The organism is Rufibacter roseus (genome assembly GCF_001647285.1).
In the GTDB taxonomy this organism is placed as follows: Bacteria; Bacteroidota; Bacteroidia; order Cytophagales; family Hymenobacteraceae; genus Nibribacter; species Nibribacter roseus.
Map to the genome: position 1 here is coordinate 1 of NZ_LRML01000023.1, position 42,037 is coordinate 42,037.

Sequence of the window (42,037 nt, forward strand, 5' to 3'; positions counted from 1 at the left end):
GCCCAACCTTTTGAAGGTTGGGCGCTCGCATTTTTAGGTCTGCTGATCATCCAAAATCAAATGCAAATGCAAAAGCTTTTGGTTAAAGAGTAATTGCAACGCCTCCTACTATGGCTAATCTGTAGTTAAAAATAAAGTAGAAAAAATAAGGACTTTTGCACAGGAGAAGTACACCACCCACTATGGTGCGGAAGTAACTTCCGTTCCATAGGAAGAGGCTCTTAAATATTCCCTTTAAGCTTTAAATGAACCAACCTAAAAGAGCAAAGCTACTATTCTTTTATATATAGAGATGAGTTGTAAAGTGTAATTAACCAGATAATTGTGAGTAATGGTCTAAGTGAATAGGAGCTGGCATGTAGACTTGGCACGGTTTTTACATTTAGCTGAACATAAGCTGCAGCACTTATTTGAACATGCAAAGATTTTACTACAATGAAGAAAATGTTGGTGGTGGTGATTGTTCTGCTGGCAGGGCTTTCAACAAACGTATTTGCCCAGGATGGCAAAGTAAGATTAGGGATAAAAGGTGGCTATAGCGTTACCGGCTGGCAGGGTGAAACCGTGAAAAGTTTCAAAGATTTGCTGGAGTACACCAATGGCAACGTGCAAACAAAATGGCGGCAAGGCTTTCATGCCGGAGCTTACCTGAGTGTACCGTTAGGGGCAGGATTTGAATTTGAACCTGGCGTGCAGTATTCACAAAAAGGAATGGCCTTGGAAGGACGCGTACCCGGGGAATCCATCGAGTTTTTAAATGCCAAGGTGACGGTTACGAATAAAGCAGAATACCTGGATGTGCCTTTGCTGGCAAAAGTGTATTTGGGAGAGGGCTTTAACCTGTTTGCAGGTCCCCAGCTATCGTTTCTGCTTTCAAACAAAGTAAATGTGAACGCAGGTGCCTTAGGCTTTTCGGCCTACAACAATGACTTTGACTGGAAAACGCCACAGCGAACCGTTGATGTAGGGTTCTCGGCGGGGGCCGGCTACCAATTTCAGAACGGGTTGAACGTGGGCGGTAGCTATGACTTAGGTTTGACCACCATAGATGATAATGCAGATTATAAATCGTACAACCAAGGCTTTAAAGCCTCTGTTGGTTTCAGATTTTAAAGGATTAGTGTATAGTGAATGTGTTATAGGATGATTAAAAAAGAGGCGGATATTATCCGCCTCTTTTTTTGTTTATTTCTTAGCGATGGCGCCCTTTTTGCTTTTAGAGGTTTTTCCCTTAGCCTTGGTAAAGCTGGAGAATAGCTTATCCGTTGGTATTTTTTTGGTGATCAGGCCGTAGATTAAGGCGGCTCCGGCTGCAGCTCCGGCTGCGTATAAAGCAGTTCTTAACGGAACGTTGGCGGCGGCTTTGCCATTTACGCCATCGGCGCTGGTGGCTGGGTTCTGGGTGGCACCTTCACGTAGTTGGTGCAGGCGGGCCAGTACATCTGTAGAAGCTTCACGCTGGCGTAGTACCGCTCCGCGAACTTCAGCTGGCAGCTCATGGTCTAAGGCATCGCGGTAGGCTTTCTGAGCCCACTCTTCCCCGTAAATGCATGAGCCTAGAATGGCTTCTTCGCTAAAGCCTGTTAAGGCTGCTTTAAAGTCCATCCAGTCACGGTACAGTTTACCTTTGGTGGTAGAGTCTCTTTCTGGGCTGCCGCCGTAGTTCTGAATAATCATATTCAGTTCATTGGCAAAGGCAAGCCGCTGCTGCGAGAATTTGCGGTAAATATCTTGGCGTAGTTCGTTTTTACTTTCTTGGGCGGCACGCTCATAGCCTTCCAGCCCGTCATGTACAAATTCGTTCAGTTCTCTGAGAACCTGTACTACTTTTTGTTTTTCGTTTGCTGACATAGTTCTATTGTAAGTTTCAACTTTTATCAACGGGAACAGACGCCGCAGGTTTAGGAAAAATGACGGAAAGATGATGATTAAGCCTGTAAAAAGCGTTATTCGCAGCCGGCAAAGAACTGCACTACCCCAAACCGGCCACTCTCCAGCAGTTTTTCCTTTTCTTTCTCAGAAAGCCGCTTCACTTTTGGGCCAAATCCGGCGGTGCTCACTGATATGGTGCGGTCCCAGTCGGCAGGGGTGAGTTCGTGGCGGTTCAGGTTTTCAATGATAATGCGGTAGAAGGCGTTCATGTATTCTTTAAATCCATCTATTTGGTGCGGCGCCAGACCTTTGCGCTCGGCATCATACTGAATCTGGTCATCGTGGTCTAGCCGTATGCCAATGGTTTCAGGGTTGATGAAACGGATCTTAGGATCAGGTAAGGAAGTGGCTGATTTATGAAAGTACCGCGGGTGGTCAAACACCATGATAGGGAAATTGGCCAACAGCCCGCCGTCAATCATTACATCGGTTCCGCCATTGGGCAAAGGCTTTTGATGCACCTGCCCCAGGCTGTCTACCATCACAGCCTGAAAATACAGTGGCACTGACATAGAGATTCGCACGGCATCCTTCACCCGCATCTTGGGGTAGGTTTCGTGGCTAAAGGTTTCGGTGCGCTGGCGGCTGAGGTTGGTGCCGGTGATGTATAAATCGCGGTAGCCGTTCTGGCCGGCCAGGGCGTGTAGTTCAGCGAAAGTTAAATCAGGATTGCCTGTTTTCTGCTCTATCAGTTGGGCCAGCCAATTGGTGAACTTCTCTCCGCGGTACCAGCCGTAGCGTTTGGCCATGCGCGTAAAGCCGCCAATGAAAAGCCAGCGGCCGTCGTTAAACTGCTGCACCGGAGTTTTAAAGGTAATGTCTGTGATTTCTTGCGGAGTATAGCCTAGAGCTAACAGGCAAGCCTGAATAGACCCCGCCGAAGTGCCTGCTACACGCTCAATGTCTTTCAAAATCCCTCTTTGTTCCAGTTCAGCCAGAGCTCCGCCGTAGGCAATGCCCCTGATGCCGCCGCCTTCCAACGCGAGGTTCCGGTAAACGGTAGTTGCGCTGTTATTCTGGGCTAATGCTTCTGTAGAAACCAGCAAGCAAAGCAAGACCAGAGAAGAGACAAGCCGTTTTAGGGCTACTTTCCGGAAAACAGCCCCAAAACAGGGCATGAGGTTAATCAATTTCAAATTGCAGGGGCAGGTTAAAGGGTAATTGCCTTCGTTTGCTACGGCTGTTAAGGTCGGCCAGAAAACTGTTGATGGTATCTTGGTACTCTATGTGCAGGTCTTCGTGCAGGTGCTTCTGAATGAGCATCATGGTGCGCAGCGTCATACGGGCGGTGGCCACATAAAAGCCTTTGTAAATACTCTCGAACTGGCCGGTAAAATTGTCGAAGATGAGTTGCAGGGTGTAAATGTGCAGTTCTACTTCGCCTTTGCGGTCTTTGGTGATGCGCTGGTAACGGGCTATTTCCTGTGTTGCTTTTTTCAAACCTCGGCTCAACGCTTTGCTGAGGGAGCGCCCACTAACGGTAAACAGAATGTCATGGATGGTTTCTTGGCTTCGCTCAAAAACAGTCTCCAAGGTTACATCCTCCAGCAGTTCAAACGCCAGCATATCGTAAGCCTCGGCGTCTCGCCGGACTAACCGCAGAATCAAGGCTTCTTTCTCTTTCTCGCCTAACTGCTTCAGCGCCTTCTTAAAATCAGCGGAGGGTACGGGCATTGATTATTATTTTGTTGTAGAAATTTTATTTCAGTTCAAATACCACTTTTACAGTAGCAGAAACTGAAACACTTTGCGGTATTTCAATCAAAGATCCACCCTCCATAGTAGCAGGGGCAGAAATGGCATAATCAGCAACCTCAACCCTAGAGTAATTTCGGAACACAGGGTCTGATTCATCGGCATCGGCTACTTTTACTATACGTTTTAGCTTTCGGTTGGCGGCCGTCGCCAAAGTCTCGGCTTTAGCCTTGGCGGCTTCAACTGCCTTTGTTAATACCTCTTTTTTAATTTCCTGCTCTTTGGAGCTTTTGAAGTTGCTGCTGAACGTAATAACTCCCTCCCTTATGAGTTTATCCTGAATGGCAGAGTACGTCATAATAGAATCAACAGTAAAAGATACATCCTGTGTCCCTTCAAAATACCAAACTACCTTTTCATCACCTCTATCATAGTCTGGCCGTTTGCCTACCGCGAACAGTGTGTAAGAAATTTTGTTGGATGGTATGTTTAGCTCTTTTAAAATCCTGACAACCTTATTTTCCAGCCTTTTATGTTTAATATAAACACTGTCAAGGCTGAGGGAGTCTCTGGTGTGAAGGGTAATAGAAAACTGTACTTGGTCAGCAGGGGCTTCAACGGAGGCTTCGCCAAGTACTACAATTCTGTTTTCAGGTGAAATAACCTGTGCTGAGACAGAAAATGATATTAGCGATAGCAGTAGGAATACATATTTTTTCATGGATGTTCTGATAAGCTTAACTAAAGGTAGGGAACGATAAGCTAAGAATTTGCAGGCGCTGTTAAAGTTGATCTGTTTTTTGGAGCTGTTTTCTGAATAACAGCCCTAAAACACAGATCCTATCTCTATAAGAAGTCTTCGAAATACTGTGTCACTTTGCGGTAGAGGTGCACACGGTCTTTGCCGCCTACGTTGTGCGGATGGCCGGGGTACACGAAGTAATCTAGCAACACGCCTTCGTCTACGGCTCGTTTCACAAAGGCCAAGCTATGCTGCCATACCACCACATCATCTACAGTGCCATGAATCATGAGCAGGCGGCCTTTCAGGTTTTGCACGTGGTTGAGCAGGTTTGCTTGGTTGTAGCCTTCCATATTTTCCTGCGGAGTGTCCATGTAGCGCTCCGTGTACATGATTTCATAGTACTTCCAATCAATTACCGGACCGCCGGCAACGCCTGCTTTGTACACATCGGGGTACTTAAGCATGAGCGATGTGGTCATGAAGCCGCCGTAGCTCCAGCCATGTACGCCCATTCTGGTTTCGTCTACATACGGCAATGATTTGAGGTATTCCACACCCTTCATCTGGTCTTGTAACTCAACAGTTCCCATTTTACGGAAGAGAGCCTGCTCAAATTCGCGTCCTCTATCGGCGGAGCCGCGGGAGTCAAGTGTGAAGACGATGTAGCCTTTCTGGGCCATGTACTGCATCCAGAGGTTAGAGCCGCCCAGCCAGCCGTTGTTAATCAGCTGCACATGCGGGCCACCGTACACGTAGGTAATAACAGGGTATTTCTTGCTCTTGTCATAGTTGGGCGGCGTGATCATGCGGCAATACAGATCTGTACCATCATCGGCTTTAATTGGAAAAATAGTGGTTTCACCCAGCTTGTAGTCTTGCAGCGGGTTAGGAGCTACCAACAATGTTTTGGCTATTTTCCTGTCAGAGGTGTTCAGAACCCGGATGGTGCGGGGCGTGACGGGGCTGCTGTAGTTGTCAATGAAATACTGGCTATTGGGGCTGAGTGAAACGTTGTGCATACCGCTCCCCTGCGATATTTTGCGGGTACGTCCGTTGCTCAGGTTGACTGCATACAAGTGGCGCTCCAGCGGGTTGTCTTCCGTTGAGGTGTAAAAAACCTCTTTGCCTCCAGAGCCGAAACCTTCTAAACTTTTCACTACCCACTCGCCTTTAGTGAGCTGTCGGATAAGTTGACCGTTGGTGTTGTACAGGTACAGGTGGTCATACCCATCGCGCTCGCTGATCCAGATAAACTGATTTGTATTGCCCGGTACAAAAAACAGTTCATGCTCAGGCTCTACCCATTTGTCATTTCGCTCCTCAAAAAGCGTTTTTACGAACGCGCCAGTGGTGGCATCGTACTGGTTCAGCTTCATGTGGTTTTGAGCACGGTTCACCACGGCCAGGTAAATATGCTGCTCGTCTGGGCTCCAGGTAATGTTGGTGAGGTACTGCTCAGCGGGTTCGCCTGTTTGTAGAAAGATAGTTTTTCCGGTGGCGGTGTTGTAAACACCCACTGTCACGTGGTGGCTTTTGCCTCCGGCCATAGGGTACTTAATGTTGTTCACAGTAGCTGGCAACGGCGATATATCTACCAGCGGATAATCGGTGATCATGTTTTGGTCCATGCGGTAGTAGGCTAGTTTGTTTCCGGAGGGGCTCCAGAACGTGCCCTTCGTAATGCCGAACTCCGACCGGTGCGCCGCCTGTCCGTTCACTATCTCCGGATTGGTTTCTTGGGTGATTTGTTTGTTTTCGGCGCCAGCCTGTGAAATGTACAAGTTGTTGCCCAGCGTAAAAGCCAGCCTTTGTTTGTTTGAGGAGTAGTCTAGATTCTCCGCTTGCGGATTATAGCTGTAGAACTTCTGTGCCGTTTTAGTCTGAACGTTGAACCGGTACAGTTGCCCCCGCTGGTTCACCAGCAGTTCATTACTATTTAGCCACTGCAAACCGCCCACGCTGCTCACCTTGTTGGCTCCGGCTTTTTCCAGCCCAGCGCTTAATTGGGCTGCCGTCAAGACTACTTCGGCATTGCCGCGTACTGTGCCCCGCATGAGCTGCTCCAGTTGCCCGCGCTCATTGGCTTGGGCGTAGCTATAGTAATTGGTGCCGGGTACCCACGTCAGTTGCCGTAAATTGGCAGGGGAAAGGCTAGGGTTCTGAAAAGCATCTTCAATGGTCAGCAGCTTTTGCTGGGCTTGAGCCGAAAGTGCCAGTAAAGCTAATAGCCACACAAGCGCGGTAGGTTTAAGAGAGAATTTGTGCATAAAGTGAAGGGTGAGACAACTGTTGAAACTGCCGTTTTTAGTGTAACGCTACAGTAGTAATTTATTTCAAAAATAAACTAAAACTAACGTTCTTTCAGGAACAACCCTCTTTTTTTAACTGTTTTACTTTTGCTGAGGTACAACAGGTGATATTTCTATAACTCAAGGGAATTGCTTAATTTTGTGTTATGGACATTTTAACTGAAATTCTGGAGCAGGAAGACGTTCTGTTGTTAGAGGAAACCACTGATATGCGTGAGCTGGTGGTGTATAACGACGACGTCAACACGTTTGAGCACGTGATCAACACACTGGTGCAGGTGTGCCGCCATACACAGGAGCAGGCAGAGCAATGTACCATGTTAATTCACTACAAAGGTAAGTGCACTGTAAAATTGGGTGAGTTTACCGAGCTTCAAACCATGTGTACTGCCATTCATGACCGGGGTATCTCAGCGGATATTGTATAACCCTGACTTACTTGGATGAATTTCCCTTCAAAGCTGATTGAAAATGCGGTAGAGGAACTGGCAAAGTTGCCGGGCATTGGCCGGAAGACGGCGCTTCGCCTGGTGCTGCACCTGCTCAAAGCCGAAACCGAAGATACTAACCTTTTATCGTCTGCCTTGGTGCGCATGCGTACGGGCATTAGGTACTGCAAAACCTGTCATAACATCTCAGACCAGGAAGTTTGCGGCATCTGCTCTAATCCGCTGCGTGACCGCACTATTCTTTGCGTGGTGAGCGATATGCGTGACGTAATTGCTATTGAAAACACCTCTCAGTACAAAGGCTTGTACCATGTGTTGGGTGGCGTTATTTCTCCTTTAGAAGGTATTGGCCCATCAGACTTGCACATACAGTCATTGGTAGAGCGTTTGCCTTCTTCTGAGGTGAAAGAAATTATTTTGGCCCTTAGCCCTACCATGGAAGGTGATACCACCGCCTTTTACCTTACCCGCAAGTTGAAGGATTACCCGGCTCGTATTTCCAGTATTGCGCGTGGCGTACCTGTGGGTGGTGAGTTGGAATACACTGACGAAATTACTCTGGGCCGGAGTATTCTGGACCGGACTGCCTACAGTAGTTAAGCTGGTTTGTAAAAGATTTCAAAAATATAGCCAAGAAATTGGCAATTAAGCAGGAACATTCGTTCCTGCTTTTTTATTTTTGTTTTTCTTTGGCAAATCACCCGCGTCCCCAGCGTATTCCGCCATCACCTAACGTCTATTGCTTGAAAGACCTCTCTGTCATTATTGTCAATTACAATGTAAGCTACTTTCTGGAGCAGTGCCTGCTTTCTGTTAAAAGAGCAGTGGCCGGTCTAGACGTGGAGGTGTTCGTGGTGGACAATAATTCCGTAGATGGCTCAGTGGAGATGGTACGGCGACGATTCCCGGAGGTGATTCTTCATGCCAACAAAGAAAATCTTGGCTTCTCGAAAGCAAACAATCAAGCTATGAGAGAGGCGCAGGGTAAATATGTGTTGCTCCTGAACCCTGATACGGTAGTAGAGGAAGACACCTTCTTGAAGTGTTTCCGGTACATGGAAGAACACCCCGAAGCAGGGGCGTTGGGCGTGAAAATGATGGATGGCGCCGGAAAGTTTCTGCCAGAATCCAAACGGGGAATGCCTACGCCCTGGGTCGCCTTTTCTAAAGTTTTTGGTTTATCTGCACTGTTTCCTAAATCAGCTACCTTCAATCGGTACCACTTAGGTCATTTGTCTGCAGATGAAACGCATGAGGTAGATATTTTGGCAGGAGCTTATATGTTCATGCGGGCCGAGGCACTTGACAAGGTGGGGCTACTGGATGAGACGTTCTTTATGTACGGGGAAGATGTAGACCTCTCTTACCGTATTCAGCAAGGGGGCTACAAAGTCATCTATTTTCCTGAAACCCGCATCATTCATTATAAAGGCGAGAGTACCCGCAAGACCAGCGTGAACTATGTGTTCATGTTTTACCGCGCCATGATGGTATTTGCTGAGAAGCACTTCAGTGGGCGGCAAGCCAAATTTTACTCTTACCTCATAAAGCTGGCCATCTACCTGAGAGCCGGTTTAGCCATTGTTTCCAGAGCAGCGCAAAAGCTTTTTCCTTTGCTGTTAGATGGTATTTGCCTTGCCATTGGGGTGTTGATAGGGGAGAGGCTGGTGCAAGACCCCTTGACCCTTGGCTTTACACCTAGTTGGGCCGTTTACTTTTCGCTTTGGTTTGGTGCTGCGTTTTTTAGCGGGGCGTATGATGAACCAAGCAAACTCTACCGGTTGGTGCGGGGAATGCTCATAGGTAGTGTGCTGATCATGGCTTTCTCCAGTATCATGGGTGTAACAGATGTGCTAGGGGTAACAAACAAAAAACATTTGCTCATTGCGGTGTCTGTAGGGTTAGTGGGAATGGCTTTCTGGCGTATGTTTTTGCATTGGCGACAGTATGGCAACTGGCGCTTTGGAGAGCCTCGGGCAAAACGTATTGCTATTGTAGGCAGCCAGAAAGAAGTAAAGCGGGCCACCTCACTTTTACGCGAAGTAGGTTTGCATGACCCCATTGCCAAGCTGGAAACCCAGAATGCCGAGGCAGATCTGAGGCAGCTACAGGAAATCATCAAGATTCACAAAATCAATGAACTGATTTTCTGCGGCAAAGACCTAGCCGTTTCACAGATTATTGAATGGATGGTGCAGGTGCATGACAATGCCATTGAATTTAAAATACTGCCTGAGAACAGTACCTACATTATTGGCAGCAGCTCAAAAGATGCCCGCGGTGACTATTATGCCCTGCATATTGAGGTGAACTTACTGAATCCTTACCACCGTAGAAATAAATTTATGGTGAATTCACTGGTAAGCCTCCTGCTGTTGGTGTGCGCACCGGTGCTTATTTTGGGGATGAAAGGGAAAAGCCAGTTTTTGAAGAACTGCCTGGCAAACCTGGTGGGGCTGTACCAATGGGTGGGCCTCAAAGCAAATGCTACCCCAGACTCTAAACCGGCTGTGCTCTCACCGGTTGATAAAATTCAAAGTGATCGGTTAAGCCAACCCGCCGCCCGTCAAATTGAAATTGCCTACGCCAAAGATTATTCTGTATTCTCTGATTTAGAGATAATCTTCAAGAACATCTGGCAATTGGGCCGTAAGGTATAAAACAGCATTAGACTATTCAGGTCTGAGGTACTACTTCTTTTTAGCATCACTACTGGTGTTTTAGATCTGTTTTATGAAAAATAGGTCAAAAACAACACTTCATTAAGCTTCCATTCTTCTTTAAAAGTAGGTTCCATGTCTTTACTGGCATCAACAGCAACTCATATTATATTCAATGGTTGAAAAGCTGGTTCATGTGCAGGAAAATCAGACTTTTAGTAAATGATTTGACAGATGAAAGGCTACTTTCGCTAATATTTTAATTATTTTTTCTAGAAAACTCTATAAAAACAGTAAAAGCCCCTATTTTTGGGGTATACCTTTAATGTCTGTTTAGGAATGATTACGACCGAACAAAAAACTCTTTCTGATCGCATTACCTCACTTGCTGAGTCTCAAACCATTGCCATGGCCAAAAAAGCCCGTGAGTTGGCGGCCAAGGGCGTGGATGTTATAAATTTAAGTTTCGGGGAGCCTGATTTCCAGACCCCTCAGTACATTAAAGATGCGGCCAAAAAAGCCATAGATGATGGCTACACTTTTTATACCCCCGTTGCTGGTTACCCTGAGCTGCGCAAAGCCATTGTAGAAAAGCTGAAGCGCGACAATGGGCTGGAGTACGGACCTGAGAACATTGTGGTGTCAACCGGTGCCAAACAATCTATCGCCAATGCGGTTATGTGTCTGGTAAACCCCGGTGATGAAGTAATTATCTTCTCGCCTTACTGGGTAAGTTACGAAGAAGTAGTGAAGCTAGCCGAAGGCGTTCCAGTTGCTGTACGCGGGCCATTGGAAAATGATTTCAAAGTAACGCCTGAGCAATTTGAAGCAGCCATTACTGACAAAACCAAGTTGGTTATGTATTCTTCGCCTTGTAACCCAACTGGTTCAGTGTTCACCAAAGACGAGTTAGAGGCTTTTGCCAGAATTCTGGAGAAACACCCGCAGATACACGTGATTGCTGATGAAATCTATGAGTACATCAACTTTACCGGAGAGCATTACAGCCTTGCCAGATTTGATGCTATCAAAGACAGAGTGATAACTGTAAACGGTTTTTCTAAAGGGTATGCCATGACTGGCTGGCGTGTGGGCTACATTGCCGCACATAAATCCATTGCCGATGCCTGCGACAAAATGCAGAGCCAGATTACCAGTGGAACTTGTTCCATTGCCCAGAAAGCAGCTCAGGCAGCGCTGGAAGGCGGAAAAGAGTCGGCAGAGGAAATGAGCGCCTCTTACTTGCGTCGCCGCGATTTAGTTATAAAGTTAATGAATGATATACCGGGGTTCAAAACGTATGAGCCGAAAGGCGCATTCTATATTTTCCCTGACGTGAGCGCTTTCTTCGGTAAGTCTGCCGGCGACCAAGTGATTGAGAATGCCAATGATTTGGCTATGTACTTACTGAATGATGCCCACGTATCGTTGGTAGAAGGAGGAGCTTTTGGCGCACCACAATGTATCCGCTTCTCATTTGCCGCCTCAGACGAAAAGCTGACTGAAGCGTTAGGTCGCATTAAAGCTAGCTTAGCTAAATTGTCATAGGTGTACAGGCGATTCTGCAAAAGAAAGCCTTGTAAATAGTAAAGACGCCAGACATTCCTCATCTTTGTGGTGCGGAATGCCTGGCGTTCTGCTTTTAACCACTTTTTCAGATAAATGCCAAGTCAGAAGAACCTCTCTTCTTTGTTTGAGCGCTTCAGCCAGTTACGGGTGCTGGTGGTGGGCGATGTCATGATAGATGCCTATTTGTGGGGCAAATCTTATAGGTTATCTCCGGAGGCACCAGTGCCTATTGTGAACCGCTTGAAAACTGAGCAACGCTTAGGTGGAGCCGCTAACGTAGCGCTAAATGTTCAAAGTTTAGGTGCCACGCCTTTGCTTTGCTCTGTAGTTGGAGATGATGAAGACGGCGCCGCTTTGGTGCGGTTGCTATTGGAGCAAGGCCAAACCGACGAGGGGATAGTGCTTAGCCCCGAGCGCCCCACCACTGTAAAGCAACGCATTATTTCAGGCGGTCAGCAACTCCTCCGCATAGATTCAGAGGTAGAGACTGACCTTACTGAGTTTGAGCACCGGGCTTTGGTAGAGCGATACTCTAAATTATTGGCTTCTGCCGATGTGGTTATTTTTGAAGACTATGACAAAGGCGTGCTCAGCACCCAGGTCATTCAAGATCTTCTTCAACTGGCAAAGGAACGTGGTGTGCCCACTGTGGTAGATCCCAAAAAGAAGAACTTTCTTTCCTACACCGGCTGCACCCTGTTTAAACCAAACCTGAAAGAGCTCAAAGAAGGCTTAAAGGTAGATTTTGCTGATGCCAACTTAGAAGCTTTTGAAGCAGCCGTTGATGCATTGCAAGAGCGTATGGCGGTAGAGAATGTTTTAGTTACTCTTTCTGAACGCGGTGTGTTTGGGCAAACAAAAGATGGTAAAAGAACTTACTTAGATGCCCATGTTCGTACTATTTCAGATGTCTCAGGTGCCGGAGATACGGTAGTAAGCATAGCTGCCTTGAGCATAGCCGCAGGGCTACCATTGCCTGCTCTGGCAGAACTTTCTAACTTGGGCGGCGGCCTTGTATGTGAGCACGTTGGGGTAGTGCCTATCAATAGGGAGCAACTGCTGCATGAGGCGCAAAAGTCTGAAGTGCTACAAAGAGAGTTGCTCGAACTGGAGGCTTAGCCGTAGCAAATGGGCTGTCGTGCTTAGCCTAATCATTTAAACATCTGCTACTGCCATTGCTACCTGAGCTATTTGTGGTTGATGTAGCATTCAGGAAACTCTAGTTTAGAAAAGACGAATTGTCCGCTAACTAATGTGCTGTGCGGCGTGAAGTTTTCCTCTAAAATTATTATCTTCAACAGATTACCAGATTAAAATATAGAGGAAGAAGCGGTTGGTTGGGTACGAATGTAATTTCTTATGGAACCACGTGTAGACCAGAAACACAGTGCTTTATACGCTGTTAAATCTTTTTTTAAAAGTAATCTGCGTCTGTTCGTCTTCCTGCTCCTGATCACATTTTTATTTGGGGCACTCTTTATTTCCGCAGACTTTTTAAATAATCCTTACCGCAGCTTTTTAGATTTTCTCATTATTGCTTTACAATGGGGAGTGGTACTTTTTGCTACGTCAGGCCTGTTGTACCTGCTGGCAATTAACAAATACATATTTGCTGCTTTCTTTCCGATACTCACCATTGCCTGTGCGGTATTGGCTTATTTTAGAGTAACGGCAAATGTGATCTTCACCCCAATGATCTTAGACGCTGCGTTAGACAATGATCTGAGAACGTCGCTTGATCTGGTGTCTTGGTCTGTTGTATTGTTTGCTGCTTTTTGTGCCTTGGGGGCAGTATGGGCTGCCGTCTATCGTTTTAAAAATATTTCCGTTTCTCAAAAAGGAGTACATTTAGCCATTGCGGCAGGTATCATTATGCTGCCTGTTTTCCTGGTGAGCTCGTTAAAAGCGCCGGTTTCTGAAAGAATCCCTTATGTGCTGTTTTTTACCGTAAACAAATATTTAGCTGAAAAAGAAGAAATTAGGAGCGTCAGAAATAGCATTAGTGACGGTGCTTCCAGTTCTGTGGATTCTCTTACCGTTGTTTTTGTGTTAGGGGAGTCTTTACGGGCAGACCATCTAGGACTAAATGGTTACCACCGAAACACAACGCCTCATTTGTCGCAGAGGAAGGCTATTTCCCTGCCCCACGTTTACTCAGAATACACTTATACAAACAGAAGTATCCCTCATATTCTTACCAGGGCAGACAGTGCGCATACAAACAGGGCCTTTACAGAAGAATCTTTTATTAATGTTTTCAACAAGAGTGGTTTCTACTCGTCTTGGTTAGCGAACCAAGAATCGGCAGAGAGTTATGTGTATTTCATGAACGAGGCCAAGAACCTTTCTTATGCTAACTTAGGGAAAACACCTTACAGTTTTGAGAAATGGGTAGATGGGGAATTACTTCCTCTTTTAGAAAATGAGCTCCAAAAGAAGCAGCCTAAAAAGTTGCTTGTTTTACATACGGTTGGCTCTCACTGGTGGTACAATTCTCATTTTACGCAGCCTTATCAGCAGTTTACACCAGTAGTGAAAAGCCGGGTGATTTCTGCCTGCACAGCCGAGGAAATGATTAACTCTTATGACAACACTGTTTTGTACACTGACTATTTCATACATGAGGTAATAAAGAGAATTGAAGACCAGAATGCAATCTTAATATATCTTTCAGACCATGGGGAATCTCTGGGTGAAAATGGGTATTGGCTGCATGCTACAGATCGGCCGGAGGTGCATTCTGCCGCAAGCTTTGTGTGGGTTTCTGAAAAGTACGGTCAAAGATTTCCCAAAAAAGTGTCAGCATTGAAAGAAAATGCAGCTAAACCTTACCGAACAGACTTTTTGTTTCACTCTATCTTAGATGCCGCCGAAATCAAATCACCTTACCTGCAAGAAGAGTTAAGCATTTTTAAGGGCAAGAATTAATGGAAAACGAACGGTTTTTGTGGGTTGACTATGCAAAAGCAATAGGTATTTTCCTGGTGGTGCTCGCCCATACACCCCTATGGACACCTGCCCAAAACTTTATCTATGTTTTTCACATGCCCCTGTTCTTTTTCATTTCAGGGTATCTGTTCAGCCATAGAAAACATGTAACCTATCTGGCCTTTATAAAGCGCAGAACTAAGCAGTTATTAGTTCCTTATCTTTTTTTCAGTGCGATTACGTTCTTGTTCTGGCTTTTTGTGGGTAGAAAATTTGGAGACGATGCCGGAGCTTCGGTGCTGTGGTACAAACCATTATTAGGTATTCTTTACGGAATAGGCCGTCCGCCGTGGTTGGTTCACTGCATTCCGCTTTGGTTTATTCTATGCCTCTTTGTGGTGGAAAACATCTATTACCTCATTTTTAAGAACACAGACAAAAAGTTTTTGCTCTTGGTGCTGTTTGGGGCGCTTGGTTACATAGACTACCAGTACAATCCTGTCAGAATGTTTTGGAGCGTGAATACAGCCTTAGTGGCGTTAGTTTTTTACGCAGCAGGAAACATTTATAAAGAGAAGGTAAAAGAATTTTCCGCTTTCAAATCTGCTCCTTTAGCGGGTTGTTTAGTAGTTGGAGCTCTGTTGGTGTATGCTTTTTCTTTGATAAATGGCAGAGTCAACATGCATGTGCATTACTATAACAACTATGCGTATTTTATGATAGGTGGCTTTATAGGAATAGGAATGTGTATTGCGGTATCTGTCTTATTGGGTCGCCTTAGAATAGCGGATGGGGTGGCGGAATTCATCTCTAGAAACACTATCATCATTCTAGGTTTCCATTTAATGGCCATAAGCTTAGTGAAGGGGGTGGTGTATTTTGTACTCAAGACACCGTTAGAAAGCTTGAATGAAATGTTTGCCGCCAATCTACTTTTAAGCTTCGTGAGTTTTTTGTTGCTGTACCCGGTAATATTTGTTTTGAATAAGTGGTTTCCTGCTTTGGTTGGAAAAAGAGCCACACAACCTGTGTCTGCTAAACCATTAGGTCAGGTGCCGATCTAAAACTTTGTTGTGGCTTTAAAAAAGAACGGCTTCCCGCAGCAGATGCAGGAAGCCGTTTTAGCGTTGTTTTCATAAAAACAGGCCGAAAACAGGAGTTATTTCTGGCTATATTCCTTAACCGTTTGAATAAAGCATTTCACCTTCTCTGGGTCTGTGTCTGGGTAAACGCCGTGGCCAAGGTTGGCAATGTGGCGCCCTTTTCCGAAAGCATCCAGCATTTTAATGGTTTCTTTCTTCACACCGTCAAAAGAGTTGTAAAGAGCACAAGGGTCTAAATTACCTTGCAAGGTTTTGCTGTCCCCGAAGATCTGGCGAGCCTCTTTTACATCCATATTCCAGTCTAACCCGATAACCTGGCAGTTGAGCTGCGTGAAGTCCTGCATTGAGAAAAAGGCACCCTTCGCAAATACTGTCACTGGTACTTCTGGCAAGGCGTTACAGATTTCAGAGATATAGCGGTATGAAAATTCTTTGTAATGCGCCGGAGGCAAAATGCCCGCCCATGAATCAAAAATCTGAATTAAGTCAGCACCGGCTACCACTTGGGCTTTTAAATAAGCAATGGTGGTAGCAGTAATCTTCTGCAATAATTTATGTGACAGCTCTGGCTCTGTATATAGCATTTTACGTGCCTTGGAGAACGTCTTAGAGCCACTTCCTTCTACCATGTAAGCGAAAATGGTCCAGGGGGCGCCGGCAAAGCCGATCAGCGGTACACGTCCGTTTAGTTCACGTTTGGTGACTTTAATGGCCTCCAGCACATAGTTCAGGTGCTCGTATGGGTCAGCTACGCGCACATTCTCTACATCGGCAGCAGTTTGTACGGTGTTCGGGAAGAGCGGACCTCTTTTCTCCACCATTTCATAGGTTACGCCCATGGCCTCGGGTACTACCAGAATGTCAGAGAAAATAATAGCGGCATCCACGTCCAGTAAGTCAACAGGTTGTATGGTTACCTCGGCGGCAAGGTCTGGAGTCTCCACCAACTCTTTGAAACCAGAGAGGCGCTCACGAACCGCACGGTATTCTGGTAAAATTCGTCCAGCCTGGCGCATAAGCCACACAGGAGTTCTTTCAGTAGGCTGGCCTAGGGCAGCACGCAGGAACAGGTCATTCTTTAATTGCATAGGGCAAAGATAAGAAAGGATACTAAGACTCCGTTAGCGCTTTTTGGGCCTGTTTTCTAAAAACAACCCTAAAACGCAACCTGAGCGTACCAAAACAAGTTGCCGTCTTGAGTCTTGAGTCTTGAGTCTTGAGTCTTGAGTCTTGAGTTACGATCTGAAAAGGGCCAGCAGGGCAGTTACAATAAAACTTACACCAAGAGAAAGCACAATAAAGCCCATGATTTTGGCCAGCGCCGCCAAACCCGCTTTGCCCATGAACATAACCAGGCGCGGAGAAAACAGCAAGATGAGGTAACTAACCAGCCCTAGCAGCACAATGGCCAGAATGGTTAACCCCATGTCAATAATGGTAAGTGATTTGGTGAAAAGGCTTATCACCACTGCAATAGAACCAGGGCCAGAAAGCAGCGGCATAGCCAGGGGGGTAAACGAGATGTCTTCTTTCTCTACCCCTTCGGCAACCACCTCTTTTGAAATCTTTTTGCCTTCCTCTGCTTTAGGCTGCAGTAGTTCAAAGCCTGCCCGCATGATCATAATGCCCCCAGCAATGCGCAGATCATGAATTCTCAGGCCAAAGAAATCAAGCACGGCCTGACCGGCAATAAAAAAAACCGTTAATATAAGCACCATGAAAATACAAGCCTTTAAAGCTTGTTGGGCGCGTCTTTCAGAGGTGTCGTCTTGCGTGAGGGTAAGGAAAACCGGCATGGCCCCAAAAGGGTTTACCACTGAGAATAAAGCTGAAAAAGTGGCAAGCAGAATTTCCATCGCCTTAAAATACGTGAAAATGTATGAGAACTACTAAAAGTGCTATAAACAAAGAAAGAGGGCATTAGCCCTCCTTCATTATTGATGATAATAAATGTTCTTATACGAAGAAGCTGAAAAACGCAGCTTTAGCCTGACTGAAAAATCCACCTGATTGCTCAGCGCTTGAACCCATTCTGCGGGATGATGAAGATGTTCTGGTTTGCTGACGCAGTTGTAATCTTTGTAAAGCTGCTACTAACCAAGTCTTGGCAGACTCACCTCTCTCAATAATGCCAGATACACCTGGGTGCCACAGTTTTAAAATATTAGGACCCATTAAAGCAGGCACTAACACATAAGCATGGGTTCTAACTTGCTGAGCCAGCAGCTTTGTTAGTAATAAAGAATCTGGTTCGAAATTAAGGCTCTCACGACCTCCAAAGACAATAATTTCTCTTGTTGAATTCCGCACCTCATTGAATTGGCGCTCATACTCATCATAAGAAAATGTCCTCAACTCGATAGGCTTAGAATAAAGATTCTGTTTGTCTAACGCTTGGCAGATCATGCCAGCAAAGGCTTTATCATCCTCTAAGAGAATTAGGCGATAAGGATTTGACATAAATTGGACTAAAATGCTTTTGGGAGATATGCTTCGAGCGGTGCAGGTAGCATGCTGCCAATACGAATTTTTAGACTAAGAGGTTATGATTTACAGTAATTACGTAATATTGTGCAATATATTGCACGGGTGTTACATTGCAAAATATAATTTTTACTCTTTTAAAATGAACAATATTAAACTTGGTATTTTAGGCGGTGGGCAACTTGGGCGTATGCTAATTCAAGCGGGGTTAGACTTCAATTTAACCGTATCTGTCTTAGACCCAGATGAAAACGCACCGTGCCGCAACCTGTGTGAAAAATTTGTTCAGGGAAATCTGCTTGATTTTGACACTGTGTACAATTTCGGGAAAGGCTGCAATTTAGTTACCATAGAAATTGAGCACGTAAACGTTGATGCGCTTTTCAAATTACAAGCCGAAGGAGTAAAGGTTTACCCGAAGCCTGAGTCTCTTAAAATAATTCAGGACAAAGGATTGCAGAAAGAGTTCTACAGGGAAAACGCCATACCTACTGCAGATTTTAGACTGCTGCAGGACCAGACGGAACTTGCTGCCCACGCAGAGTTTTTACCTGCGTTTCATAAACTCAGAAAAGGGGGGTATGATGGCAATGGCGTAAGAAGACTTACTTCTGCCGCTGATTTCCCAAAGGCATTTGAAGCACCCTCAGTACTAGAGAAGTTAGTAGATTTTGAAAAAGAAATTTCTGTGATCTGCGCCCGCAGTGCCAATGGTGAAGTAAAAGCTTTTCCGGTAGTGGAACTGGTGTTTCACCCAGAGCATAACTTGGTAGACTATCTGCTGGCTCCGGCACAAATTGCGTACAAGCTGCAACGTATGGCCATTGAAATTGCAACACATGTAACCACTGCCCTAGACATGGTAGGCCTGCTGGCGGTAGAGATGTTTCTGACCCGCGATGGACAGATACTAGTAAATGAAGTTGCGCCAAGGCCTCATAACAGCGGACACCATACCATGAAGGCAAATGCTACTTCTCAGTTTGAGCAACACCTGCGGGCAATACTGGGCCTGCCCCTAGGCGACACTGAATTTCATTGCCCCGCTATTATGCTGAACTTACTTGGTGAAGCCGGATACTCTGGTGAAGCCAAATATGAAGGTCTGGACGAAACGTTACAGGAAGCAGGCGTATATTTGCACCTTTACGGAAAGAAATATACTAGACCTCACCGCAAAATGGGACATTTAACGGTGCTGGCCCCCACAGTGGAAGAAGTGAAAGCCAAAGCGGAACAAATTAAGAACCGATTAAAAATTATTGCATGAGCCAAATAGAGAAGAACCAGCCTCAGGTGGGGATTATTATGGGCAGCCAGTCAGACCTCAAAGTTATGTCTGCCGCTGCTGATATACTGGAGCAATTGGGAGTTCCTTTTGAGTTGACCATTGTGTCGGCGCACCGCACCCCGCACCGCATGGTAGAGTATGCAGAGAGCGCCCGTAAAAAAGGTTTGAAAGTGATCATTGCCGGTGCCGGGGGGGCAGCTCATTTGCCTGGTATGGTAGCCGCGCTTACCACTTTACCCGTGATTGGGGTGCCCGTTAAATCCAGTAACTCAATAGACGGCTGGGATTCTATACTCTCTATTCTGCAAATGCCTAGCGGAGTTCCTGTAGCCACGGTGGCCCTGAACGGTGCCGCTAACGCCGGTTTGCTGGCTGCTCAAATTCTAGGCACTACCAGTGCCGTAGTTGCTGATGCTCTAGAGAAACACCGTACCACCCAACGCGAGAAAGTAATGCGCTCAGTAGAGCAATTGAAACGCGGTGACCTTGATGTAGATTAACACTACCTTCTTGCTACAGTTCTTGAGAATTACAGATGCTGCCACGCCCGCATTTAAGCAGGCGTGGCAGTTGTATGAAGAAGCCTTTCCGCCAGAAGAGAGAAGGCTATTACTTCAACAACAAAGACTGCTGCAAGAGCCACATTATCAGTTCAAGATCATACTGGTAGATAATTCCTTTGTGGGACTGTTTTGTACATGGCAGTTCCCCTTATTTTCTTTTCTGGAGCATTTTGCAATAAACCCCAGTTGCCGAGGCAGGGGAGTAGGGGCGGCGGCGTTGCGTCTGTGGGTTGAGCAGGCAGCTCTTCCCCTTGTGCTTGAGGTAGAGCTGCCTGAAACTGAAACAGCAAAGAGAAGAGTGAAGTTTTACCAAAGAGCAGGGTTCTATCTAAATGAGCACAATTATCTGCAGCCTCCTTATTCCCCTGAAAAAAGTTGGGTTCCTCTGCAAATCATGTCTTACCCACAATTATTAGAGAAATTAGATTTTGAAAGAACTGTACAAATAATTTACCGGCAGGTCTATCAGCTCAATTCTTATAAACCTAACTGACCTTTCCCTTTCTAATTAAAAGCTATAGCTTAAAAGAAAACTCAAGTTTTTGATGGCCGTCATGCCAGAGTTACTATCATCAATGCCATTTAAAGAATTAAACCGGGCTTCAAAAGAAAATTTGTGACCGTTTATTCTTTGCGAAACACCAGTTCCAGCCATCACTCCAAACATGTAAATGCGTCTTTCGCCAGAAAGTAACTGGAATTCTTGAGGCTCTTTAGATTCTTGGGTGGAGGTATGGATATAATGATTACTGCTGCTAAGGTTAAGGGCATTTTGCACTCCAAGGTTGATGAAAGGTTTAAAGTTGCCAGTTGAGAATTCTTGCTTAAAATAAAGAGGCAACTTCAGTGCTTTAAGTTGAATTTCCATTTCATATTTGCCGCCTAAATTATGCTCTAAGGCATCAGTGTATTGATGCTGTGTATATAAAACATCGGTTTGCAAAAAGGTGTTTCTCCCTACTAAAGTCAGTGGTAAACCTACAGTTACCCCTGCCACTATGTTTGTACCACCTGGCAAATTTCTGTTGTTCATGTAAGAAGAAGGTGTCCGCAATAGCGCAAAAGTTGAATGGTGCGAACCTGCTACCACACCAAAGTATAGTTTTGGTTTTTCCTGCTCTTGTACAAACAATGGCTCTGCAGGATGGGCACATTGGTTGTATTGCACAACCACCTTTTTGAGGTCACGCCTATTCAGATTAACATAGTTGATGGTAGGCAGCAAATCAGGACATCCCAAAAAAGCTTTGTTTAATATGCGCCTATACTCTTTGTCTAGAACAGTTACTTCGCCAATAGAAGGTTGAGTTTGCTTGATTTTATTGATTCTGAGTTCTTGTAGGGTATCAGATTTGATTAAATAATAATGATCCTTGCCATAATTGTCCCGGTGGGAATAAAGACTGGCTTTCCCTTTGACAAGAACATTAAGAAAAATGCTCTGAACAGAATCTTTCCAGATGAGCTTTTTAGATTCAAATCTATCTCCTTTTTCAAAGCCATAGCCTTGTATATCATTAGGTAAGTAAGTTGTTAAACCAGTCTCGGGTGACGGAGCAAAAGAGGCACTGATACCACTTTTTATGATGTTCTTTTGCTGTAAAAACCCTGTAATGGTATCACCATTGCTGATTATATAGCCTGGCAAGAGATCATTTTGCGCAAACGCACCGCCCCATACTAAACAGATGACAAACAGTAGTAAAGCTTTTTTCATGATAAATATTAGATGCAAAAAGGTAATTAAAATTTAGGTGAATATCTTTTATAGATGGCTCGGTTAGGTTTCAGCTAAGTTGCTACATTTTTTATGATTCTACAGCGAATGGTACAGGTAATAATGTGAAAGGCAACATTGGGTGGTATAAAAGTGAACTGTTCCAGTCAAAGATCTACCATTGCACTCTATTAAAGATATGAAGGCTAGATAATTTTAGATTCTTTTTAAAACAGTTTGTCTATGTGCAGCGGACGTTGCAGCATTCATGTATGTCATCCGTGTAACTGTTTTGTCTTATTATAGTACAACATACTATTTAACAATTACCATAAAATGATGGTGAAGCCTACACACCTACTCTTGTTCTGCACTGTCATTTTCTTAATGTCAAGCTGCTACAAATTGAGGGGCCACTACGGCGGGCCACAAAGCTTTGCTACGCAGTCTCGTTTGATCAAGCCTTCTGATGTTGCTTTGCCCGCTTGGTACTCCATAGAAATGGTGGCCACAGGGTTGACATATCCTACTGGTATGACGTTTGATGAGCAGGGTACTCCGTATGTTACAGAATCTGGATATGCCTACGGGGAAGTATGGCTGCCACCTAGGCTCCTTAAAATAAATGCTGACGGCAGTACTACCCAAGTGGCCGCAGGCGACAAAAATGGCCCCTGGACAGGGGCAGTCTACCACAATGGGTTTTTCTACGTGTCAGAAGGTGGTGAACTGGAGGGCGGCCGCATATTAAGAATAGCTAAAGATGGAAAAACTACGGTGCTGGTAGAAGGTTTGCCTAGCATGGGCGATCATCATACCGATGCCCCAATAGTGGGGCAGGATGGCTATTTATACTTTGGCCAAGGTACGGCCACCAATTCTGGCGTGGTGGGGCCAGATAACTACAACTACGGTTGGCTTAAGCGTTATCCTTCCTTCCATGATATTCCGTGCAAAGACATTGAACTGGCCGGTCAGAATTTCACCTCAGACAACCCCTTAACCGAAGCCAAAGGTGACAAAGCCATAACCGGAGCTTACTTGCCCTTTGGTACGCCTAGTCAGCCGAACCAAGTAATTAAAGGGGCTGTGCCATGCTCTGGGGCAGTTTTCAGGGTTCCGCTGCAGGGAGGGCCGCTGGAATTGGTGGCTTGGGGACTGAGGAACCCATTTGGCATAGCTTTTTCTCCGGAAAACAAACTTTATGTAACTGACAATGGCTACGACACCCGGGGTAGCCGACCTGGCTATGGATCGGGAGACGTGTTGTGGGCAATTGAGCCGGGGCAGTGGTACGGCTGGCCTGACTATTCCGGTGGACAGCCTATGAACACAGAAGATTACGAGACACCTGATAAAGATCCTAAATTTCTTTTGGCCAAGCATCCAAACTCTCCGCCTAAACCAGTGGCGGTACTGGGCGTCCATTCCTCATCGAACGGGCTAGACTTTTCAAGCAATAGCCAGTTCGGGTTTCAGGGAGAAGCTTTTATAGCCCAATTTGGCGACATGGCACCAGAGGTTGGCCGTATTTATGGGCCCGTGGGGTATAAAGTAGTGCGGGTGAACACCAACACCGGTGAAATCACTGACTTTGCCGTGAACAAAGGAAAAACGAACGGACCTGCCTCAGAAATGAAGCACGGCGGACTGGAAAGACCCATTGCAGTAAAGTTTAATCCATCCGGAACTGCCTTGTATGTAGTTGACTTCGGGGTGATGCCCATGACCGAACAAGGGCCAGCACCCAAGCAGCAGACGGGGGTGCTCTGGAAAATAACTAAAACTACCGCCAAATGAACAAGCAATCTCTTCTTCAGATAAACCTGACGCTGGTTATATGGTGTATGGGTGTGCTTCTCTTACAGAGCTGTGGCAGTGCCCGCCGAAGCGAACCCATCATAGGGCCTTTGGCTTTACAATCTCAGCAACTGGAGAATGGGCGGCAAGTTTTCATGCTGAACTGCCAGAAGTGCCATCCCGCAGGAGAGGCAGGATTAGGACCACCTATTAACAATGTACCCTTGCCCGGAGCTGCCCTCAGGTTTAGGGTTCGCAGCAGAGCCTTTGCGTTGGGTATTGGAAGAATGCCCTCATTCAAAGAACATGAAATCTCAGATGAGCAATTAGATGACCTGGTGAAATATATGAAGGCGCTGCGACGGCATAAGACAAAACCAGTGGCTTCGGCTAAGAGACTGTTTCCGTTTTTGGCCTGATTTTTCAAAAAGAGGCTAAAAACGGCTTTGCCTATTCTTAATATTTCTGCGTTTTTCCTAAAGCTAAAAGTGTTTCTGTCGGGGAGTCAGAAAAAAGCAAAGTGCCATTGCGAATGCGCAAATCGAAAGCCCTAAAGACTCCCGGGCTTCTTCAATGGCTGGAGAGCGTTGCATGTCAAACAGAATTCCTTGGTATACAAGAGGCCACATAGCAACTCCCGCAACTCCGAAAATAAGAAACGCCACACCAAACACCCAGCGGGGAAGCTTTTGCCAACTCGCCATTCCGCACAGCACCGCTGCCGACAGATATACCGCTATCCAAACCGCTGGGTCAGGGTCATTCCACTGCAGCGCCGCAAAGACCAGAAACATAAGGCAGAGCAAAATCAGAGAGAAGAAGCGAAGTTTCATAGAGCTATTTTATTCGGAAGGAGTACGGTTTAAAGGATTGTGCTAAAGTAAAGATTTTGAAGCGTCGGGCAAATGCACATCTTCATAGAAGCGTATAGATGATATGGCTAACTATATTTACCTCATTCGCCACGCCAAGCCCATCATAGACAAATCGGGTTTTTTCAGTAAAGCGCAGGCGCAGCAGTATTTAAAAGATTATCACCTGGCGGAAGTAGAGGAGATTTTGGAGCGTGATGAACATTTGCCCGCGGGCAAGGTCAGAAAGGTTTTAACAAGTACCTTACCCAGAGCCAAGGCAACGGCTAAAATGTTGTTCGGCAATGATGTGGAACTGGTGGAAGATGAAATGTTCAGGGAATTCGAGAACCGCATCTGGGGCTTACCTATAGGTAAATTCCCTCTGGCCTGGTGGCAGGTCACCAGCCGAGTGCTCTGGATGCTGGGGCTGAACCAAAAAGAAATAGAGAGTTTTATACAGGCCAAAACACGAGCAGCCCAAGCGGCCCACCATTTAGCCCAGGAAGCCGAAAAAGAAAGAATAGCCGTACTGGTAGCCCATGGATTCTTGAACCAGTTTATTAAGCGCTCTCTTCGCAAGCAAGGTTGGAAGGTGAAGCGCAATGGTGGCCGAGGCTATGTGGGAATTACCATTCTCACCAAATAAAGACATAATCCTTAGCAGCAAATCCGTGTTTTGGACTTGTTTTCTTGTAAATGGGTTAAAAACGGCAATAGTACCTTAGCTATGGCGCAAGCGTCCGCTTGTGTCCGCACGCACTCCTGATCAAGTTATACACAAGCTGACGCTTGTGCTATATAATGCCTTATCTACCCAAAGTTATTTCCTGCAGGTACTGAATGTGAAAGCCTGATGATGCTCTACTGGCTCAAGTGGATTAGTACTTTCTGTCATTTTATCCGTACATCTCTCTACCAAGGGCTTGACCTTTGAGTAAAAATGAACCTCAGAACAAAGAATAATTATGGCGAAGGAAAGTAGAATACTGAAGGCAATGTACGCAGTAGTGAAAGACCAGGAAAACAAAAGCGAACAGCCCATTGATGCGGCGGATATCTCTTCCAAAACACCAGGTCTTTCTTTTGGCGAGATTGAGCAGGAAATGCGGGACCTTCAAATCAAGAAATTGTTGGAGCTGGACTATGACCAAAATGGTCACCTAGTCGGCCGCCTGACAGAGGAAGGTTTGCAAGAAGCCGAAAAAGCGTACAACCAATAAGTGGCAAATCTGGCTTAAAAGCTTGCAGCTAGAAAAAGCTAAAGCTGCCTTAGCTTGTGCTTTTGACTTATTTTCGGAAAATCAGCCCTAAAACGGCGAGTATATTAATAGGGGAATGGCTGTTTCTTCTTAGGCGCCTTACGTGCCGATGAGGCTGTATAGCCCCCATCATACAGCCGCCCAAAATTGATCTTCAGCTTCTCCGGAAAGTCTGCCAACTGGCTGCATTGGGTTTGTTCCAGCGCCCGTAACGTAAGCTCGGCACAGGCCAGAGAGTCTGAGGCGGCGCGGTGGTGGTGGAATTTTATCTGGTGCCGGTTACACAGCGATTTTAAATCATACTGCGGAAGCCCCTGCCACACTTGCTTACTGAACTGCACACTGCAGGCATAGTTCAGTTCCGGAAACGGCAGTTGGTAAGAGGTAAGCGTGGCTCTAAGCACACTCATGTCAAAGCTGGCGTTGTGGGCAATGACCAGCTGGTTCTGCAGCAAAGGCTTCAGCTCTTGCCACAGCTGGTCAAACTCTGGCGCATGTGCCACCTCCTTCGGCTGAATACCATGTACCGCAATGTTAAAGCTGTTGAAGTACGGGTATGATTTTGGTTTTATAAGCCAAGCTTGGGTGCCCGTAATCTGCCCGTTCTGCACAAAGGTCAATCCAACTTCACATGGGCTGTTTCGTTCTGGGGTGGCCGTCTCAAAATCAAGGGTAATAAAATCCATCTGCTACTTCTTTACTACTGCAAGTTACAACTGTTCTGGCAGACGAAGTTTAGTTTTAGAGAGGAACGGCTAAGAAAAGTAGGAGAGATGCTGTTTTTGACCTGTTTTAGGAAAATAAGGCTGAAAAGAGGTAGCCAAAAGAAAGCTGATCTTTCCGAGCGTAATCTCCAAATGAAAGCTTCAAAATAAAAAAAGCCACTCTTTTTAGAGTGGCCTTAGGTGCTGTTGGTGGCTTGATTAGTTCAGCCTAATTGGATTAGCTACCTTTTTGAAATCCAAATCAAGAAAATCAGCAGCAGACAAGGCCTCTTCTAAATGTTTTTTTCCCTCTTTTCTGATAGGGTACAAACATCCGTCTTCATCCAATACAGCAATAGGGCTAACCTCGGGTAGCACCTTCAGGGTGGTTTTGGCTAGTACCAGCGTTTCCTCTTCTAAAAAGGCAGGGGTACCGTTTCGGGAATAGATGGCGTAATGCATGAATTATTTTTTCGTAAGGTTCTGTTTACGGCGTTGCAATTGCTTGGTTATCAATATCAAGAAAAAAGTTAAACTTTTATTGATACCTATTCTATGCTTGTTTTAAGAAGGAAATATCTTCTTTAAGACTCGCTTTTTTGCCTGTTCATCATAGCTAAGGCTACCAGCCCGGCACCAAAAAGAATGGAGCCTGCTACAAAAGCAAAGCCTGCCGCTACTATGTCTCTCATCTGGTAAGACCATAAATAAACAAAGCAGATCAGCATTCCGAGCAAGCCGGAGCCCATAGAAACAACGGATATTGTGTTTATGAACGCCTTAAAAGAATCTGGTTTCATGGCTATGCAATAAAATGGGAGAACGGATATTGCTGAAGTTGTTACTCATCTGGTGGTTGCTTCGTATGAAGATAGAAAAATAACCCACAAGAGCATGAGATACAAACTGACCTATAATGAGAACATGAAACACCTGCACATTTTAAAAGAAGGTGATGACATGGCAGACTATGAGGCTATTACAGACTGGTTGCCGGTAGAGGTGCTGGATGAGTTCAAAAGAGAGATGAACACTTTCTACCCGGGGCTTGATGTTTGCAGTCCTGTGACTGCACCCTCTTCATCGGAAATGAAGATGCGTTGGAATGAATTTATGAAGCGGTCAGATAAGAACAACGCATAGCTGTAGCATAGATAAGTGAAACAAGAAAGCCCCACCGCATTGCGGTGGGGCTTTCTCAACTAAACATTTATTTAAATTATTTCACTTCTTCGTAGTCAACATCGGTAACATTGTCACCGCTGCTAGTAGACTGCCCGCCACCGGCTTCTCCGCCTGGCTGACTGCCCATGTCAGCACCAGGCTGTCCGCCTTGGCCTTGGGTGGCGTTGTACATCTCCTGAGAGGCAGCCTGCCAAGCGTTGTTGATGTTGGTCATGGCGCTGTCAATAGCGGCTAGGTCCTTAGACTCATGCGCTTTTTTCAGGTCAGCCAGAGCACCTTCAATGGCAGTTTTGTTTCCGGCAGAAAGTTTGTCACCGTACTCGCTCAGTTGTTTCTCCGTCTGGAAAATCATAGAGTCAGCTTGGTTAACTTTTTCTACCTGCTCTTTGGCTACGCGGTCAGACTCAGCGTTGGCTTCGGCCTCTTTACGCATTCTTTCAATTTCCTCTTCAGATAAACCGGAAGAAGCCTCAATTCTGATTTTCTGCTCTTTGCCGGTGCCTTTGTCTTTCGCAGATACGTGCAAGATACCGTTGGCGTCAATATCAAAGGTTACTTCAATCTGCGGAACGCCACGTGGCGCTGGCGGAATGTCTGACAAGTGGAAACGACCGATGGTGCGGTTGTCGCGGGCCATAGGGCGCTCACCTTGTAGTACGTGAATCTCCACACTTGGCTGGTTATCAGACGCGGTAGAGAAAGTCTCCGACTTCTTAGTCGGAATAGTAGTGTTAGACTCAATCAGCTTGGTCATCACGCCGCCCATGGTCTCAATACCTAATGAAAGCGGAGTTACGTCCAAAAGAAGAACGTCTTTCACTTCACCGGTCAATACACCACCCTGAATAGCAGCACCAATGGCTACTACCTCATCTGGGTTCACACCCTTAGAAGGTTTCTTGCCGAAGAATTTCTCTACTTCTTCCTGAATTCTTGGAATACGGGTAGAACCACCTACCAAGATTACTTCATCAATATCAGAAGGCTGCAAACCTGCATCTTGCAAAGCTTTGCGTACCGGCTCCATTGAACGACGAACCAAAGAATCGGCTAATTGCTCAAATTTGGCGCGGGTTAATTTACGCACCAAGTGCTTAGGTCCGGTTTGGGTAGCGGTAATGTAAGGCAGGTTGATCTCCGTTTCAGAAGAAGACGAAAGCTCGATCTTGGCTTTCTCAGCGGCTTCTTTTAAACGCTGAAGTGCCATTGGGTCCTGGCGAAGGTCCATGTTCTCCTCAGCCTTAAACTCGTCAGCCAACCAAGCAATGATTACCTGGTCGAAGTCATCACCACCTAAGTGCGTGTCACCGTTCGTAGACAATACTTCAAACACACCGTCGCCTAATTCAAGCACCGAAATATCAAAAGTACCACCACCTAAGTCGTACACGGCAATTTTCTGGTCAGCGTGTTTTTTATCTAAACCATATGCCAATGCGGCGGCGGTAGGCTCGTTGATAATACGTTTTACATCAAGGCCAGCAATTTGTCCGGCTTCTTTCGTAGCCTGACGTTGCGCGTCATTGAAGTAAGCTGGAACGGTAATAACCGCCTCAGTTACGCTGGTACCCAGGTAGTCTTCAGCGGTCTGCTTCATTTTCTGAAGCACCATGGCTGAGATTTCCTGCGGGGTGAACTCACGGTCACCAATTTTCACGCGCACGGTGTTGTTGCTGCCAGATTGCACGTTGTAAGAAACGTGCTGCGTTTCGTCTTTTACTTCAGAGAAGCCGCGGCCCATGAAACGCTTGATAGACGCGATGGTATTTTGTGGGTTAGTGATAGCTTGACGCTTGGCAGGGTCTCCCACTTTACGCTCACCGTTCCCGTTGTCCAGGAATGCCACGATGGACGGAGTAGTCCGGCGGCCTTCGCTGTTCGGAATCACCACTGGTTCGTTCCCCTCCATTACGGCAACGCAAGAGTTGGTAGTTCCTAAGTCAATGCCTATGATTTTTCCCATTGCTATAGTTTTATTTAAAGTAGTTCCTAATTCAAACTTGTTTGCTCTCTTATTAACAAGACATGTGCCAACGGCATCAAACCTGACATTTGTGACACAATGTCATTTTCAGGAAAGCCGAAAGATTTTCTATACGAACATTCGGCAGAAGGTGACAGACAAGGCTGCGCTTTTGGCGGAATTAGTGCTGCGAGTTCGGCCTGTTTTGGAATGGTAGATCTGAAATGCTTTTGAGGAAGTTCCTTCTCCGTAAGGAAGAAGATTAGGATGAGGTAGGGCGAGGCTGAAATGGTAGAAGCGGTGATTGGAAGAAATAAAGAGGAAGGCTGCAAGTAAAAGCCATAGCCACTGGTTGTCCTTTCACCCTGACCCTCTCCCCAAGGGAGTGGGGATTACGTTTTTGGCTTAATTTTAGAAAAATAAGCCAAAAACAGATTTATCTGCGCTTGTACGGCCGCTGGTAAGTGTTCACTGGCTTTGCCAGCCCTTTTAACTGCTTTACTTCCTCAGGGGTAAGCTCACGGTAGTCGCCAAGTTGCAAGCCTGTTAAGGTTAAGGTGCCAATAGCTACACGCACCAGTCTAAGTGTAGGGTAGCCTACGGCAGCGGTCATTTTGCGTACTTGGCGGTTCATGCCCTGGCTGATTTTAATTTCTACCCAAGACGTGGGAATGTTAGCACGGAACCGGATGGGCTTAGAACGCTCCCAAAGTTCTACTTCGTCTAAAAGCCTTGCCTTGGCCGGAGTGGTTTTTTTGCCTTGGATTAAAACGCCTCGCTCCAGTTGACTTAAGGCTTCGTCAGAGGGTGCGCCCTCTACCTGTGCCCAATAGGTTTTTTCTACCTTGAATTTTGGGTCAGACAGCCGGTGCTGGAGTTGTTTGTCATCGGTGAGGAGCACTAAGCCTTCAGAGTCATAATCTAACCGGCCTACAGGGTATACGTTGGGCACGGGCACGAAATCTTTTAAAGTCAAACGGCCTTGCTCATCGGTGAACTGAGTAAGAACTTCAAAGGGCTTGTTGAGGAGGAGGTACTTCAAGTTGATAAGCTAAGTTTTTATTTATATCTACTTTTCCGGCTGAAATTCAAGCCCGCAGTTGCTACAGGTATACTTGTTCTTATTCAGAAAAGGCAAGACAATATTGAGTAAAACACTGAGGGCATATCTGAACCGGTTGCTGGTGTTATAGGCGTAATTGACTTTATGTGAGCCACAACGGGGGCAGGTAATGGGCATCTCCAACTCATCGGTGTAGGGTAAGTCTTCTACGCTTTTTAAAATAGCCTGGGCCTTTTCGGCATCACTGGCCAGTGTTTTCAGTTTAATACCGCCCACGGTAATATTGTACAGCGGGTTTATAGAAACTACGTTCTCATCAAACAAGAACGACAGAACGCCCTCGCTCTCCAGCTTATTTTTGGCCAGGTGCGCGTCTATGGAATTGCTAAACCGGGCAATGGTCACTAGTTCGTCTTTCATTCTTTTGGCTTGGGAGGAAGGTTATAAGCTGCCATAGAATCTTCTCAGTCCCCATTCGGTACAAGCTAGAGCCAGAAGCACCAGATAGAACCATGACTGCTCCAGTAAGTCTTTTTCTTCTTCCTTGGTTCTTAAAATGGCTTTGAAGTCTTCTTTCAGCAAGTCCTGCTCCAGTTGATCCAGCTGATTTGGGTAATAGAGGCTCGTTTCGGAGCGCTGAGCTAGTTGGCTCAGGAGTTCATGGTCGGCCACGGCCATAGTGGCTTCCATGTTCTGTTCCTGTACCACAAACTCTCCGTTGTCAGTATAAGTCTGGTTGTCTACCCGCGTAGAGGCGTTATAGCGGTACACACCGGCAGGCAAGGTTCCTAATTTTAGTCCTTCGCCGCCTTGCTCATGCCTAAAGCGGTGGCTTGTTTGCTTGTCATTTTCATGGGTGAGGGTGAAAGAAATAGTCTGTCCGTAAATTTCCTCCTGCACCGCATTAAAAACATCGGCCTGAAATGCCACGCCTTCTGATACTTCAAACTCATCTTTAATGGGGTACACGTGCAGACGTTTCTGGTTTCGGCGGTTGGCTAATAACTGAACCATGTGCGTCATGAGCTCGTCATAAATTTGCGCGGTGCCGTGGTCAGCGGCTTCGGTGAGGCGCCATTGCCAGGAGCCATCAGTGAGAAGCACTGCCGAGGGCGCCGGAGCAGACGGCTTGTACACCAGCAGCGGTTTGGTGGTGCGTACGGTGCCCACCTGCTGGTAGAGGATCACCTCTGCCGAGGGAGCCAAGCTCCACTCGCCAAAAGTAACCGGTGCCGGTGGCCAGGCTGTGATGCGGTTCTGAGCAATAGGTTCGGTAGAGAAGCGCTGGAAGGAGCTATTCAGAATTGGCTGCACTTCGTCATACTGAGTGGAGGAGCGAGGCAGGGCAACCCCTGCCTGCAAACTGTTAAATGAATTGTAGTCGGTTTGGGAACCCAGAATGTAAAGACTTGGCACGTTGGCCTGCCTTAAACGTCTGAGCCAGTCTGTGCCGGTGCCGTTGGAGTTAGGTATCTGGTGCAAAACGGCGGCATCATACGATTTTTTGAAATTAGGGCTTTGAAAAGGGCCAATTACTACCTCAACCTCCAGCAGCGGATTGGTGATCAAGGCACTTCTAATGGCCTTAATGTCTGGGTGCGGGGCGGCCGAAGCCAACAAGATGTTCAGTTTGCCTTTCACAACTTCCAGATAGGCATGACGACGGTTATTGAGGTCTGTGAACTCTCCCTGCAGCGGCTGCACCACCACTTCATAATGCTTTTTGCCCGGTGAAGGAGCAGAAACCTGGAATGAAATTTCTGCTTGCTGGCGGTTAGTGAGGGCAACTCTTTTGCTTTGGATGGATTTACCGTTTTCCTGCAGCTGCACGTTCACGGTTGAACCTGCAAAACCAAAGTGGCGCAGCTTGGCCACCACCGGAAAAGTAGTGCCTGTGTAGTTAATGCGGTTATACTGCACTTCCTCCAGCACCACATCACGCTTGGGAACGGTGTCACCCAAGGCCACGGGATAAATACTGGTGCCGTACGATTGAAAAGTTGGGGTAGGGCCTTGGTTATGAATGCCATCAGAAAACAACACGACCGCCGCCAGATTTCGATTTTTGTACGCGTTGCTGCTTTTAGAAAGGAGCGTGTGTAGGTTGGAGGTAGAGGCCGTAAAAGAAGTGCCGGTCAGTTTGGCTATAGTAGAATCAGAGTTCTGTAGTGTCTGAAGTTCTACATGAATACCCTGCTCGCGCAGCCTGTCAGCCAGTTGATCAGTTCTTTGCAGAGTTTGCTGTAGCTGTGGCTCCGGTGTAAATAACTGTACAGACTGTGAATTATCCAGCGCCAGCACTACTGTTGGTTTGATCTCTTCCTGCTTTACATGCCGGGTATAAGGCTCTAACAACAGAAAGCAGATAAGGGTGACAAGTGCCGCGCGCAACGTAGCTAATAGCCAACGCAACCAAGTAGGCCAAGGTCCGCCTTTTCGGTACAGAAACCAGGAAACGCCAATGCCCACCGCCAAACAGAGCAACAGGTACCAGGGAGAGTAAACAGTATGTATTTGAAAAGACTGCACAGATTGTTCGTTAAGACATCGCTACGAAGTAGCAAGATAGAAGATGACTGACAGAAGACATAAGACTTTTATTCTCAACTTACCCAAACCGCAGGTTATTGTCTTTGAATCTGTTTTGGCTCTGTTTTTCTTAAAACTGGGCCAAAACAGAAGAGCCGAAGCAGAGGACTAGACCTCTACCTCGGCTTCTAATATTTCTAATTCTTAATTCAAAAATTAGGTCAACATTCCGCCATCTACCTGCAGGGTCTGGCCGGTAACGTAAGTAGAAAGGTCAGAGGCTAAGAATACGGCAGCGTTTGCCACGTCTTCCGGTTGGCCTCCGCGCTTCAACGGAATAGCTTTTCTCCATTCTGCTACAGTGGCAGCATCTAGCTCATCGGTCATGTCGGTTTCAATGAAACCTGGGGCTATGGCGTTACTGCGGATGTTGCGGGAACCTAACTCCAAAGCCACTGATTTGGTGAAACCAATGATACCCGCCTTAGATGCAGCGTAGTTGGCCTGTCCGGCATTGCCTTTTATACCAACCACGCTGGTCATGTTGATGATAGAGCCGCTTTTGGCGCGCATCATGTGCTTGGTGGCCGCTTTGGTCAGGTTGAAAACAGACTTTAAGTTGGTGTTGATCACGGCGTCCCACTGCTCTTCGCTCATGCGCATCAAAAGTCCGTCTTTAGTAATGCCGGCGTTGTTTACCAGTACATCCAGCTTGCCGAAGTCTTTCACCACATTTTCCACCAGTTGCTCGGCCTGGGCAAAATCAGAGGCATCTGAGCGGTAACCTTTGGCCTGAATGCCGTATTCGGCTAACTCCTGCTCCAGTTGCTGTCCTTTTTCTACACTAGACAAATAAGTGAAGGCCACATTGGCGCCCATTTCGGCGTATTTTTTGGCAATGGCCCGGCCAATACCTTTTGAGGCGCCGGTTACTAAGGCAATTTTTCCTTCCAGTAATTTCATAGGTCTTCTTTAATAAGCTCGCATTTACAACACTCGCGTAGCCAACAAAGCCCAAAGATAATAAAAGATACTAATTGCCTGCCGGGGAAGAAAAACATGGAAAGTATAATGAGCTAGTGGCCGTTTTAGGCTTAATTTCAGAAAAGCAGGCCCAAAACGATTCGCTCTGCCAATTTACTTGCAATACCGCTTTAAAAGATCATTGGCGGCCGTTATGCCTAATTCAGCAGCTTTCTCCCAGTCAGTGCAGGCGCCTTTTTTGTTTCTTTGATTGTATTTAAGCAAACCACGGTTGTAGTAGGCTTCCGCCATGTTGGCGTCTAGATTAAGAGCTTTGTCATAATCTTCCAAGGCAGGCTTGTATTTCTTCTGGCGTAGTAGCAGGTTGGCTCGGTTCAGATAGGCAACGCTGTAGTCGGGCTGTAGGGTAATGGCTTGGCTGAAGTCAGCAATGGCGCCTTTGGTGTCTCTCAGGCGCGCTCGGTTCAAGCCCCGGTTGTTGTAAGCTTTGGCGTACTCGGGCTGGTACTTTATGGCCAGATCATAATCAGCAATGGCTGGTTTGTATTGTTTGCGTTGCCATTTAATGTCTCCTCTGAATTTATATGATTCGGCATCAGAAGGCACCAGTTCTATGGCTTGGCTGAAATCAGCAAAAGCTCCTTCGTAATCTTCCATCTCATATTTGGCCACCCCACGCAGGCGGTACAAGCTGCCGTCAGAGGGGCGTTTGGCAATGGCGGCGTCATATTCCCGGACTGCTCCGGGGTAATCATTCTTGCTGGCTCTTTCCAAGCCCTCGCGGTAATGGGTTTTGGCCGTATTACAGCCGCTAAATTGTACGAGCAAAAGCAGCAGTGCCAAAAATCTAACGGCAGTAAATGAAGAGGGAATATGTGTAAAGGAGTAGAGGAAACGCATTTTTAACTTCTAAATGAATTGATGCTACATACTCCTTTTTGCTGAATATAGTTGTAGGTAAATATAGTGCTCCAAAAGAAAAAGGCCGGTAGCACTGCTTTTGCGTACTACCGGCCTCTAGTGAAATCTGGAGCTTAGGCTGCGAAATGTTCGTTTATGACAGCCGTTACTTTTTCTTCTGATAAAGGTTTGTTCAGGAACCCGGCCACCTCAGGATAATTCCTTAGCTGCGTCAAGTCTTTTTCATTTGTAGACGTGGTGAGCATGGTGATCACAGGCTTTAAATTCTGCAAGTCCTGGTTGCGGAGTTTGTCTAAAAATTCAAATCCGTTCATCATGGGCATATTAATGTCCAGGAAGATCAGAAGTGAATCGGTTTCGCCTGATTTTGACAGATTGTTGAGGTAACGTAAACCAGCTTCTCCCGAAGGAGAAACTTCTACATGCTCTGCAACAGCCAGTCTTTTCAGCAGCCTAGAGTTCAAAAAGTTGTTGACATCATCATCGTCAACTAAAAGTATATGTGAGATAGAGGGCATTGTGGTCAAAGATAGGGAAATGTGATTCAGGATAAGAGGCAATTCAACCGAAGCAAGGGAAAATAATTTTAGACTTTCTGATATTTACTATTCTGTGAAATTACCTTTCTTTGATTCTTCTTATTCCTGTATTAGTATGAAACAGAATTACACGCCACTTTTGTTCCTCTTATTTTTTTGTTTAACGGTAAATCTGTTGCTGGGATGTGTGCCCCAAGCACAAACAGTATCTACAGGTTCAAATGCGGCAACAGGGCAAGGAGGTAAAACAATTGTGTATTTGGTGCGGCACGCTGAGAAAAGTACTGAAAACCCGCAAGACCCTGCTTTATCGGCAGAGGGACAGAAGAGGGCAGATGATTTGCTGCAGAGATTAGTGAAAGAGCCGGTTCAGGCATTGTACGCCACAAAGTACAAACGAACCCAGCAAACACTACAGCCACTGGCGCAGGCAAAGTCACTGCCCGTGCAAATCTATGAGGCCAGCGATTTTGCAGGTTTGGCTCAAAGAATCAAAGACAATCACCAAGGCCAAACTGTGGTAGTGGCAGGTCATTCCAATACAGTGCTGCCTATTTTGGAGGCTTTCGGAGTGAAAAAGCCCATTCAGCAAATAGAGGATCACCAGTATGATTTACTTTTCATAGCGACGCTGCAGGAAGGAGAGGTCATCGACTTGGTCATGACTTCATTTGGTGCACCTAGTTCTAAAGCCACAAACAACTAATAGCTATAGTTTTCCGGCAGGTTGCAACATCAATTTTATTTTTAGCCCAGGCCGTTTTAGGCGTGTTTTCAAAAAATCACGCCTAAAACGGCTTTAGCTTTTAAGTGAGGTGATACCCGTAGTTATTTCTAGCACTGAGAACATAGGTTACAAGGCATTGTGCCTAGTTTGAAAAAGCCTTAACTCTTTACAATCAGGCTCGTTTCAAGAGTTGATAGTCTGTTACATCAAATTGAATAGTATGGCTGAAGAGATAAATACCCCAGAGCAGCAAGACCCTAAAGACCAATATAAGAAACCTCCGTTTCCGAAGCAGGAGCAGGAAGTACCAGGTTCAGATGCCGAACTGACTCCTAAAGCTGACCATGGAGAAGAAACCTACAAAGGTTCCGGTAAACTGTCCGGTCGTAAAGCAATTATTACCGGCGGAGACTCAGGCATTGGGCGGGCGGTGGCCATTGCGTTTGCACGCGAAGGAGCTGATGTACTCATTTCTTATCTTAACGAGGAAGAAGACGCCAAAGAAACAGCTAAATGGATAGAGCAGGCTGGCCAAAAAGCTGTACTAGTTCCGGGTGACATAAGTGACGAGAGCCATTGTAAGAAAATTGTGCAGCGGGCGGTTGAGGAGTTCGGTCAGATTGATGTACTGGTGAACAATGCCGCTTTCCAGATGGCCAGAAAGTCGCTTCAGGAAATTCCGAGCGAGGAGTTTGACCGTACCTTCAAAACCAACATCTACGCCATGTTTTACCTGTGCAAAGCCGCGGAGCCGCACATGAAACCGGGCAGTACTATCATCAACACTACCTCAGTCAACGCTTATAAACCTTCGCCTTTGCTTCTAGCGTATGCCGCTACCAAAGGAGCTATCCAGAATTTTACAGCCAATCTGGCCCAGATAGTAGCGGAGAAAGGTATACGTGTGAACTGCGTGGCTCCCGGCCCTATCTGGACGCCGCTAATCCCGGCTACCATTCCGCCAGAAGAAATAGAGTCCTTCGGAAAAGACGTACCCCTGAAGCGCCCAGGCCAGCCTGCCGAATTAGCTGCCGCTTATGTACTGCTCGCCTCCCAAGACTCCAGCTACATGACCGGCTCCACTATACAAGTTACCGGCGGAACACCTACGATTTAGTTCTGAGTCGCGAGTCTCAAAAATTAAAACTAGTACCGTACCCTCCTTAGCCTAACCTGCGGGAGCGGGCAACGCAGTGCCAAGGGCACGCAGGCGCTTAGCGGGAGCACGAGATACAGGTTCAAGTTAGCAGTAGCCACTTCCGCTATGGAACAGTACAAGCTGGCCAGGTGGTAAATTAACTGAAGCCCATACTGTTTGAGCGGCAGCGAGTTTAAGGGCTTCTTGATTCTTTTGGTTACTTTTCTCATTAAGGAGAAAAGTGACAAACCTAAGCAGGGAGAGAGGCAGACTGGAATAAGGCAGAAGCAGTGGTGGGAGCAAAAGCAATATAGGTTTTTGGTGAGAACACGCAACAACGGCGGAGGGTAAAGCGGTGGTGGGAGTAAAATATCTGGTAGAATACTGCATCTTCGTTAGATCCTTCGGCTAGCGCTCAGGATGACCGTAAAAGAGAGGGATCTGGAACAAGTGGATCTACTGGTGTAAACAACCCCCTTGCCCTATTCAAAAGGGGAGTTTCTGCAGAGGAAAGTAGAAGAGCGATGATAGTTATAAGTTGAAATTAAAATTCAGAAGGTGTTTTAGGTCTGGTTTATCAAAAACAGACCAAAAACGCCTTCTCTTGTATAAACTTGGCAAAAGCCCTTTTATGATGTAGCTTTGCCAACGTAAACCTTACATCCAGACACATGGCATCACAATACGATTTGATAGTGGTGGGCAGCGGCCCGGGCGGGTATGTAGCCGCCATCCGCGCATCGCAGTTAGGTATGAAAGTAGGCGTGGTAGAGAAAGCTGAACTTGGCGGAATCTGCTTGAACTGGGGTTGTATCCCAACCAAAGCCTTACTGAAAAGCGCTCAGGTTTTTGAATATATCAAGCACGCCAAAGACTACGGAATTAACGTGGCCGAGGCTTCTGCCGACTTTGGGGCGGTGGTGAACCGCAGCCGCGGCGTGGCTCAGGGCATGAGCAAGGGAATTCAGTTCCTGTTCCGCAAAAATAAGATTGACCATATCTCTGGTTACGGCAAACTGAAAGGCAAAGGCAAGTTAGAGGTAACTTCTGAAGACGGCAAAGCTCAGACCATTGAGGCAAAACACATTATTCTGGCCACAGGTGCCCGCTCACGCGAGCTGCCTAACCTGCCTATTGACGGCAAGAAAATCATTGGCTACCGCCAGGCCATGGTGTTAGAAAACCAACCTAAGAAAATGGTGGTGGTAGGTTCTGGCGCCATTGGCGTAGAATTCGCCTATTTCTACAATGCCATGGGTACTGAGGTAACCATTGTAGAGTTCCTGCCCAACATTGTGCCGGTAGAGGACGAGGAAGTGTCTAAGCAGCTGGAGAAATCTTTCAAGAAGTCAGGTATTAATGTGATGACTTCTTCTGAGGTGAAGAGCGTAGACACCAGCGGCAACGGTTGTAAAGTGACTGTTAATACCGCCAAAGGCGAAGAAGTGATTGAAGCCGATGTAGTGCTCTCTGCTGTGGGTATTCAGACAAACCTGGAGAACCTTGGTCTGGAAGAACTAGGCGTGAAAGTAGAGCGTGGCCGCGTAGAGACTGATGATTTCTACCGTACCAATGTAGAAGGCCTGTACGCTATCGGTGACATTGTAAAAGGCCCTGCCTTGGCACACGTTGCCTCAGCCGAAGGTATTATCTGCGTGGAGGCCATTGCCGGTCATCACCCAGAGCCGCTAGACTACAAAAATATACCAGGCTGTACTTATTGCTCTCCAGAAATCGCCTCTGTGGGGTATACTGAGAAAGAGTGTAAAGAATTGGGCCGCGAGATTAAAGTGGGTAAGTTCCCATTCTCTGCCTCAGGTAAAGCCAGCGCCGGTGGCGTGAAAGACGGTTTCGTGAAAGTAATCTTTGATGCCAAGTACGGTGAGTTCCTAGGAGCCCACATGATTGGTGCCAACGTAACCGAAATGATTGCCGAGGTAGTAGTAGCCCGTAAGCTGGAAACTACTGGCCACGAAATAATCAAAGCTGTGCACCCGCACCCAACCATGTCTGAAGCAGTGATGGAAGCCGCCGCAGCCGCTTATGGTGAAGTGATTCACTTATAAGTAACAGCTTATTTATATTGTAAAGGCCCGGCATTGTCCGGGCCTTTCTGTTTTTGGCCCGTTTTAAAAAAATAGGCCAAAAACACTTCACCTATCAAATAGGTTAGTTTCATGGGTGTAAGCAGTAGGTTGAATGAGGGTATTCAAATCTTAAACAGGCTGCTCTTTTTAAACCTTTTTACATTCCATCTGTCCAACCTTACATTCTTGTTTCTGGCACGTCAGCTCGATAACAAGCAGAAGATTACTTTTTAGTACCAAAGCTTTTCAAATCCGTTATAAGTAAGTCGGAGCTTTTAAATTTTGAGTAGATATCTTGATGAAACTTTTTTTCCCCACACTTTACTTTTCCATCTTCCTTTTCTTTTGCAACAGTTTTGCCTTTGCCCAAAACAGAGTACAAGGCAAAGTATCAGGTAGATTACTGGATGCTACCACCAAAGCCCCTTTGGGTTATGCCACGGCTGTCTTACTTACGGGTCCAGATTCTACCATTGTGGCCAGTGCCATGGTAGACGGTGACGGTTCTTTTGTACTTCAGCCGGTAGGTGAAGGGCGGTACACTCTCAGGCTGTCATTAGTTGGTTTCGCCTCTAAATTAATGCCTAATGTTAGGGTGAGCGCGGCAGTGCCGAATGTAAATCTTGGGTCGGTGACCATGGGAGCCGCCAGCACACAACTAAAAGCAGTAGAAATTGTAGGTGAGCGGGCACAGATTGAATATGGGTTGGATAGACGGGTATACAATGTGGGGCAGGATCTTTCCAGCGTGGGCGGTACCGCTGTAGATGTGATGCAGAACGTACCATCCGTTACCGTAGACCAGGAGGGTGGCGTGAGCATGCGCGGAACATCCAACATTACCATTCTTATTGACGGGAAACCCTCTGCCTTGACTAGCATGGGGCTGGAGCAGATACCTGCCAGTACCATTGAGCGTATAGAAGTCATCACCAATCCATCTTCCAAGTATGACCCAAGCGGAACAGGTGGGGTGTTGAACATCATCCTGAAAAAAGAGAAGCAACAGGGTCTGAATGGAGTAGTGTCGGCTAACGCCGGTATGGGCGGCCGTTACAATGCCTCAGCTAATCTTAACTACCGTATTGGGCGGCTGAACCTATTTGGCAACTATGACTTCCGGCACGACTTCCGTCAAGGTGAAGGAAGCAGTTTCAGAACCATATTCCGGGAAAGCGGCAATATTTATCAAGAGCAGCAGTCAGTGAGTAAGCGGACATTCGGGAATCAGAACTTTCGGTTTGGGGCAGACTATCAACTTTCAGAAACGCAGAGCCTGACAGGTTCAGTTTTGTACCGGCTGGGCTACCGTGAGGGCGAGGGGAATACCTTCTACCGATTTTTGAACACAGACCGAAGCTTAGACAGCACCTCCACCCGTACCTCCACAGGTTTTGAAGACCGCAACCTATGGGAGTATGCTTTGAACTACCGCAAAACTTTCGCCCGTCAAGGTCAGGAGTTAACCGCAGATGTGGTTTACAACGAAGAGCGAGAACCGGGCGAGGACGTGTTTGAACAATATTTCTTTAATTCAGAGGGAGGGCCAAGCACCACTATGCTGCCACTTCTGCAGCGAAACAACGCACTGGAGCAAGAGCGGGAGTTCTCTATTCAGGCAGATTACGTGCACCCGTTCAGTGAGAAAGGCAAATGGGAAGCTGGGTACCGCACCACCTTTGAACGCGAAGACGCTGACATTTCAGCTACCGACTTCAATCATGCCACCGGTGTTTTTGAAAATAACATTGGCCGCACGAACCACTTTATATATGATGAATGGGTGCACGCGGTGTACGGAAATTACGGAAATGCCTTCAAAAGCTTCAGTTACCAGATAGGTGCCCGCGTAGAGCAGACTGAGATCATCGCCGACCAGCGTACGCAAAAACTAAGAAATAGAAACAGTTATTTAAACGTGTTCCCTAGCCTGTTTCTGACCCATGAGTTCTCTGAGGAGCAAAAACTGCAGTTCAGCTATAGCCGCCGTATTGACCGCCCTGGCTCTCGGCAGTTGAACCCGTTCCGTGATATTTCGGATGTATACAACATCCGGCAGGGAAACCCGAACCTGAGTCCGGAGTTCATTGATTCTTATGAGCTGAATTACCTACGCTTCTGGGACCACACCACCGCCACAGCCAGCGTGTTCTACCGCCAAATGTCTGATGTGGTGCAGTCTATTCAGCAATTGTTAGAAGGCGAAGGAGAGGAGCAGGTAACCTTTACTACCTACCAAAACTTAGCCCGCGGAGAGTCTTACGGATTAGAACTAACGACCGGTGCCACACTGACACCTTGGTGGAAAATAAACGCCAACGCCTCGGCTTTCAAGTACACCATCTATGGCGGTGAGGCAGGTTTAGGAAACAACAGCCGTTTTAGCTGGACCAGCCGCCTCAACTCAAACTTCAACCTGCCCTATAAAACCGATGTGCAGCTTTCCATGAACTATCGGTCGCCGGTGGTAACGGTGCAGGGCGAGCGTTCTGCCTTTTACATGGCCAGTTTAAGCGCCCGTAAAGAAGTTTTGAAAGGCAAGGGCAATATTATTCTGCGCGTGCAAGATTTGTTTAACACCATGCGTTGGGACTCTTACACCTTTGGCGGCTCCCCAGAAAACAGAACATTTGAACAAACCAGCCGCTACAAACCGCAAAGCCGTATAGTATTTGTTGGTTTCAGTTACAGGTTCGGCAATAACAATAAAGCTGAACGTCGGGAACAGAACAGAGAAGGGGGAAGTGACGCCGGTATACCTGACCGCGAAGTAGGCGGCGGAGAGAATTAAGAATTAAGAATTAAGAGTTGAAGCCCTGTTTTCGGGCTACTTTAAGAA

Annotated in this window: 40 protein-coding genes; 20 read left to right on the forward strand and 20 right to left on the reverse strand. The window is 46.5% G+C overall.

The window, feature by feature from the left end; translation table 11 throughout:
• Nucleotides 1–435: 435 nt before the first annotated feature.
• Nucleotides 436–1,113, forward strand: a complete 678-nt coding sequence (locus A8O23_RS20300; protein ID WP_239693464.1) for a porin family protein — start codon at nt 436–438, stop codon at nt 1,111–1,113.
• 72 nt (nt 1,114–1,185) lie between these two features.
• Here the strand turns inward: A8O23_RS20300 and A8O23_RS20305 are convergent, their stop codons facing one another.
• From A8O23_RS20305 to A8O23_RS20325, 5 genes are all read right to left on the reverse strand, one after another.
• Nucleotides 1,186–1,851, reverse strand: coding sequence for a ferritin-like domain-containing protein (locus A8O23_RS20305; RefSeq protein ID WP_153042307.1), 666 nt, complete (start codon nt 1,849–1,851; stop codon nt 1,186–1,188).
• Between the two features lie 95 nt (nt 1,852–1,946).
• Nucleotides 1,947–3,068 (reverse strand): patatin-like phospholipase family protein, encoded by a 1,122-nt coding sequence (locus A8O23_RS20310; RefSeq protein ID WP_082883191.1) that lies wholly within the window; start codon nt 3,066–3,068, stop codon nt 1,947–1,949.
• Entirely contained in the window at nt 3,055–3,606 is a 552-nt protein-coding gene (locus A8O23_RS20315; RefSeq protein ID WP_066625711.1) for a hypothetical protein, read from the reverse strand. Before A8O23_RS20315 ends, A8O23_RS20310 begins: the two co-directional genes overlap by 14 nt.
• A gap of 25 nt (nt 3,607–3,631) precedes the next feature.
• Complete coding sequence (locus tag A8O23_RS20320; RefSeq protein ID WP_066625713.1) at nt 3,632–4,348, reverse strand: SIMPL domain-containing protein; 717 nt, start codon at nt 4,346–4,348, stop codon at nt 3,632–3,634.
• A gap of 125 nt (nt 4,349–4,473) precedes the next feature.
• On the reverse strand, nt 4,474–6,639 hold the full coding sequence (locus tag A8O23_RS20325) for a S9 family peptidase (protein ID WP_082883192.1): 2,166 nt from the start codon (nt 6,637–6,639) through the stop codon (nt 4,474–4,476).
• A 188-nt stretch (nt 6,640–6,827) separates the two neighbouring features.
• Between A8O23_RS20325 and A8O23_RS20330 the strand changes: the two genes are divergently transcribed.
• The 7 genes from A8O23_RS20330 (at nt 6,828) to A8O23_RS20360 (ending at nt 15,351) form a co-directional block, all read left to right on the forward strand.
• A complete protein-coding gene (locus tag A8O23_RS20330) occupies nt 6,828–7,109 on the forward strand; it encodes an ATP-dependent Clp protease adaptor ClpS (RefSeq protein ID WP_066625715.1) in 282 nt (93 codons plus the stop codon).
• A 15-nt stretch (nt 7,110–7,124) separates the two neighbouring features.
• The gene (recR, locus tag A8O23_RS20335) at nt 7,125–7,730 is read left to right on the forward strand and encodes a recombination mediator RecR (RefSeq protein ID WP_066625719.1); all 606 of its coding nucleotides are present in this window, start codon (nt 7,125–7,127) and stop codon (nt 7,728–7,730) included.
• Nucleotides 7,731–7,873: 143 nt separating this feature from the next.
• Complete coding sequence (locus A8O23_RS20340) at nt 7,874–9,790, forward strand: glycosyltransferase family 2 protein (protein ID WP_066625722.1); 1,917 nt, start codon at nt 7,874–7,876, stop codon at nt 9,788–9,790.
• A 339-nt stretch (nt 9,791–10,129) separates the two neighbouring features.
• Nucleotides 10,130–11,338 carry a pyridoxal phosphate-dependent aminotransferase gene (locus A8O23_RS20345; protein WP_066625726.1) on the forward strand — a complete coding sequence of 403 codons (1,209 nt, stop codon included), beginning with the start codon at nt 10,130–10,132 and terminating at the stop codon, nt 11,336–11,338.
• A 114-nt stretch (nt 11,339–11,452) separates the two neighbouring features.
• On the forward strand, nt 11,453–12,478 hold the full coding sequence (locus A8O23_RS20350; protein ID WP_066625730.1) for a bifunctional heptose 7-phosphate kinase/heptose 1-phosphate adenyltransferase: 1,026 nt from the start codon (nt 11,453–11,455) through the stop codon (nt 12,476–12,478).
• Between the two features lie 240 nt (nt 12,479–12,718).
• Entirely contained in the window at nt 12,719–14,287 is a 1,569-nt protein-coding gene (locus tag A8O23_RS20355; RefSeq protein WP_066625731.1) for a phosphoethanolamine transferase, read from the forward strand.
• Entirely contained in the window at nt 14,287–15,351 is a 1,065-nt protein-coding gene (locus tag A8O23_RS20360; RefSeq protein WP_066625732.1) for an acyltransferase family protein, read from the forward strand. Before A8O23_RS20355 ends, A8O23_RS20360 begins: the two co-directional genes overlap by 1 nt.
• A 95-nt stretch (nt 15,352–15,446) precedes the next feature.
• On the opposite strand, the gene hemE is transcribed toward A8O23_RS20360, so the two are convergent.
• The 3 genes from hemE to A8O23_RS20375 all read right to left on the reverse strand — a co-directional run bounded on the left by hemE (nt 15,447) and on the right by A8O23_RS20375 (nt 17,850).
• Nucleotides 15,447–16,478 carry a uroporphyrinogen decarboxylase gene (gene hemE, locus A8O23_RS20365; protein ID WP_066625733.1) on the reverse strand — a complete coding sequence of 344 codons (1,032 nt, stop codon included), beginning with the start codon at nt 16,476–16,478 and terminating at the stop codon, nt 15,447–15,449.
• 147 nt (nt 16,479–16,625) lie between these two features.
• The gene (locus tag A8O23_RS20370; RefSeq protein WP_066625739.1) at nt 16,626–17,246 is read right to left on the reverse strand and encodes a MarC family protein; all 621 of its coding nucleotides are present in this window, start codon (nt 17,244–17,246) and stop codon (nt 16,626–16,628) included.
• A 100-nt stretch (nt 17,247–17,346) separates the two neighbouring features.
• Nucleotides 17,347–17,850: a hypothetical protein gene (locus tag A8O23_RS20375; RefSeq protein ID WP_153042308.1), complete on the reverse strand. Its 504-nt coding sequence runs from the start codon at nt 17,848–17,850 to the stop codon at nt 17,347–17,349.
• A gap of 166 nt (nt 17,851–18,016) precedes the next feature.
• Between A8O23_RS20375 and A8O23_RS20380 the strand changes: the two genes are divergently transcribed.
• The 3 genes from A8O23_RS20380 to A8O23_RS20390 all read left to right on the forward strand — a co-directional run bounded on the left by A8O23_RS20380 (nt 18,017) and on the right by A8O23_RS20390 (nt 20,221).
• Complete coding sequence (locus tag A8O23_RS20380; RefSeq protein WP_066625743.1) at nt 18,017–19,144, forward strand: 5-(carboxyamino)imidazole ribonucleotide synthase; 1,128 nt, start codon at nt 18,017–18,019, stop codon at nt 19,142–19,144.
• Nucleotides 19,141–19,665, forward strand: a complete 525-nt coding sequence (purE, locus tag A8O23_RS20385; protein ID WP_066625746.1) for a 5-(carboxyamino)imidazole ribonucleotide mutase — start codon at nt 19,141–19,143, stop codon at nt 19,663–19,665. The genes A8O23_RS20380 and purE overlap by 4 nt, the downstream gene beginning before the upstream one ends.
• 70 nt (nt 19,666–19,735) lie before the next feature.
• Complete coding sequence (locus tag A8O23_RS20390; RefSeq protein WP_161486776.1) at nt 19,736–20,221, forward strand: GNAT family N-acetyltransferase; 486 nt, start codon at nt 19,736–19,738, stop codon at nt 20,219–20,221.
• Between the two features lie 15 nt (nt 20,222–20,236).
• Here the strand turns inward: A8O23_RS20390 and A8O23_RS20395 are convergent, their stop codons facing one another.
• Nucleotides 20,237–21,445, reverse strand: a complete 1,209-nt coding sequence (locus A8O23_RS20395) for an outer membrane beta-barrel protein (RefSeq protein ID WP_066625752.1) — start codon at nt 21,443–21,445, stop codon at nt 20,237–20,239.
• Nucleotides 21,446–21,850: 405 nt separating this feature from the next.
• Here A8O23_RS20395 and A8O23_RS20400 point away from each other — a divergent pair, with 405 nt between their 5' ends.
• Nucleotides 21,851–23,245 (forward strand): PQQ-dependent sugar dehydrogenase, encoded by a 1,395-nt coding sequence (locus A8O23_RS20400; RefSeq protein WP_239693465.1) that lies wholly within the window; start codon nt 21,851–21,853, stop codon nt 23,243–23,245.
• A complete protein-coding gene (locus A8O23_RS20405) occupies nt 23,242–23,664 on the forward strand; it encodes a c-type cytochrome (protein ID WP_082883194.1) in 423 nt (140 codons plus the stop codon). The genes A8O23_RS20400 and A8O23_RS20405 overlap by 4 nt, the downstream gene beginning before the upstream one ends.
• A gap of 63 nt (nt 23,665–23,727) precedes the next feature.
• Here the strand turns inward: A8O23_RS20405 and A8O23_RS20410 are convergent, their stop codons facing one another.
• Entirely contained in the window at nt 23,728–24,078 is a 351-nt protein-coding gene (locus A8O23_RS20410) for a transmembrane 220 family protein (RefSeq protein WP_066625759.1), read from the reverse strand.
• A gap of 103 nt (nt 24,079–24,181) precedes the next feature.
• Here A8O23_RS20410 and A8O23_RS20415 point away from each other — a divergent pair, with 103 nt between their 5' ends.
• Nucleotides 24,182–24,745 carry a histidine phosphatase family protein gene (locus A8O23_RS20415; RefSeq protein WP_066625762.1) on the forward strand — a complete coding sequence of 188 codons (564 nt, stop codon included), beginning with the start codon at nt 24,182–24,184 and terminating at the stop codon, nt 24,743–24,745.
• Between the two features lie 319 nt (nt 24,746–25,064).
• Entirely contained in the window at nt 25,065–25,319 is a 255-nt protein-coding gene (locus A8O23_RS20420) for a hypothetical protein (RefSeq protein WP_066625768.1), read from the forward strand.
• A gap of 104 nt (nt 25,320–25,423) precedes the next feature.
• Here A8O23_RS20420 and A8O23_RS20425 read toward each other — a convergent pair whose 3' ends face one another.
• The 3 genes from A8O23_RS20425 to A8O23_RS20435 all read right to left on the reverse strand — a co-directional run bounded on the left by A8O23_RS20425 (nt 25,424) and on the right by A8O23_RS20435 (nt 26,862).
• Nucleotides 25,424–26,044, reverse strand: a complete 621-nt coding sequence (locus A8O23_RS20425) for a 3'-5' exonuclease (RefSeq protein WP_066625771.1) — start codon at nt 26,042–26,044, stop codon at nt 25,424–25,426.
• A 237-nt stretch (nt 26,045–26,281) separates the two neighbouring features.
• Nucleotides 26,282–26,524, reverse strand: coding sequence for a hypothetical protein (locus tag A8O23_RS20430; protein WP_066625777.1), 243 nt, complete (start codon nt 26,522–26,524; stop codon nt 26,282–26,284).
• Between the two features lie 122 nt (nt 26,525–26,646).
• Entirely contained in the window at nt 26,647–26,862 is a 216-nt protein-coding gene (locus A8O23_RS20435) for a hypothetical protein (RefSeq protein ID WP_066625780.1), read from the reverse strand.
• 94 nt (nt 26,863–26,956) lie between these two features.
• Between A8O23_RS20435 and A8O23_RS20440 the strand changes: the two genes are divergently transcribed.
• Nucleotides 26,957–27,205: a hypothetical protein gene (locus tag A8O23_RS20440; RefSeq protein WP_066625783.1), complete on the forward strand. Its 249-nt coding sequence runs from the start codon at nt 26,957–26,959 to the stop codon at nt 27,203–27,205.
• Between the two features lie 76 nt (nt 27,206–27,281).
• Here A8O23_RS20440 and dnaK read toward each other — a convergent pair whose 3' ends face one another.
• From dnaK to A8O23_RS20475, 7 genes are all read right to left on the reverse strand, one after another.
• Nucleotides 27,282–29,210 carry a molecular chaperone DnaK gene (dnaK, locus tag A8O23_RS20445; protein ID WP_066625785.1) on the reverse strand — a complete coding sequence of 643 codons (1,929 nt, stop codon included), beginning with the start codon at nt 29,208–29,210 and terminating at the stop codon, nt 27,282–27,284.
• Between the two features lie 436 nt (nt 29,211–29,646).
• The gene (locus A8O23_RS20450) at nt 29,647–30,252 is read right to left on the reverse strand and encodes a pseudouridine synthase (protein WP_066625789.1); all 606 of its coding nucleotides are present in this window, start codon (nt 30,250–30,252) and stop codon (nt 29,647–29,649) included.
• A gap of 27 nt (nt 30,253–30,279) precedes the next feature.
• Nucleotides 30,280–30,693 carry a putative signal transducing protein gene (locus A8O23_RS20455; protein WP_066625791.1) on the reverse strand — a complete coding sequence of 138 codons (414 nt, stop codon included), beginning with the start codon at nt 30,691–30,693 and terminating at the stop codon, nt 30,280–30,282.
• 21 nt (nt 30,694–30,714) lie between these two features.
• Nucleotides 30,715–32,802 (reverse strand): vWA domain-containing protein, encoded by a 2,088-nt coding sequence (locus A8O23_RS20460; protein ID WP_066625793.1) that lies wholly within the window; start codon nt 32,800–32,802, stop codon nt 30,715–30,717.
• Between the two features lie 216 nt (nt 32,803–33,018).
• The gene (fabG, locus tag A8O23_RS20465; RefSeq protein WP_066625795.1) at nt 33,019–33,765 is read right to left on the reverse strand and encodes a 3-oxoacyl-[acyl-carrier-protein] reductase; all 747 of its coding nucleotides are present in this window, start codon (nt 33,763–33,765) and stop codon (nt 33,019–33,021) included.
• Between the two features lie 174 nt (nt 33,766–33,939).
• On the reverse strand, nt 33,940–34,686 hold the full coding sequence (locus tag A8O23_RS20470) for a tetratricopeptide repeat protein (RefSeq protein ID WP_082883196.1): 747 nt from the start codon (nt 34,684–34,686) through the stop codon (nt 33,940–33,942).
• 134 nt (nt 34,687–34,820) lie between these two features.
• Nucleotides 34,821–35,225, reverse strand: a complete 405-nt coding sequence (locus tag A8O23_RS20475) for a response regulator (protein WP_066625805.1) — start codon at nt 35,223–35,225, stop codon at nt 34,821–34,823.
• Nucleotides 35,226–35,433: 208 nt separating this feature from the next.
• Here A8O23_RS20475 and A8O23_RS20480 point away from each other — a divergent pair, with 208 nt between their 5' ends.
• From A8O23_RS20480 to A8O23_RS20500, 4 genes are all read left to right on the forward strand, one after another.
• The gene (locus tag A8O23_RS20480) at nt 35,434–35,952 is read left to right on the forward strand and encodes a SixA phosphatase family protein (protein WP_161486777.1); all 519 of its coding nucleotides are present in this window, start codon (nt 35,434–35,436) and stop codon (nt 35,950–35,952) included.
• Between the two features lie 241 nt (nt 35,953–36,193).
• Nucleotides 36,194–37,090, forward strand: coding sequence for an SDR family oxidoreductase (locus tag A8O23_RS20485; RefSeq protein WP_066625809.1), 897 nt, complete (start codon nt 36,194–36,196; stop codon nt 37,088–37,090).
• 692 nt (nt 37,091–37,782) lie between these two features.
• Entirely contained in the window at nt 37,783–39,177 is a 1,395-nt protein-coding gene (gene lpdA / locus A8O23_RS20495) for a dihydrolipoyl dehydrogenase (protein ID WP_066625813.1), read from the forward strand.
• Nucleotides 39,178–39,496: 319 nt separating this feature from the next.
• Nucleotides 39,497–41,989 carry a TonB-dependent receptor domain-containing protein gene (locus tag A8O23_RS20500; RefSeq protein WP_066625815.1) on the forward strand — a complete coding sequence of 831 codons (2,493 nt, stop codon included), beginning with the start codon at nt 39,497–39,499 and terminating at the stop codon, nt 41,987–41,989.
• The last annotated feature ends 48 nt before the right edge of the window (nt 41,990–42,037 follow it).

Coding starts and splice junctions, on each gene's coding strand:
- A8O23_RS20300 (WP_239693464.1), top strand. CDS start 436: ATGAAGAAAATGTTGGTGGTGGTGATTGTTCTGCTGGCAGGGCTTTCA.
- A8O23_RS20305 (WP_153042307.1), bottom strand. CDS start 1,851: ATGTCAGCAAACGAAAAACAAAAAGTAGTACAGGTTCTCAGAGAACTG.
- A8O23_RS20315 (WP_066625711.1), bottom strand. CDS start 3,606: ATGCCCGTACCCTCCGCTGATTTTAAGAAGGCGCTGAAGCAGTTAGGC.
- A8O23_RS20320 (WP_066625713.1), bottom strand. CDS start 4,348: ATGAAAAAATATGTATTCCTACTGCTATCGCTAATATCATTTTCTGTC.
- A8O23_RS20325 (WP_082883192.1), bottom strand. CDS start 6,639: ATGCACAAATTCTCTCTTAAACCTACCGCGCTTGTGTGGCTATTAGCT.
- A8O23_RS20330 (WP_066625715.1), top strand. CDS start 6,828: ATGGACATTTTAACTGAAATTCTGGAGCAGGAAGACGTTCTGTTGTTA.
- recR (WP_066625719.1), top strand. CDS start 7,125: ATGAATTTCCCTTCAAAGCTGATTGAAAATGCGGTAGAGGAACTGGCA.
- A8O23_RS20345 (WP_066625726.1), top strand. CDS start 10,130: ATGATTACGACCGAACAAAAAACTCTTTCTGATCGCATTACCTCACTT.
- A8O23_RS20350 (WP_066625730.1), top strand. CDS start 11,453: ATGCCAAGTCAGAAGAACCTCTCTTCTTTGTTTGAGCGCTTCAGCCAG.
- A8O23_RS20355 (WP_066625731.1), top strand. CDS start 12,719: ATGGAACCACGTGTAGACCAGAAACACAGTGCTTTATACGCTGTTAAA.
- A8O23_RS20360 (WP_066625732.1), top strand. CDS start 14,287: ATGGAAAACGAACGGTTTTTGTGGGTTGACTATGCAAAAGCAATAGGT.
- hemE (WP_066625733.1), bottom strand. CDS start 16,478: ATGCAATTAAAGAATGACCTGTTCCTGCGTGCTGCCCTAGGCCAGCCT.
- A8O23_RS20370 (WP_066625739.1), bottom strand. CDS start 17,246: ATGGAAATTCTGCTTGCCACTTTTTCAGCTTTATTCTCAGTGGTAAAC.
- A8O23_RS20375 (WP_153042308.1), bottom strand. CDS start 17,850: ATGTCAAATCCTTATCGCCTAATTCTCTTAGAGGATGATAAAGCCTTT.
- A8O23_RS20380 (WP_066625743.1), top strand. CDS start 18,017: ATGAACAATATTAAACTTGGTATTTTAGGCGGTGGGCAACTTGGGCGT.
- purE (WP_066625746.1), top strand. CDS start 19,141: ATGAGCCAAATAGAGAAGAACCAGCCTCAGGTGGGGATTATTATGGGC.
- A8O23_RS20395 (WP_066625752.1), bottom strand. CDS start 21,445: ATGAAAAAAGCTTTACTACTGTTTGTCATCTGTTTAGTATGGGGCGGT.
- A8O23_RS20405 (WP_082883194.1), top strand. CDS start 23,242: ATGAACAAGCAATCTCTTCTTCAGATAAACCTGACGCTGGTTATATGG.
- A8O23_RS20410 (WP_066625759.1), bottom strand. CDS start 24,078: ATGAAACTTCGCTTCTTCTCTCTGATTTTGCTCTGCCTTATGTTTCTG.
- A8O23_RS20415 (WP_066625762.1), top strand. CDS start 24,182: ATGGCTAACTATATTTACCTCATTCGCCACGCCAAGCCCATCATAGAC.
- A8O23_RS20420 (WP_066625768.1), top strand. CDS start 25,065: ATGGCGAAGGAAAGTAGAATACTGAAGGCAATGTACGCAGTAGTGAAA.
- A8O23_RS20425 (WP_066625771.1), bottom strand. CDS start 26,044: ATGGATTTTATTACCCTTGATTTTGAGACGGCCACCCCAGAACGAAAC.
- A8O23_RS20430 (WP_066625777.1), bottom strand. CDS start 26,524: ATGCATTACGCCATCTATTCCCGAAACGGTACCCCTGCCTTTTTAGAA.
- A8O23_RS20435 (WP_066625780.1), bottom strand. CDS start 26,862: ATGAAACCAGATTCTTTTAAGGCGTTCATAAACACAATATCCGTTGTT.
- A8O23_RS20440 (WP_066625783.1), top strand. CDS start 26,957: ATGAGATACAAACTGACCTATAATGAGAACATGAAACACCTGCACATT.
- dnaK (WP_066625785.1), bottom strand. CDS start 29,210: ATGGGAAAAATCATAGGCATTGACTTAGGAACTACCAACTCTTGCGTT.
- A8O23_RS20455 (WP_066625791.1), bottom strand. CDS start 30,693: ATGAAAGACGAACTAGTGACCATTGCCCGGTTTAGCAATTCCATAGAC.
- fabG (WP_066625795.1), bottom strand. CDS start 33,765: ATGAAATTACTGGAAGGAAAAATTGCCTTAGTAACCGGCGCCTCAAAA.
- A8O23_RS20470 (WP_082883196.1), bottom strand. CDS start 34,686: ATGCGTTTCCTCTACTCCTTTACACATATTCCCTCTTCATTTACTGCC.
- A8O23_RS20475 (WP_066625805.1), bottom strand. CDS start 35,225: ATGCCCTCTATCTCACATATACTTTTAGTTGACGATGATGATGTCAAC.
- A8O23_RS20485 (WP_066625809.1), top strand. CDS start 36,194: ATGGCTGAAGAGATAAATACCCCAGAGCAGCAAGACCCTAAAGACCAA.
- lpdA (WP_066625813.1), top strand. CDS start 37,783: ATGGCATCACAATACGATTTGATAGTGGTGGGCAGCGGCCCGGGCGGG.
- A8O23_RS20500 (WP_066625815.1), top strand. CDS start 39,497: ATGAAACTTTTTTTCCCCACACTTTACTTTTCCATCTTCCTTTTCTTT.